45 protein-coding genes and 1 pseudogene are annotated in these 50,314 nt (G+C 69.2%); 32 read left to right on the forward strand and 14 right to left on the reverse strand.

Features of this window, described 5'->3' with window-relative positions; translation table 11 throughout:
• Window positions 1-210, forward strand: a pseudogene (locus BO221_RS51330) (IS66 family transposase); the annotation flags it as partial.
• Here the strand turns inward: BO221_RS51330 and BO221_RS54645 are convergent.
• Entirely contained in the window at window positions 189-428 is a 240-nt protein-coding gene (locus tag BO221_RS54645) for a hypothetical protein (protein ID WP_143196180.1), read from the reverse strand. The pseudogene BO221_RS51330 and the gene BO221_RS54645 overlap by 22 nt on opposite strands.
• A gap of 352 nt (window positions 429-780) precedes the next feature.
• Window positions 781-1,584: a hypothetical protein gene (locus BO221_RS51335; RefSeq protein WP_073568273.1), complete on the reverse strand. Its 804-nt coding sequence runs from the start codon at window positions 1,582-1,584 to the stop codon at window positions 781-783.
• Between the two features lie 72 nt (window positions 1,585-1,656).
• On the opposite strand from BO221_RS51335, the gene BO221_RS51340 reads away from it, so the two are divergent.
• From BO221_RS51340 to BO221_RS51360, 5 genes are all read left to right on the forward strand, one after another.
• Window positions 1,657-3,129, forward strand: coding sequence for an ATP-binding protein (locus tag BO221_RS51340; RefSeq protein WP_073568274.1), 1,473 nt, complete (start codon window positions 1,657-1,659; stop codon window positions 3,127-3,129).
• Window positions 3,130-3,313: 184 nt separating this feature from the next.
• Entirely contained in the window at window positions 3,314-5,437 is a 2,124-nt protein-coding gene (locus BO221_RS51345; protein ID WP_073568275.1) for a PAS domain-containing protein, read from the forward strand.
• Between the two features lie 9 nt (window positions 5,438-5,446).
• Entirely contained in the window at window positions 5,447-5,857 is a 411-nt protein-coding gene (locus BO221_RS51350) for a response regulator (RefSeq protein ID WP_073568276.1), read from the forward strand.
• Window positions 5,854-8,289, forward strand: a complete 2,436-nt coding sequence (locus tag BO221_RS51355; protein ID WP_073568277.1) for a PAS domain-containing protein — start codon at window positions 5,854-5,856, stop codon at window positions 8,287-8,289. Before BO221_RS51350 ends, BO221_RS51355 begins: the two co-directional genes overlap by 4 nt.
• A gap of 52 nt (window positions 8,290-8,341) precedes the next feature.
• Entirely contained in the window at window positions 8,342-8,728 is a 387-nt protein-coding gene (locus tag BO221_RS51360) for a VOC family protein (RefSeq protein WP_073568278.1), read from the forward strand.
• Between the two features lie 8 nt (window positions 8,729-8,736).
• Here the strand turns inward: BO221_RS51360 and BO221_RS51365 are convergent, their stop codons facing one another.
• Window positions 8,737-9,723 (reverse strand): aldo/keto reductase, encoded by a 987-nt coding sequence (locus tag BO221_RS51365; protein ID WP_073568279.1) that lies wholly within the window; start codon window positions 9,721-9,723, stop codon window positions 8,737-8,739.
• Between the two features lie 86 nt (window positions 9,724-9,809).
• Between BO221_RS51365 and BO221_RS51370 the strand changes: the two genes are divergently transcribed.
• Entirely contained in the window at window positions 9,810-11,729 is a 1,920-nt protein-coding gene (locus BO221_RS51370; RefSeq protein ID WP_143196181.1) for a serine hydrolase, read from the forward strand.
• A gap of 222 nt (window positions 11,730-11,951) precedes the next feature.
• Window positions 11,952-12,608, forward strand: coding sequence for a hypothetical protein (locus BO221_RS51375; protein ID WP_143196182.1), 657 nt, complete (start codon window positions 11,952-11,954; stop codon window positions 12,606-12,608).
• 20 nt (window positions 12,609-12,628) lie between these two features.
• Here BO221_RS51375 and BO221_RS51380 read toward each other — a convergent pair whose 3' ends face one another.
• On the reverse strand, window positions 12,629-13,216 hold the full coding sequence (locus BO221_RS51380; RefSeq protein ID WP_073568282.1) for an NUDIX hydrolase: 588 nt from the start codon (window positions 13,214-13,216) through the stop codon (window positions 12,629-12,631).
• 61 nt (window positions 13,217-13,277) lie between these two features.
• Here BO221_RS51380 and BO221_RS51385 point away from each other — a divergent pair, with 61 nt between their 5' ends.
• Window positions 13,278-14,687, forward strand: a complete 1,410-nt coding sequence (locus BO221_RS51385) for a sigma-54 dependent transcriptional regulator (RefSeq protein ID WP_073568283.1) — start codon at window positions 13,278-13,280, stop codon at window positions 14,685-14,687.
• 241 nt (window positions 14,688-14,928) lie between these two features.
• Window positions 14,929-16,029 (forward strand): TetR family transcriptional regulator, encoded by a 1,101-nt coding sequence (locus tag BO221_RS51390; protein WP_073568284.1) that lies wholly within the window; start codon window positions 14,929-14,931, stop codon window positions 16,027-16,029.
• On the opposite strand, the gene BO221_RS51395 is transcribed toward BO221_RS51390, so the two are convergent.
• Entirely contained in the window at window positions 16,026-16,568 is a 543-nt protein-coding gene (locus BO221_RS51395) for a hypothetical protein (protein WP_073568285.1), read from the reverse strand. The two genes, BO221_RS51390 and BO221_RS51395, sit on opposite strands and share 4 nt — an antisense overlap.
• 97 nt (window positions 16,569-16,665) lie before the next feature.
• Between BO221_RS51395 and BO221_RS51400 the strand changes: the two genes are divergently transcribed.
• Window positions 16,666-17,724 carry a hypothetical protein gene (locus BO221_RS51400; RefSeq protein ID WP_369866336.1) on the forward strand — a complete coding sequence of 353 codons (1,059 nt, stop codon included), beginning with the start codon at window positions 16,666-16,668 and terminating at the stop codon, window positions 17,722-17,724.
• A gap of 6 nt (window positions 17,725-17,730) precedes the next feature.
• On the opposite strand, the gene BO221_RS51405 is transcribed toward BO221_RS51400, so the two are convergent.
• Entirely contained in the window at window positions 17,731-18,069 is a 339-nt protein-coding gene (locus tag BO221_RS51405) for a tetratricopeptide repeat protein (protein WP_043402547.1), read from the reverse strand.
• Here BO221_RS51405 and BO221_RS51410 point away from each other — a divergent pair.
• The 8 genes from BO221_RS51410 to BO221_RS51445 all read left to right on the forward strand — a co-directional run bounded on the left by BO221_RS51410 (window position 18,068) and on the right by BO221_RS51445 (window position 26,007).
• The gene (locus tag BO221_RS51410; RefSeq protein WP_073568287.1) at window positions 18,068-19,336 is read left to right on the forward strand and encodes a glutamate-5-semialdehyde dehydrogenase; all 1,269 of its coding nucleotides are present in this window, start codon (window positions 18,068-18,070) and stop codon (window positions 19,334-19,336) included. The two genes, BO221_RS51405 and BO221_RS51410, sit on opposite strands and share 2 nt — an antisense overlap.
• Window positions 19,337-19,352: 16 nt before the next feature.
• Complete coding sequence (gene rsfS / locus BO221_RS51415) at window positions 19,353-19,886, forward strand: ribosome silencing factor (RefSeq protein ID WP_083682784.1); 534 nt, start codon at window positions 19,353-19,355, stop codon at window positions 19,884-19,886.
• Window positions 19,883-20,347 (forward strand): 23S rRNA (pseudouridine(1915)-N(3))-methyltransferase RlmH, encoded by a 465-nt coding sequence (locus BO221_RS51420; RefSeq protein ID WP_073568288.1) that lies wholly within the window; start codon window positions 19,883-19,885, stop codon window positions 20,345-20,347. Before rsfS ends, BO221_RS51420 begins: the two co-directional genes overlap by 4 nt.
• Window positions 20,348-20,410: 63 nt before the next feature.
• Window positions 20,411-21,535 (forward strand): RNA ligase RtcB family protein, encoded by a 1,125-nt coding sequence (locus BO221_RS51425; protein ID WP_073568289.1) that lies wholly within the window; start codon window positions 20,411-20,413, stop codon window positions 21,533-21,535.
• A gap of 19 nt (window positions 21,536-21,554) precedes the next feature.
• Window positions 21,555-22,607 carry an MXAN_6577-like cysteine-rich protein gene (locus BO221_RS51430; RefSeq protein WP_073568290.1) on the forward strand — a complete coding sequence of 351 codons (1,053 nt, stop codon included), beginning with the start codon at window positions 21,555-21,557 and terminating at the stop codon, window positions 22,605-22,607.
• Between the two features lie 84 nt (window positions 22,608-22,691).
• Complete coding sequence (gene gpmI, locus BO221_RS51435; RefSeq protein WP_073568291.1) at window positions 22,692-24,233, forward strand: 2,3-bisphosphoglycerate-independent phosphoglycerate mutase; 1,542 nt, start codon at window positions 22,692-22,694, stop codon at window positions 24,231-24,233.
• A complete protein-coding gene (locus tag BO221_RS51440; RefSeq protein ID WP_073568292.1) occupies window positions 24,230-24,853 on the forward strand; it encodes a glutathione S-transferase family protein in 624 nt (207 codons plus the stop codon). The genes gpmI and BO221_RS51440 overlap by 4 nt, the downstream gene beginning before the upstream one ends.
• 179 nt (window positions 24,854-25,032) lie before the next feature.
• Window positions 25,033-26,007 (forward strand): sensor histidine kinase, encoded by a 975-nt coding sequence (locus tag BO221_RS51445; RefSeq protein WP_083682785.1) that lies wholly within the window; start codon window positions 25,033-25,035, stop codon window positions 26,005-26,007.
• Window positions 26,008-26,052: 45 nt separating this feature from the next.
• Here the strand turns inward: BO221_RS51445 and pfp are convergent, their stop codons facing one another.
• A complete protein-coding gene (pfp, locus tag BO221_RS51450; RefSeq protein ID WP_073568294.1) occupies window positions 26,053-27,408 on the reverse strand; it encodes a diphosphate--fructose-6-phosphate 1-phosphotransferase in 1,356 nt (451 codons plus the stop codon).
• Window positions 27,409-27,486: 78 nt separating this feature from the next.
• On the opposite strand from pfp, the gene BO221_RS55760 reads away from it, so the two are divergent.
• Window positions 27,487-28,182 (forward strand): ComF family protein, encoded by a 696-nt coding sequence (locus BO221_RS55760; RefSeq protein WP_073568295.1) that lies wholly within the window; start codon window positions 27,487-27,489, stop codon window positions 28,180-28,182.
• 46 nt (window positions 28,183-28,228) lie between these two features.
• Here BO221_RS55760 and BO221_RS51460 read toward each other — a convergent pair whose 3' ends face one another.
• Together BO221_RS51460 and BO221_RS54650 are read right to left on the reverse strand one after the other, a co-directional pair.
• The gene (locus tag BO221_RS51460; RefSeq protein WP_073568296.1) at window positions 28,229-28,690 is read right to left on the reverse strand and encodes an immunity 26/phosphotriesterase HocA family protein; all 462 of its coding nucleotides are present in this window, start codon (window positions 28,688-28,690) and stop codon (window positions 28,229-28,231) included.
• Window positions 28,691-28,693: 3 nt separating this feature from the next.
• Window positions 28,694-29,497 carry a hypothetical protein gene (locus BO221_RS54650; RefSeq protein WP_143196184.1) on the reverse strand — a complete coding sequence of 268 codons (804 nt, stop codon included), beginning with the start codon at window positions 29,495-29,497 and terminating at the stop codon, window positions 28,694-28,696.
• 600 nt (window positions 29,498-30,097) lie between these two features.
• Between BO221_RS54650 and BO221_RS51470 the strand changes: the two genes are divergently transcribed.
• The 5 genes from BO221_RS51470 to BO221_RS51495 all read left to right on the forward strand — a co-directional run bounded on the left by BO221_RS51470 (window position 30,098) and on the right by BO221_RS51495 (window position 34,192).
• Window positions 30,098-30,865, forward strand: coding sequence for a hypothetical protein (locus tag BO221_RS51470; protein WP_073568298.1), 768 nt, complete (start codon window positions 30,098-30,100; stop codon window positions 30,863-30,865).
• Window positions 30,866-30,913: 48 nt separating this feature from the next.
• Complete coding sequence (locus BO221_RS51475) at window positions 30,914-31,219, forward strand: hypothetical protein (RefSeq protein ID WP_073568299.1); 306 nt, start codon at window positions 30,914-30,916, stop codon at window positions 31,217-31,219.
• Between the two features lie 9 nt (window positions 31,220-31,228).
• Window positions 31,229-32,071, forward strand: a complete 843-nt coding sequence (locus BO221_RS51480; protein WP_073568300.1) for an alpha/beta hydrolase — start codon at window positions 31,229-31,231, stop codon at window positions 32,069-32,071.
• Window positions 32,072-32,480: 409 nt separating this feature from the next.
• Entirely contained in the window at window positions 32,481-33,446 is a 966-nt protein-coding gene (locus BO221_RS54655; RefSeq protein ID WP_143196185.1) for a hypothetical protein, read from the forward strand.
• 170 nt (window positions 33,447-33,616) lie between these two features.
• Window positions 33,617-34,192 carry a hypothetical protein gene (locus BO221_RS51495; RefSeq protein WP_073568303.1) on the forward strand — a complete coding sequence of 192 codons (576 nt, stop codon included), beginning with the start codon at window positions 33,617-33,619 and terminating at the stop codon, window positions 34,190-34,192.
• A 37-nt stretch (window positions 34,193-34,229) separates the two neighbouring features.
• Here the strand turns inward: BO221_RS51495 and BO221_RS51500 are convergent, their stop codons facing one another.
• Window positions 34,230-34,517, reverse strand: a complete 288-nt coding sequence (locus tag BO221_RS51500) for a DUF2087 domain-containing protein (protein WP_073568304.1) — start codon at window positions 34,515-34,517, stop codon at window positions 34,230-34,232.
• A 225-nt stretch (window positions 34,518-34,742) separates the two neighbouring features.
• Here BO221_RS51500 and BO221_RS51505 point away from each other — a divergent pair, with 225 nt between their 5' ends.
• The 3 genes from BO221_RS51505 to BO221_RS51515 all read left to right on the forward strand — a co-directional run bounded on the left by BO221_RS51505 (window position 34,743) and on the right by BO221_RS51515 (window position 40,919).
• Window positions 34,743-38,432: a DUF3857 domain-containing protein gene (locus tag BO221_RS51505; protein WP_073568305.1), complete on the forward strand. Its 3,690-nt coding sequence runs from the start codon at window positions 34,743-34,745 to the stop codon at window positions 38,430-38,432.
• Between the two features lie 91 nt (window positions 38,433-38,523).
• Window positions 38,524-40,182, forward strand: a complete 1,659-nt coding sequence (locus tag BO221_RS51510; protein WP_073568306.1) for a sensor histidine kinase — start codon at window positions 38,524-38,526, stop codon at window positions 40,180-40,182.
• Between the two features lie 74 nt (window positions 40,183-40,256).
• Window positions 40,257-40,919, forward strand: coding sequence for a hypothetical protein (locus tag BO221_RS51515; protein ID WP_073568307.1), 663 nt, complete (start codon window positions 40,257-40,259; stop codon window positions 40,917-40,919).
• Window positions 40,920-40,925: 6 nt separating this feature from the next.
• Here BO221_RS51515 and BO221_RS51520 read toward each other — a convergent pair whose 3' ends face one another.
• Window positions 40,926-43,097, reverse strand: a complete 2,172-nt coding sequence (locus BO221_RS51520; RefSeq protein WP_073568308.1) for a bifunctional alpha,alpha-trehalose-phosphate synthase (UDP-forming)/trehalose-phosphatase — start codon at window positions 43,095-43,097, stop codon at window positions 40,926-40,928.
• A gap of 13 nt (window positions 43,098-43,110) precedes the next feature.
• On the reverse strand, window positions 43,111-44,256 hold the full coding sequence (locus BO221_RS51525) for a hypothetical protein (protein WP_073568309.1): 1,146 nt from the start codon (window positions 44,254-44,256) through the stop codon (window positions 43,111-43,113).
• A 158-nt stretch (window positions 44,257-44,414) separates the two neighbouring features.
• Here BO221_RS51525 and BO221_RS51530 point away from each other — a divergent pair, with 158 nt between their 5' ends.
• The 4 genes from BO221_RS51530 (at window position 44,415) to BO221_RS51545 (ending at window position 47,717) form a co-directional block, all read left to right on the forward strand.
• On the forward strand, window positions 44,415-44,879 hold the full coding sequence (locus tag BO221_RS51530; protein ID WP_073568310.1) for an STAS/SEC14 domain-containing protein: 465 nt from the start codon (window positions 44,415-44,417) through the stop codon (window positions 44,877-44,879).
• Window positions 44,879-46,081: an ATP-binding protein gene (locus BO221_RS51535; protein ID WP_073568311.1), complete on the forward strand. Its 1,203-nt coding sequence runs from the start codon at window positions 44,879-44,881 to the stop codon at window positions 46,079-46,081. The genes BO221_RS51530 and BO221_RS51535 overlap by 1 nt, the downstream gene beginning before the upstream one ends.
• Window positions 46,078-46,827, forward strand: coding sequence for a hypothetical protein (locus BO221_RS51540; protein WP_143196186.1), 750 nt, complete (start codon window positions 46,078-46,080; stop codon window positions 46,825-46,827). The genes BO221_RS51535 and BO221_RS51540 overlap by 4 nt, the downstream gene beginning before the upstream one ends.
• 86 nt (window positions 46,828-46,913) lie before the next feature.
• Entirely contained in the window at window positions 46,914-47,717 is an 804-nt protein-coding gene (locus BO221_RS51545) for a hypothetical protein (protein ID WP_073568312.1), read from the forward strand.
• 14 nt (window positions 47,718-47,731) lie between these two features.
• Here the strand turns inward: BO221_RS51545 and BO221_RS51550 are convergent, their stop codons facing one another.
• Window positions 47,732-49,888, reverse strand: a complete 2,157-nt coding sequence (locus BO221_RS51550) for an ATP-binding protein (protein ID WP_158080064.1) — start codon at window positions 49,886-49,888, stop codon at window positions 47,732-47,734.
• Window positions 49,889-50,181: 293 nt separating this feature from the next.
• A complete protein-coding gene (locus tag BO221_RS57785) occupies window positions 50,182-50,313 on the reverse strand; it encodes a transposase (protein ID WP_143196187.1) in 132 nt (43 codons plus the stop codon).
• Between the last annotated feature and the right edge of the window lies 1 nt (window position 50,314).

The raw sequence follows: 50,314 nt of genomic DNA on the forward strand, positions 1-50,314 counted from the left end.
GTCATGTACAGGAAGACGTCCTTCGGCACGCAGAGCGAGGAGGGCAGCCGCTTCGTGGAGCGCCTCTTCACCACCACTACCACCCTCAAGCTGCAGGGCCGTGACGTGCTCGCCTTCCTGACCGACACCCTCGCCGCCCACCGCCGCGGCCTGCGCGGGCCTTCGCTCCTCCCCACCGCGCCCGTACCTCAGCTCGCTCTCACCGCCTGAGCTGGTGAACGGTTACTGATTTTCTTGATCGACTTGTTATTATAATAGACTCGACTCCTCGGATGACTGACCCCATACTTGAAAGCAATCAGCCGGTGTGAAGCATTGCCCATGAAGAACTCCCAGGGCATCTGCGAATCCGGCTTCCGGCCGGGTACATTGTAGCCCTGCGGCGCAGGGTTGGCCGGAACTCCACCCGCCGTCGGCACGTCGCTCATGGCCAACAGGATTTCCTGCCTTGGAGCGCCAACTCGCGGCGACTCGAACCGTGGCGTCTCCGAGCTCCAAGCGGGGGAGTTCCGCCCTCCGGAAGCTGTCGCACAGCCGGCGAGCACCGAGACGAGAACCACAGAAATGCACCACGCGAACTGAGACCTGGGTGGACAGCCAATGGTGGCACTCACGTGCAACTCCCGGTCCGCTCGTTCAAGAAGTCGCGGAGCCAGGATGAAGTAGAAACGGGGAGCACGGGCAACTCCAGGCCCTCGGCCGTCCGGTCACCCTACGAACCCCACCTACCAGCGCACCTGCGGGGAACCATCCCCAGGGACAATTCAAACGGAGCGATTCCTAATGCTTCTCGAGTTCGCGCTCCCAGATAGTCAGCAACCAGATCAAGTCCGCCGTACACGCAGCAGACACCCGGTCGAAGGACCATGAGTCGAGCGTGGCGAGGCGCTCACGCTGGAAGCCAGGGTCGGCCACCACGCCGCCGTGCTTCAACTTCCCGGCATGCGCCAAGGCTCGCGGCATCTCCCGGAGGATGGCCTCGATACAATCCTCCCGCGTCGCCCGCGCCATACGCTCCGCCGCTATCTCCAGCCGTTGGCGCACGGAGTCGTCTCCCACCGGGCACCATGCATCCATGGCCCAGTCGCAAGCGGCCACCATCACATCCTCCAGCGTTTGCGCCGTCCCCAGTTTCTTGAAGAGGTAGCGCGCGGACTGGAGCGGCTCCCAGAAGCGCAGCACCGCCTGCAGGCGCTTCGCCGTGCGCTGCGCACTCACCGGGCCCATCTGCACGAGGGCGAAGTGGAGCGCTCCCCAGGCCGTCTCCAGGCAGAAGTCCTCGTACGCATCTCTCGTGGGGAACGTGTTCTTCGGGTCCACGGCATCGAGCAGTCCGCTCATGACATCCGACACCAGGTACAGCCGCCAGGCCGGGCGCTCGTGCTGGAAGTCCACCAGATCGTGCGCCATCACCACCTCACCCGGGGGCACGTCCACCAGCTGCCGGGGAAGCAGGAAAGTGCCGTCCTTCTGGTACTGCTCGCCACACCTCAGGCCCTCCCGCTTCGCCTTCTGCCGCGCCGAGCGGAAGGTGCCATGCAGGAACGACGGCAGCTGCAGCGAAGAACTCTGTCCGGACGTCATGGAGCGCCTCCTATCAAACCGGCTCCAGCCCGCAACCTGGTGCCGGTGTAGAGTGCGAAACCGCCTCTCCCCATGTCCACCCCGCCTCCCCTCACCTCCCGCCTGAAGGACGCGCTGGGCTCGCTCTCGGCGCGCCTGCTCGTGGCATTCCTGCTGCCCACGCTGCTCTTCCTCGCGCTCACGGGAACAGCCGTCTACGCGCTGGCCCGCTCCATCCTCGAGGAAGAGCTGGGCACGAGCCTCTCCGCCATCGCCGCCGCCACGGCGAGCCAGGTGAGCGGCGAGCGCATGCTCACCATCGAGCCTGGTGACGACACCTCGGGCACGCGCACGTGGCGCAACCTCGTGCGCCTGCTCACCGAGGTCCGCGACTCGAGCGGCGTGCGGCGCCTGTACGTGGTGGACACGCAGGGCCGCGTCCGCGCGGACGTGGGCGGCAACCTCCCGGTAGGCACCGAGGTCCCCGAGCTCGCGCGGGACAGGCTCGAGCTGTCCCGGGTCTTCTCCGGCGAGCGCGCGGCCAGCCAGGTGCTCTTCCTCGGCTCGGATGGACGCTTCTACAAGACCGGCTACGCCCCGGTGCGCCGCGAGGGCCAGGTGGTGGGCGCGGTGGCCGTGGAGGGCAGCGCCGCCTTCTTCGGTCCCCTCGCCCGCCTGTCCCGGAGCTTCGCGGCGGCCAGTGGCGTGGCCCTCGGGGTGCTCGGCCTCGTCGCCATCCTCACCGCGCGCGGACTGGCGCGGCCCCTGCGCCGGCTCATGGCCTCAGCGCTGCGCATCGGCCGGGGTGACCTGACAACGCCCGTGCCTCCCGAGCCCACGCAGGAAATCGGCGTGCTGGCGCGCGAGCTCGAGGTCATGCGCGGCGCCCTGGAGAGCCGCGACCGGCAGCTCAAGTTGATGCTGGCGGGCGTGGCGCACGAGGTGCGCAATCCCCTCGGTGGCATCTCCCTCTTCTCGGGAATCCTCGCCGAGGACTTGAAGGCCGGCGCCCACGCGGAGGCCACCGGGCACGTGGTGCGCATCCAGCACGAGGTGGAGTACCTCCAGCGCATCGTCGAGGACTTCCTCGCCTTCGCCCGGGAGCAGCCGCTGTCGCGCTCGCCCGTGGCCGCGCCGGATCTGCTCACGGAGGCCAGCGTCCTGCTCGCGGCGGACGCGGCGGCCCGCGAGGTGACGGTGGAGGTGGTGGCCGAGCCCGCGGTGCTCGAGGCGGATGGCAGCCTGCTGACGGCCGCGCTGGTGAACATGGTGAAGAACGCGGTGCAGGCCTCGCCCCCCGGCGGCAAGGTGCGCGTGACGGGCCGCGGAGAGGGCCTCGGCTACACCATCCGCGTCGAGGACTCCGGACCCGGTGTGCCCGAAACCGAACGCGAGCGCATCTTCGAGCCCTTCTTCACTACCCGGGAAAAGGGCACCGGCCTGGGCCTGCCCCTGTCCCGCAAGATTGCCCGGGCCCATGGGGGAGACCTGCGGCTCGTTCCCCACCCGGGCACCACCACCTTCGAGCTCACCCTCCCCCTCGTCCCGGTCCCGGAACGCCCGTGAACCAGGCAGCCCGGCGAGCCCCCGCACGCTGAGTGTGCTTCGCGGAAATGTGAGGGCCTGGCAGACCTGTTGCGCGGACGACAACCGGTCCGTCGTGCCGGACATGAGGTCGCCGGGACGCAGTAAGAGAAGGGGTGCTCGGCAGGTTCCATCTCCATTCTTGCCCCGCGGAGGGCCGCTCGACGTGTCCCGCCAATCCGACGGAGATCTCACCGCCTACGACGCCCTGCACTCCGTCTTCGGGGTCGCGGGAGCGGAGCAGCGGCTCGACACCGAGCGCGAGCAATTCCGCCTGCTGGCCGAGGCCCTGCCGCAGATCGTCTGGACGTCCCGGCCCGACGGCGTCCAGGACTACCTCAACCGCCGCTGGTACGAGTACACCGGCATGGACCTTGAGGAGTCCCGGGGCAATGGCTGGAAGCAGGCCTTCCACTCCGAGGACATGGCCGAGGCCGAGAAGCGCTGGCGCCACAGCCTGATCACCGGAGAGCCCTTCGAAATCGAGTACCGCTGCCGCCGGCTGGACGGCGTCTGGCGCTGGTTCCTCGGCCGCGCCATCCCGATGCATGACGCCCAGGGCCGCATCGTCCGCTGGTTCGGCACCTGCACGGACATCGACGACCAGAAGCGCACCGCCGACGTGCACGGCTTCCTCGCCGAGGCCAGCGCCCTGCTCGCCCTCACGCTGGACCCCGAGGAGACGCTGCGCAACCTCACGCGGATGATCGTCCCGCGGCTGGCGGACTGGTGCACGGTGGACCTGGTGCGGCCGGACGAGACCGTGGAGCGCGTCGCGGTGACCCACTCCGACGGCAACAAGGAGCCGCTCATCTGGGAGCTGGCGCGCCGCGAGCCCGCGGATCTCCACCATGCCAGCCAGGGGCTCGGCTACGTGCTGCGCACCGGGGAGCCGGAGCTGCTGGAGGTCATCCCGGACGCGATGCACACCCAGCTCGTGCGCGACGTGAACAACCTGCGGCTGCTGCGGGAGCTGGGGATGCACTCCTCCATCATCGTGCCGCTGGTGGTGCATGGGCGGACGCTGGGCGGCATCACGCTGGTGCAGGCCAGGAGCAACCGGAGCTTCTCCGCCGCGGACCTGTCGCTGGCCGAGGAGTTCGCGCGCCGCGCCGCGCTCGCGCTGGACAACGCGCGCCTGTACCGCGAGAGCCAGGACGCCATGCGCCGGGCCCAGCACGAGCAGTACCTCGCCGAGCAGGCCCGCGCCATGCTGGACACGCTGCTCGACGCGGCCCCCGCCGGCATCGCCCTCTTCGACCGGACGCTGTGTTTCGTGCGCGTCAACCGCACCCTGCAGGACATCAACCGCAAGCCCGCGGAGGATCACCTGGGACACACCATGCCCGAGGTGCTCTCCATGCAGGGCCCCGGTGTGGAAATCGTCGTGAAGTCGCTGCGGCGGGCGCTGGAGACGGGCGAGACGCAGACGGTGGAGTCCTCCACCCGGCTGCCCTCGGGCGAGGAGCGGGCGTGGCTGGCGCGCTATGCGCCCGTGCGCTCGGCCGAGGGAACCACGCTGGGCGTGGCCACCGTGGTGCTGGACATCACCGAGCGCAAGCGCGCCGAGGCCGAGCGTGAGCGCCTCATCGCCGCGCTGGAGCGCAGCAACAAGGAGCTGGACCAGTTCGCCTACGTGGCCAGCCATGACCTGAAGGCCCCGCTGCGCGGAATCGCCAACCTGTCGCAGTGGATAGAGGACGACCTGCAGCCCGTGATGACGGACGAGACGCGCGAGCAGATGCGGCTGCTGCGCGGGCGCGTGGAGCGCATGGAGGCGCTCATCAACGGCATCCTCGACTACAGCCGCGCGGGCCGGGTGCGGGGCCGGCCGGAGCCGGTGGACGTGGGCAAGCTGCTCACCGAATGCGTGGAGCTGCTCGCCCCCCCCGACGGCACGCAGGTGGAGCTGGCACCCGGCATGCCCACCCTGCGCACCGAGCGGGTGCCCCTGCAACAGGTGTTCCTCAATCTGCTGGGCAACGCCTTCAAGCACGCCCAGTCGCCCGGAACACGGGTACGGGTGGACGCGCGTCAACTGGACGCCTTCTGGGAATTCTCCGTGGCCGACAATGGCCCCGGCATCGCGCCCGAGTACCATGAACGCATCTGGGGCATCTTCCAGACACTGCGGGCCCGTGATGAAGTGGAGAGCACCGGCATCGGTCTGTCGGTGGTGAAGAAGAGCGTGGAGGCACGCGGGGGGCGTGCCTGGCTGGAGTCCGCCCCTGGCCAGGGGGCTACCTTCCGTTTCACCTGGCCCAAGCACACCCCTGACGAGGGGCGCTGAGAGCGTACCGTGAAGACGCTGAACATCCTGCTGGTGGATGACGACGCGGTGGACGTCATGAACGTCCAGCGCGCCTTCAAGAAGAGCAACATCCACAACACCCTCTACGTCGCTGGCGACGGGCGTCAGGCGCTGGAGCTGTTGCGCAACGGCACCGTGCCGTCCAGCAACCGCATCATCCTGCTGGACCTCAACATGCCGCGGATGAATGGCCTCGAGTTCCTGCGCGCCCTGCGCGCCGACCCCGAGCTGAGCTCCACCCCCGTGGTGGTGCTCACCACCTCCAACGATGAGAGAGACCGGCTGCAAAGCTACGCGCACAACGTAGCCGGCTACCTCGTCAAGCCCGTGGCCTCGCCCGCCTTCGTGGAGTTGATGACCGCACTCAACGCATACTGGTCCCGGGTGGAGCTGCCGTGAGGGCCGAGGAGCGCATGGAGGAGCAACCGCTGCGTCTGCTGGTGGCGGACGACGACGAGGTGGACCGGCTCGCGGTGCGGCGCGCCCTGCTCAAGGCGGGGCTGAATGCCCAGCTCGTCGAGGTGGGGGATGGCACGGCCGCGCTCGCCGCCCTGATGGAGCAGACCTTCGACTGCGCGCTGATGGACTTCCAGATGCCGGGCCATGACGGGCTGGAGGTGCTGCGCAAGGCCCGCTCCGCGCTGGTGGAGACGCCCATCATCATGCTCACCGGGCAGGGGGACGAGCACATCGCCGTGGAGCTGATGAAGGCCGGTGCCACCGACTACCTGGCCAAGTCGGCGCTCACCCCGGAGCGCCTCGCGCACCTGCTGCGCCAGACGTTGCGCCTGCACGAGGTGCAGCAGCAGTACCGCACGCTCGCCGAGGTGCTGCCGCACACCATCTGGACGAGCCGGCCGGATGGGGTGCTGGACTACATCAGCCGCCGCGGCTACGAGAACAACGGCCTTCCCATGGGCGAGCCCTCGCAGTGGCCCAAGGCCGTGCACAGGGAGGATCTCCCCCGGGTGATGGAGCGCTGGCAGTCCAGCCTGCGCACGGGTGAGCCCTACGAGGTGGAGGCCCGCATCTGGCGGACCGGTGGCACGTGGCGCTGGCATCTCATCCGGGCCCTGCCCATGAGGGACGCGCGCGGCCGCGTCATCCGCTGGTTCGGCACCAACGCCGACATCGACGACCAGCGCAGGGCCCAGGAGCGCATCTCCCGCATCCAGGCCGTCACCGCCGCGCTCTCCGAGGCCCTCACGCCCCGGCAGGTGGTGGACATCCTCCTCACCCAGGGTGTGGCGGCGCTGGAGGCCCACTCGGGGGCGGTGTGCCTGCTGACCGAGGATGGCCAGATGCTCGAGCTGGTGAGCGCCACCGAGAACGTCCGGCACCTGACGCGCAACATGGAGCGCATCCCGCTCGACGCGCCGCTGGCGGTGACGGAGGCGGTGCGCACCGACAAGCTCGTCACCTTCGCCAACCGCGAGGAGCGGGACCGGCGCTTCCCCACGGTGGCGCGGTTGGACCTGCCCTACGAGGCCGCGGCGGTGATGCCCCTGCGCGGCAGCCGCGGGGTGATGGGAGCCCTGGTGGTGAACTACGCGGGGCCGCGTACCCTGACCTCGGACGAGCAGGAGTTCCTCCTCGCGCTGGCGCGGCAGGGGTCACAGGCGCTGGAGCGGGCCCGCCTCTATGAAGCCGCGCAGCAGGCGCGCGCCCAGGCCGAGGCGAGCGAGGCCCAGCTGAGAGAGCTGCTGGCGGATCGCGAGCGGATGGAGGCCACGCTGCAGGAGCGTGACGAGCGGCTGCGCGCGGCGCTGTGGGCGGGCGGCACGGGCACCTTCCGCTGGGACATCCGCACCAACGCGCTGGAGTGGGACGAGAACCTGGACCAGCTCTTCGGCCTGCCGCTGGGGCGCACGGTGCAGACGATGGAGGACTGCCTGGCGCTGGTGCACCCGGAGGACCGGTCCGAGGCGGCACGGCGCAACGAGGCCTGCGCGCGCGAGGGCGCGGACTTCGAGATGGACTTCCGCGTGGTGTGGCCGGATGGGCGCGTGCACTGGCTGAGCGGCAAGGGGAAGACCTTCGTGGACGCGAACGGGCGCCCCCTCTACATGACGGGCGCCTACGTGGACATCACCGTGCAGAAGCAGCAGGAGGCCGAGGCGCGCCAGCTCGCCGAGTTCGAGCGGCAGATCCTCGGCATCGTCAGCCATGATCTGCGCAACCCGCTGAGCGTCATCCGCATCTCCGCCTCGGTGCTGCTGGCGCGAGAGGGGCTGGACGAGCGGCAGATCAAGAGCCTCACCCGCATCATCTCCGCGTCGGACCGCTCCACGCGCCTCATCCGCGACCTGTTGGACTTCAGCCAGGCGCGGCTGGGCGGCGGCATTCGCGTGGAGCGCAAGAAGATGGACCTCTTCGAGCTGGCGCGCGGCGTGGTGGAGGAGCTGGCCGCCAGCCATCCGGAGCGGCAGCTGGAGCTGAAGCTGGAGGGGGATGGCATGGGCGAGTGGGACGGAGACCGGCTCGCGCAGGTGCTCGGCAATCTGGTGGGCAATGCGCTCCAGCACAGCCCGCAGGACACGGCGGTCTGGGTGCGCTGCCGGGGCGAGGCCGGCGAGGTATTCCTCGAGGTGCACAACGAGGGAGCGGCCATCGAGGGGGCGATCCTGCCGGATCTCTTCGAGCCGTTCCGCCGGGGCCGCCATGCGGGCAGTGGAGCGGGCAGTGTGGGGCTGGGGCTCTACATCACCCGGCAGCTGGTGCTGGCGCACGGCGGAGGCATCACGGTGAGCTCGCGGGAGGGCGAGGGCACGCGCTTCACGGTGCGTCTGCCGAGAAGAGCCACGACGCCCCCACCGATCCCGAAGAGCTGACCTGGCCCACGAGGCGTCCCCTCTCCCTCTGGGAGAGGGTTAGGGTGAGGGAATGACGAACACCGCCCCCATCCTCGGACTGCGCACCACCATCTACCACGTGACGGACCTGGAGAAGGCGAAGGCCTGGTACAGCCAGGTGCTGGGTGTCTCGCCGTACTTCGACGAGCCCTTCTACGTGGGCTTCAACGTGGGCGGCTTCGAGCTGGGGCTGGACCCGAAGCCGTCCACGGGGAAGCCGGGCCCCGGAGGCTCGGTGACCTACTGGGGCGTGGAGAACGCGGACCAGGCGCTGGAGCGCCTGAAGAAGCTCGGCATCGAAGCCGCCAGCCCCGTGCGGGACGTGGGCGGCGGCATCCGAGTGACCACCGTGACGGATCCATTCGGCAACGTGTTCGGGCTCATCGAGAACCCGCACTTCCCCAACACGGAGGCCTGAGCCACGGCTCAGCGGTGGACCGACTTCATGCTGGCCTCGGGGTAGCGGGTGCCAGCCGCCACGCCCTTGGGGGCGATGGTGTCGAGCTCCCGCAGCTCCTCGGGGGAAAGCCGGATGTCCGCCGCGGCGACGTTCTCCTCGAGGTACTTCACCTGCTTGGTGCCGGGGATGGGGACGAGGTCCTTGCCCTGGGCCAGCACCCACGCGAGCGCGAGCTGTGAGGACTTCACCTTCTTGCGCGCGGCCAGCTCGTTGATCTTCTCCACGAGCTGGAGGTTCTTCGCGAAGTTCTCGCCCTGGAAGCGCGGGTTGTTGCGGCGCCAGTCGTTGGGCTCGAGGTCCTCGATGCGGCGGTAGCGGCCGGTGAGGAAGCCGCGGCCCAGCGGGCTGTAGGGGACGAAGCCGATGCCCAGCTCGCGCACGGTGGGGAGCACCTCGTCCTCGGGGTCCCTGCTCCAGAGCGAGTACTCGGTCTGGAGCGCGGAGATGGGGTGCACCTTGTGGGCGCGGCGGATGGTGTCGGGCGCGGCCTCGGACAGGCCGAGGTAACGGACCTTGCCCTGCTTCACCAGCTGGGCCATGGCGCCCACGGTGTCCTCGATGGGCACGGTGGTGTCCACGCGGTGCTGGTAGTAGAGGTCGATGTGGTCCACGCCCAGACGCCTCAGGGAGGCATCACAGGCCTTGAGCACGTAGTCGGGCTTGCCGCTGATGCCGAGGAAGGAGCCGTCCTCGGCGCGCACGTTGCCGAACTTGGTGGCGACGATGACCTTGTCTCGCTTGCCGGCGATGGCCTTGCCCAGCAGCTTCTCGTTGGTGAACGGACCGTACATGTCGGCCGTGTCGAAGAAGTCCACCCCGAGCTCCAGCGCCCGGTGGATGACGGCGATGGACTCCTTCTCGTCGCCCGAGCCATAGAAGTCGCTCATTCCCATGCAGCCCAGGCCCAGGGCGGAGACCTTCAGCCCCTGCTTTCCGAGTGCCCTCTGCTCCATGACATCCCTCCTTGTGGGTACGGCGGTCCTTGTTAGCGGCCTGGACCTTCCGGGGCCAGGAGAAGAACGGATGGACGGGTGCCCCTGTGTTCCCTTCGACAGGGGAAGTCCGCTACACCTGCGGCATGCCGTCCACGCCGCACAGAGCCGCCCCGGGTCTGTCCGCCCTGGTGCTGGTGCTCGCCCTGGCGGTGCCGGCACGGGCCGAGGTTCCCCAGCGGGCGGAGGCGGCGTCGCTGGAGCCGCTCGTGGAGCGCGTGGTCACCCGGCAGCTCGCGGCGTACCGGATTCCCGGAGCGGCGGTGGCGGTGGTGCGGGACGGCCAGGTGGTGCTGGCCCGGGGATACGGCGACGCGGACGCCGGGAGCCACACGCCGGTGGTGGCGGACACGACGCTCTTCCGCGTGGCTTCAATCGGCAAGCTGTTCGTCTGGACGGCGGTGATGCAACTCGCCGAGCGAGGCCGGCTCGACCTGGACGCGGACGTCCAGACGTATCTGGAAGACATACGGCTCCCCGCGACGTACGCCCGGCCCCTCACGCTCGCGCACCTGATGGCGCACACGGGAGGCTTCGAGGTGCACGGGCGCCTCTGGCCCGAAGCACCACCCGGCACGCTGGCGGAATACCTGCGGGAGCGCATGCCGGCCCGGGTGCGTCCTCCGGGAGAGCTCTCGGCGTACTCCGATTATGGGACGAGCCTCGCCGAGCACATCGTCGAGCGGGTGTCGGGCCAGTCCTTCGAGCAGTACCTCCGGGAGAACGTGCTGGAGCCGCTGGGCATGAGACGCACCTTCTTCCGCAGGACGGTGCCACCGGAGCTCGCCGCCGGCATGGCGCTGGGACACACCGTCGAGGACGGGAGCCCGCGGGCCCAGCCCCTGGAGCAGGTGGTGGTGGCCGCCAGCGGCTCGCTGCTCACGACGGCCACGGACCTGACGAGGTTCATGCTCGCGCACCTCCAGGGAGGACAACACGAGGGCCACCGCATCCTGAGCGAGGAAACGGTGCGGCGGATGCATCGCCAGCACTTCACGCATGATCCGAGGTTGAGCGGGTGGGCCCATGGCTTCATGGAGTTCCAGCTGAATGGCCAGCGGCTCATCGGACACCTGGGGGACGCGTACCTCTTCCACTCGCTGCTGGTGCTGATGCCGGAGCACGGGATGGGGCTGTTCGTCTCGTACAACGGCCCGGGAGAGAAGGACGCCGCGCGGCGGGCGCGGATCGAGCTGCTGCGCGCCGTACTCGAGCACGACTCCCCTGCCCCGCCCCCGGACATGCCCGTGCCCACGCGGGACTTCGCCGAGCGGGCGGCACGCTTCGCGGGGGGATATCAAACGACGTGGCGGGCCTACCGCACGGCGGAGGCGTCGCTGGGGTGGCGCCAGGAGATCCGCGTGCGAGATGGCGGAGATGGCACCCTCCACATCAAGGAGCCCGGGCACACGCCCAGGCGCTGGGTGGAGGTGGAGCCACGCCTGTTCCGTCCCGCCGAGGACCCGGCCTCACCGGAGCGCGTGGCCTTCCGCGAAGACGCAGCCGGCCACATCACGCACCTCTTCTTCGAGAACCAGCCCACGGCGGCATACGAGCGGGTGCCCTGGTACGAAACGTCCGCGTTCACCTATGGACTGCTGGCCGTGTGCGCCGCGCTCTTCGCGCTGGCCGTGATGGTGGGCGTCCTCCACCGGAGTCCGGCCACGGGCCTGCTGGCGGCCATGGGCCTGCTGCACCTGCTGTTCCTGACCGGCTTCACGCTCCTGGTGCGCCACCACGTCGAACTGGAGTACGGCACCACGCCCCGGTTACTGGGCGCTTCGATGGCCTGCGCGCTCGGAGCCGTGGTGCTCACCCCGGGAGCCCTCGCCTGGAGCGCGCGCGCGTGGTGGAAACGCTCCGGGAACCTGGCCCTCCGGCTGTCACTCTCCAGTGCCGCGCTGGCCGCGACGGCCTTCGCCGCATGGCTCCATCACTGGCACCTGCTGGGGCTCGCTCCGCTGTAGACATACATACGCGGAATCCGCGACGAGTGGGCCCCCCGCGGGCTGGCGTCAAGATGGAATCACTTGTCGGATATACACAAACCGAATCCCGCCAAACCAGGATAGAAGCAGCTCCGCCCTCAAGGCGGGAAACGCGATTTCCCCGTCACCCCCGGTGAAAAGCCTTTCACTGGAGATGGAGGGCATACACAACACGACTGAATTCTTCTTGAAAGGAAGAGAATGAACCGCTTTTCGTTGCCGGTGATGTTCGCTGTAGCCGCTTCGGCTCTGGGTGGGTGTGGTGGGGCGGAGGCGTTGCACGCCGCGGAGACGGGCGAGGCCATGGAGCTCTCGTCCACCGAGCAGGCTCTCGAGAGCGCTACGACCGTGTATGCCGTGAATGACGGCTGGGTCACCCACAACGCCACCAGCTCGACGGAAAACCACTACATGCTGGGCAAGGTCTGGTGGTTCATGTCCGGCGACAATTATTACGACGGATTCATGACCTTCAGCCTCGGGGGATTGCCGTCCAACGCGTACATCAAGTCGGCATCGCTGCAGTTCACCATCACCGAGGTCACCGGGAATCCATTCGACACGCTGGATGCCCTCTACGTTGCGCGCGTCAGTCCCTACACCACCCTCGGCACCAATCTCTCCACCGCCGTCCGGTACGACACCAAGTTGGTCCGGGCTACCAAGCCCACGCTGCCCGCTCCGATCTCGATCGACGTGACCGATATGGTCAGGAATGGCCTGGACTACAAGAGGCAGGTCTATCTGACCCTCTTCTTCCCCCATCACAGCATCTCGCAGTCGCATGAGACCGCGAAGGTGAGCTCCAGCCGGGCCTGGTCTGGCACGCCGAACCTGCGCGTCACCTACACGTACTGAGACAGCACCCGGGCACGGCCCTACCGCGCGCGCACCACCTCTCGAGCCTTCTCCATCATGCGCCGCAGTGGGGCCTCACCCGCCGTCCGCGCCAGCGCCTCGTCCCACGTCACCCACTGAGCCCCGAAGGACTCCGCCGGGTCATGCGCCAGTGACTCCGGATCCTCCGCCACCACCAGGAAGCGCACGTCCAGGTGCAGGTGCTCCGGCTCCCCCTTGCGTGCCGCGATGGGGTGGACATCCACGTCCAGCGGCCTCGGCGCCCGCTCGTGCAACCGCACCCGGCAGCCCGTCTCCTCACGCGCCTCGCGCAGCGCCGTGGCCTCCATGCTGCCCGCGTCCGCCTCCTCCGCGTGTCCTCCCGGCTGCAGCCACCGGTGAATCTTGCCGTGGTACACCAGTGCCACCCGCTCACCCGGCGGATCCACCACCACCGCACTGCCGGTGAAGTGCCCCCGCTCCTGCGCCCGGGAGAAGGGCTTCTCCAGCTCCGTGGCCAGGACGCGCATCTTCGCCAGGTCCTCCCGCTCCTTGCCGTCCGAGGGAACGTGGCGGGCCAGCAACTCGTGCAGGGAAGACAGGGAGGTGCTCGTCGGGGGAGTGCTCATGAGGGGGGCGGATTGTGCCCACTTCGACGCCGGGCGCCAGGACGATATAGGGTGCCCCCCCATGGCCCGTATCCTCGTCATCGACGACCACGACACCCTCCGCGAGGGAATGGCCGTCACCCTCACCCGCTCCGGCCACACCGTCACGGCCGCCCGCTCCGGCACCGACGGTGTCTCCGCCTACCGGAAGTCGCCCTTCGACCTCGTCGTCACCGACCTGAAGATGGACGGCATGGACGGCATCGAGGTCACCCGGACGCTCAAGGCGCATGACCCGGCCGCCGTCGTCATGGTCGTCACCGCCTTCGGCACCATCGAGACGGCCGTGCAGGCCATGCAGCAGGGCGCCTACGACTTCATCACCAAGCCCTTCACCCCGGACGTGCTGCGCGCCAAGGTGGAGAAGGGCCTGGAGCTCTCCTCCACCCGCCGCCAGGTGGAGCGCCTGTCCGCCCGCACCGAGGCATTCGAGGCCGACGCCGCCCTCGCCCACGGCAACCTCATGGTGGGTGACAGCGAGCCCATGCAGCGGCTCGTCGGCATGGTGCGCAAGGCCGCCGCCACCGACGCCACCGTCTTCGTGCGCGGCGAGTCCGGCACCGGCAAGGAGCTCGTGGCGCGCATGCTCCACCAGCTCTCCCCTCGCAAGGACGGCCCCTTCGTCGTCGTCCACTGCGCCGCCCTCGCCGAGACGCTCCTGGAGAGCGAGCTCTTCGGCCACGAGCGCGGGGCCTTCACCGGCGCCGTCAAGCGCAAGCTCGGCCGCTTCGAGCTCGCCGACGGCGGCACCCTCTTCCTCGACGAGATCGGCGAAATCCCCCACTCCGTCCAGACGAAGCTGCTGCGCGTGCTCCAGGAGAAGGAGATTCAGCGCGTGGGCGGAGAGGAGACGCTCAAGGTGGACGTGCGCGTGGTGAGCGCCACCCACCGCGACCTCCAGGCCGAGGTGAAGGCCGGCCGCTTCCGCGAGGACCTCTACTACCGGCTGCACATCGTCCCCCTCCAGATTCCGCCCCTGCGCGAGCGCCCCGAGGACATCACTTCGCTGGCGCGCCACTTCGTCATCAAGCACGCCCCGCGGGTGAACAAGCGGGTGAAGGGCCTGGATGACAGCGCCCTGCGCGCGCTGGCCCGCTACGCCTGGCCCGGCAACGTGCGCGAGCTGGAGAACGTCATCGAGCAGTCGCTCGTCTTCGCCGAGGGCGAAACACTCGCCGCCACGGACCTGCCCACGCACCTCACCGGCACCACGCCCCGGAGCGACTCGGGCCTGCCCGTGCCCATGGGGGACCGGCCCCTGCCCGACATCCTCGAGGACCTCGAGCGCCAGCTCATCGCCCGCGCCTACGAGAAGGCCGGCGGCGTGAAGACGGAGACGGCCCGGCTGCTCGGCATCAAGACGTCCGCGCTGTACTACAAGCTGGAGAAGTACGGCTTCATCGCCAAGAGCGAGCGCCCCGAGGAGAACTGAGCCAGTCCCCCACGGGCTGGCTCACGGCGGGTGGCGGACCGGCGCGTCTGGCTGTAAAAAAGAAACCGTCCCCTCGAAAATCTACCGTCCCCCCGCTCTCATCGTGGTTTTCCGTCAATCCTCCCCGCCAGCCCTGGCCCGCCCGTGTGCGAAGTCCCCGGAACTTCTCGGGTTTCGTGGACGGCGAATCGCCCTGTCGTGGCGGGGCCCTGGCATCCGGCTTGCTGTGAGGAGGGGGTTGATGAAGCGCGTCCTGCTCCCCCTGCTGCTGTGTCTCTCCCTGGGAACGCCCGTGTGGGCGGCCTCGGGTGTGGACGGGCTGCGGGCCGAGGCCCGGACGGCGCGGACCCAGGTGCGTGACCTGAGAGACCGGCAGCAGGTGCTGCGCGCGGAGCTCAACACCCTGGCCGGCCGCATCGAGCAGCTCAAGGCCGAGCAGAAGGGCCGGCTGGTGGCGGGCCCGGACCTGGAGACGGCGCTGCGGCAGTCCCAGGAGCTGTCCGGCCAGCTCACCGGGCTGGCCCAGTCGCTCGCCGGGGCCGAGACCGAGGCGGAGCGCCGCAACCTGGCGCTGCACTCGGCGCTCTCCGAGGAGCTGGCCCGGGTGCGTACCGCCTGGGACGCCACCCCTGACCGCGAGGCCCGCTCCAAGCTGATCTCCCGCATGCGCGACCTGCGCGCCGAGCGCGACGCGCTGCGCTCCGCCCTGCCCGCCTCCCAGGTGCCGGCGCTCGATCGCCGCGACTCCAGCGACGACCCCGAGGATCTCCTGGAGCAGGCGGACGTGCTGCGCGACTCCGAGGACAAGGTGCGCCAGCGCCTGCAGGCCCTGCGCGGCCGCATCACCGAGCTGCGCGAGGAGCGCGAGCTGGAGCGGCGCATGAGCGACTTCCTCGGCGAGGAGTCGATGTTCGACGAGCAGGACCGGCAGATGCGCCTGCGCTTCAACTCCTCCACGAAGTCCATCTCCGTGGAGGTCTCCCAGCGCAGCCGCGGCGGCCTCTTCAACGCACCGCGGGAGTACGCCTCGGGGGGCGGCCAGGGGGATGTGGCCACGCCCCCTCTGAACCCGACCCCGGGCTCGGGCGATCCGGTAACGGGGACGCCCTCACCTGGAGAAGGTGGCGGCGGAGTGGAGATGGGGGACCACTCCCAGTCACCCGTCTACCGCGCCGCGGACAACCGGCCCCAGGTGGGCACGGTGCGCGCCCAGGTGCTCGCCAGCGGCAACCCGGAGGATCTCCGCGGCCTGGAGGCGGAGGCGGCCCGGCTCGAGTCGCTCGCGCGAGAGCTGGACTCCCGCGCGGGCTCGCTGGAGCGCAGGGCCCGCGAGCTGCGCTAGTCCAGCAGCCGCGCCTGCACGAGCAGCTTCACGTTGGCCTCCAGGCGTACTTCCTTCGCGGGCTTGCGGCCCTTGCCCCGCACGCTGAGGCTCATGGAGGGCGCGGTGATGAAGGGTTGCAGCTCCGCGTCCGTCACCTCCAGCACCAGCACCGGGTTGGGCGCCTTGAGGCCCAGCGAGGAGATGTTCCGCCTGGAGGCCACCAGCACCTCCTGGTCCCCCGTCTTCGCGTAGAACTCCAGCGTGTCGAGGAAGGAGAAGTCCTGGTCCGAGGGGGAGAGCACCTTGAGCTCCAGGGACTGAAGCTTCACGGAGGACACCTGGTCCTTGGTGACGCCCTGGTTCTTGAAGTCCTGGTTCTGGTCGAAATCGAGGTTGGAGAAGCTGCCGATGGCCGGGAACGCGTCGAGGACGGTGGAGATACCCGTCGGATCTCCCGCCACGGTGGTCTCGCCCTTCACCTCCGCCAGGAAGCCGGGGGGGCCGCAGGCCACGAGCGCGAGCAGGGCATATACGGAGAGTACGGAAGTGAGTCGCATGACACCCACTCTACCGATCGTCCGGGCGCGCAGTCATCGCCCCGCCCGGCCGGCTGCCCTCTCGTGGACAGGGCATGCGGACAGTGTACGGAGTATGGTGCGCCCGTTGAAACGGCTCCTCTCCGCGCTCGTGGTGTCAACCCTGGCGCTCGCCGGTGGCGCTCAAGCCGCCGACGTGGAGGGACAGCTGCGCGTGTCGGGCAGGCTGATGCTGGACGGCAACGCGCCGCGCGACTTCTACCAGGGAGAGTCGCGCCCGGACACCACGGACGCGGTGCTCGGCCTGCTCGCCACGGCGGAGGGCCGCTACACCGCGGACCGCTGGCAACTGGTGGGCCGCTATGACGGTGGGGGCCGCAAGTACGTGGCCTTCCCCAACGAGGACGTGCTGGTGCAGGCCGCCGCGCTGGAGGGCTCGCTCGCCGTGGGCGAGACGCTGGGCGTGGGCGTGGAGGGGCGGGCCAAGGACCGGCGGGGCGGCAGCCGTGCGTACACGGACCTGGCGGCGTTCGCCTTCCTGGAGCACGCCCCGGATGCGCGGCTCTCCCTGCGCCTTCGCGCCGGAGCGCACCGCTTCCTCTACCGGCCGGACTTCTCCGCCAGCTTCGGCAGCCCCGAGGTGGGCTTCCTCGCGCGTTTCCGCCTGGACCGGCGCCACGCCTTCACCGTCATGGGTGAGTACGGCCAGCGCCGCTACAGCGCCTCCGTGAGGTACCCGCCGGGCACCACGCCCGCGTGGACGGGACGGCGCCAGGACGGGGCACTGATGGCGAGCGCCAGCTACAGCTACAAGGGCCCGGTGGCGCTGGGGCTGTCCTATTCGTACCTGGAGACCAGCTCCAACAGCTTTGGCGAGTCCCTGCAGCGCCACCGGCTGAGCGGCACCGCGGGGGTGCGGCTGCCCTGGAAGCTGACGCTCATGGCCCAGGGCGCGCTGGGCATCAACGCCTATCCGGACGGCGTCTTCCTCTCGCCGGAGATCACCCTGGTCGACGACGAGGAGGCGCAGCACATGCTGTCGCTGAAGCTGGCCCGGCCCCTGAGCGAGCGGGTGGACGTGGAGTTCTCCTTCGCGATGTACGGCACCGAACTGTCGCGCAACGGCCTCTTCTACTTCCGCCAGGTGGGCGGCGTGGGCCTCACCTGGCGGCCGTAGCGGGGTTCAGTCCAGGCCGGACAGCCGCTCGTCGATCTCCTCGGCGAGGCTGGCGTGGCTCTGGGCGAGCGCCGTGTCGCGGGCGCGGGTGAGCACCTCGCGGGCCTTCTGCGTCTGCCCCGCGCCGGTGTAGGCATCCCCCAGGGACACCATGGCCGCGGCGTATTGGGGATCCAACCGCACCGCCGTCTCCAGGGCCTGGGCCGCCTCGGCGTACTGCCTCAGCTCCAAATAGGCCTTTCCCAGGGAGAAGTGCGCCATGGGCGCGTCGGGGAACTCGGCCGCCATCTGCTTGAACTGCTCCAACCGGGCGTTGCTCATGGGGCGGTGATAGAGGAGAGGCATGTCCGTTGCCAAGGAAGACGTGCGCTCCCTCGCCGAAGCCTCCCGGGCGGCCTCCCGCGTGCTCGCCACCGCCCCCACCGGCCAGAAGGATGAGGCCCTGCGGGCCATGGCGCGCCACCTGCGCGGGGCCCTCCCCACCCTGCTCGCCGCCAACGAAGCGGACATGGCCGCCGCGCGGGCCTCCGGCAAAGGAGGGGCCTTCCTGGACCGGTTGCTGCTGGACGCCTCGCGGGTGGAGGGCATGGCCCGGGCGGTGGAGTCGGTGGCCGGCCTGAAGGACCCGGTGGGCGAGGTGACGGAGGAGTGGGACCGGCCCAACGGCCTGCACGTGCGCAAGGTACGGCTGCCGCTGGGGGTGGTGCTGATGATCTACGAGGCCCGTCCCAACGTGACGAGCGACGCGGCGGCGCTGTGCCTCAAGAGCGGCAACGCGGCGCTGCTGCGCGGCGGGAGCGAGGCGGCGCGCTCGAACGCGGCCATCGCCTCGGCGCTGGCGGCGGGCCTCACCGAGGCGGGACTGCCAGCCGCGTGCATCCAGCCAGTGCCCCCGGGCGAGCGCGAGACACTGCTGGAGCTGCTGAAGCTGGAGGGGCTGATTGATTTGTGCATTCCGCGCGGCGGCGAGGGCCTCATCCGCTTCGTGGCGGAGAACGCGCGGATTCCGGTGGTGAAGCACTACAAGGGCGTCTGCCACGTGTACGTGCACGAGGCGGCGGACCTGGACATGGCCACGCGGATCGCCGTCAACGCGAAGACGAGCCGCCCGGGGGTGTGCAACGCCGCGGAGTGCCTGCTGGTGGACCGCGCGGTGGCGGAGCGCTTCCTGCCCCAGGTGGGCCGGGAGCTGGTGGCCAAGGGGGTGGAGCTGCGCGGGGACGCGGCCACGGTGCAGGTGCTGTCACGCGCCGGGGTGCCGGTAAACCCGGCCTCGCAGGACGACTGGGGGCGGGAGTTCCTGGACCTCATCCTGGCGGTGCGGGTGGTGGACGGGCTGGACGACGCGCTGGGTCACATCGCCCGGTACGGAAGCGAACACACGGAAGCCATCGTCACCGCGGACGAGGCGGTGGCGGGACGCTTCACCCGGGAGGCCCAGGCGAGCGCGGTGGCGTGGAACGCCTCCACCCGCTTCAACGACGGGGGCGAGCTGGGCCTGGGGGCGGAGATCGGGATTTCCACCAGCCGACTGCACGCTTTTGGGCCCATGGGGTTGCGAGAATTGACCAGCCAGAAGTACGTCATTCTGGGACAGGGGCAGGTGCGCTAGGGTGCCCCGGACACGTATGGCAACCAAGAAGAAGACGACCACGAAGAAGCCCGCGGCGAAGAAGAAGAGCGCGCCGTCGCTGGCCACACGCACCAAGACCGCGGCGAAGAAGGGAGCGGCCAAGAAGCTGCCCGCGCGGAAGAAGACGACCAAGAAGAAGGCGTTGACCCCGGGAGCAGCGGCCCCGGGGGCTCCCGCGGAGAACCCGCACGCCCATGCCCTGGCGCGCAAGATTGGCACCCTGCTCTCGGACAAGAAGGCGTTGGACATCGTCATCCTCGACGTGCGCGGGATGACGTCCTACGCGGACTACTTCGTGGTGGCCTCGGGTGAGAGCGACCGGCAGGTATCGGCCATGGCCGAGCACGTGCTGAAGAACCTGAAGGAGACGGAGGACCTGCGCCCCATCGGCCACGAGGGCATGGACACGGGCCAGTGGGTGCTCCTGGACTTCGGCGAGGTGGTGTCGCACCTCTTCTTCTCCGAGGCGCGCTCGCACTATGACCTCGAGGGCCTCTGGGCCGACGCCGCGCGGGAGAAGGTGGCCTGAAGGTCCGGCTCCTCTCCATCGGCAAGGACCGCTCGGGCCTCTATGAGCCCGCGGTCCAGGAGTACGCCTCGCGCCTGGCCCACTACACCCGCTTCGAGCTGCTGGAGCTCCCCGAGGCGGGTGGGAAGAAGGGCAAGGCGCCGGACGCCAAGGCCGCCGAGGCCGAGGCCATCCTCTCGCGCCGCAAGCCGCAGGACCTGATCGTCGCGCTCGACGAGCGGGGCAAGCTGCTGGATTCGGTGGAGTTCAGCCGGTACGTGGGCCGGGCCCAGGATGGTGCGAAGGACCTGCTGCTCGTCATCGGCGGGGACGAGGGCCTGGACGAGCGGGTGAGACAATCCGCGGACCTGGTGCTCTCGCTGTCGAAGATGACGCTGCCGCACCGGCTGGCGCGGGTGGTGCTGGTGGAGCAGCTCTACCGCGCCTTCACCATCCTCAAGGGCGAGCCCTACCACAAGTAGGCGGGCAAGGAGGCTCCGGGGAGGCGCCGTCAGGCACCGGACGCCACACGCGTCCGAGGGCACATGAACTCGCCCACCCCTCACATCCGCGTCATCGCCTCACCCCAGTCGTGGGTGGAGGGTGAAGCCATCCGTCAACTCGAGGCCGCCTCGCGGCTTCCCGGCATGCGCTCCGCGGTGGGCCTGCCGGACCTGCACCCGGGCAAGGGTGCACCGGTGGGCGCCGCCTTCGCCTCCGAGGGACTTTTCTATCCCTTCCTCGTGGGCAACGACATCGGCTGTGGGATGGGCCTCTGGGAGTTGGATCTGCCCGCGCGCAAGGCGAAGCCGGAGCGCTGGGCGGCGCGCCTGGACCTGGATGGACCCTGGGAGGGCAACACGGACGCGGTGCTCGCCAGCATGGGCGTGAAGCCGTGCGGCTTCGAGGCGGCGCTCGGCACGGTGGGCGGCGGCAACCACTTCGCCGAGGTGCAACGGGTGGACGCGGTGCACGACGCGGAGACCTTCACCGCGCTGGGGCTGGGAACGGATCGGCTCCTGCTGCTCGTGCACTCCGGCTCCCGCGGACTGGGCGAGGCCATCCTCCGGGCCCACGTGGATCGACATGGAACCGGGAGCCTCGTGGAAGACTCGGACGAGGCGCGGCGATACCTCGCGCGGCATGACCACGCCGTGGAGTGGGCGCGGGCCAATCGCGCCACCATCGCCGGAAGGATGATGCAGGGCATCGCGGCGTCGGGGCGGCGGGTGCTCGATGTCTGCCACAACAGCGTCACCCCGAAGCAGTACGACGGCCACACCTGCTGGTTGCATCGCAAGGGCGCGGCGCCCTCGGATCAGGGGCCGGTGGTGATTCCCGGCAGCCGGGGCTCGCTGAGCTACCTGGTGCTGCCCCTGGGCGACGGCACGAACCACGCCCACAGCCTGGCGCACGGGGCCGGCCGCAAGTGGACGCGCACCAGTGCCCGTGAGCGGATGCGCGAGCGCTTCACCCCCGAGGCCCTCACCCGCACCTCCTTCAAGAGCCACGTCATCTGCGAGGACCGAGACCTGCTCTTCGAGGAGGCACCTCCCGCGTACAAGGCCATCGACCGTGTAGTGCAGGACCTGGTGGACGCCGGACTCGTCCGGGTGGTGGCGACACTGGCGCCCGTGCTCACCTACAAGACGCGCACCCGGCGCGAGTAGGGTAGAGTCACCGGCCCGAATGCCCTCGCTCTCGCGCCTGCTCCTGCTCGTGGTGATGACGTGTGTCACTGGCCTCGGGTGCACGCGCACCACGCCCTCCTTCTGCGGCCAGCCCGACGACCCCCCGTGTCCCGAGGACTCGGTCTGCGTGGAGGCTCGCTGTGTCGCCCGAGAGCTGCTCCCGGCCTGTGCCCTCGGCCAGACGCGCTGTGAGGCGGCGTGCGTGGACACGCGCAGCGACGCCTTCCACTGTGGCGCCTGCGGCACGGCCTGCGCTGAAGGACAGGTGTGCAGCCAGGGCCGGTGCACGGAGTCCTGCGCCGCCGGGCTGACGCAGTGCGAGCGCGCCTGCGTGGCGCTCGAGTCGAGCACGGCCAGCTGCGGTACCTGCGGCACCGCCTGTGGCTCCCGCGAATCGTGCGATGCGGGCACCTGTGCCTGCGAGCCTCCGCTGACCGCCTGCGACGGCGCGTGCACGGACCTCGGCTCGGACGGGAACAACTGTGGCGCCTGCGGCAACGGGTGCGGCTCGCGCCTGTGTCAGGACGGCGAGTGCGTGGATGACTGCGCCACGGGACTCCGCCGCTGCGGCCAGGGCTGCGTGGACGTGCAGTCCGACCCCTTCCATTGCGGCACCTGCGGCACGGGCTGCGGCTCCGGCGAGGTGTGCGTGGGAGGCCATTGCCGCCTCGACTGTCCCGTGGGCAGCGTCGAATGTGACGGAACCTGCGCCAACCTCACGAGCGACGCACGCCACTGTGGAGCCTGCGGCAGGGCATGTGGCCCGGGCCAGGTGTGCACGCGAGGCGCATGTGCCTGTCCTTCCGGCCAGGCCGAGTGCGATGGCCAGTGCGTGGACCTGCGCACGAGCACGCAGCACTGCGGTGCCTGCGGCCGCGCCTGCACCCCGGACGAGACATGCACCAACAGCCGCTGCCAGTGCGCGGAGCCCCTCGTCCTCTGCGCAATCGGCTGCGTGGACCTGAGCTCGGACCCACGCAACTGCGGCGCCTGCGAGCGGGTGTGCGCCACCGGGCTGGTGTGCTCGACCGGGCTCTGCGCCCTCCCGTGAGTCCCGGGGCCCGCCAGCCGAGCGCCCGCGCCCCCCTCGCCTCCCCCCACTCCACCTCCGGAAACCCACCCTTAGGTTTCCGGCATGAAGCCCAAGCACAAAGTCCTGCTCTGCATCCTCGATGGCTGGGGCGTCCGCCAGGAACGCGACGACAACGCCATCGCCCTCGCCGGCACCCCGCGCCTCGACGCGCTCACGAACGGCACTCCCTACACGGAGCTGCAGACGTCCGGGCTGGCCGTCGGTCTCCCCGAGGGGCAGATGGGCAACTCCGAGGTGGGCCACACCAACATCGGCGCCGGCCGCATCGTCTACCAGGACCTGGTGCGCATCAACCGCGCCTCCGAGTCCGGGGAGCTCGCCGCCAACCCCGTCATCCGCGCCGCGCTCGACAAGGCCAAGGCGGATGGCAAGGCCTTCCACCTGCTCGGACTCGTTTCCCCTGGCGGCGTGCACTCGTCCATGGAGCACCTCTACAGCCTCCTCAAGGCGGCGCACGAGCGGGGCGTCCCCCACGTCTACGTCCACGCCTTCACCGATGGACGCGACACCCCGCCCCAGAGCGGGCTCGGCTACGTGGAGGAGTTGGAGAAGTTCCTGCGCGAGACGCACACCGGCCACATCGCCACCGTGGGCGGGCGCTACTACGGCATGGACCGCGACAAGCGGTGGGACCGGGTGCAGCTCGCCTACGAGGCCATCGTCCACGGCAAGGGCCCCAAGGCCCCCGATGCGCTCTCCGCCATCCGTGCCTCCTACGCGGAGAAGGTGACGGATGAGTTCATCAAGCCCACCGTCATCGCCCACGGCGACGGCACCCCGGTGGGCCGCATCCGCGATGGCGACGTGGTGATGTTCTTCAACTTCCGCGCGGACCGCGCCCGGGAGATGACGCGAGCCATTGCCTTCGACGACTTCAAGGAGTTCGACCGGGGCGGCCTGCACGTAGGCATGTACCTGTGCCTGACCCAGTACGACGAGACCTTCGGACTGCCGGTGGCCTTCGCGCCCGACCAGCCGAGTGAGATCTTCCCCGAGTCCCTCTCGCACGCCGGCTGGCGCCAGTTCCGCACCGCGGAGACGGAGAAGTACGCGCACGTCACCTTCTTCTTCAACGGCGGCCGCGAGGTGGTGTACCCGGGTGAGGATCGGCACCTGGTGCCCTCGCCACGAGACGTGAAGACGTACGACCTCAAGCCGGAGATGAGCGCGCGCGAGGTGACCCTGGAGCTGGTGAAGCGCATCGAGTCGGGGGCCTACGACTTCGCGCTGGTGAACTTCGCCAACCCGGACATGGTCGGCCACACGGGCCTGCTGGAGCCGGCCATGAAGGCGGTCACCACGGTGGACGAGTGCCTCGGGCTGCTGGGGCAGGCGTGTGCCCGGCACGGCTGGGTGATGGCCATCTCCGCGGACCACGGCAATTGCGAGCAGATGCGCGACCCGGCCACCGGCGAGCCCCACACGGCCCACACGCTCAACCCGGTGCCCTTCCACCTCATCCACCCGGACTTCCGGGGGCAGAAGCTGCGCCCGGGCATCCTCGCGGACATCGCCCCCACCCTGCTCCAGGTCATGGGTCTGCCCAAGCCTTCCGAGATGAATCGGCTAGGCTTGATTCCATGATCAATCTCTACCAGTTCCACCCCTCCGGCAACTGCTACAAGGTCCGTCTCCTGCTGCACCAGCTCGGGATTCCCTTCGAGACGGTGGAGACGGAAATGGGCCCCAATGGGACCCGTTCCCTGGAGTTCAAGGCGAAGAATCCCATCGCCAAGCTGCCCACCGTGGAGCTTGAGCCGGGCGTGTTCCTCGCCGAGTCCAACGCCATCCTCTGGTACTTCGCGGAGGGCACGCCGTTCATCCCCACGGACAAGCTGGAGCGGGCGCGGATGCTCCAGTGGATGTTCTTCGAGCAGTACAGCCACGAGCCGTACGTCGCGGTGGCCCGCGCGTGGATCGCCTTCTTCGGCATCCCGCCCGGCAAGGAGCGCGAACTCGAGGAGCGCATCCAGAAGGGCTACGCCGCCCTGGACGTCATGGAAGGCGAGCTGGCGAAGCGCCCCTTCTTCGCGGGCGAGCGCTACAGCCTCGCGGACATCACGCTCTACGCGTACACGCACGTGGCGGAAGAAGGACGCTTCGACCTGACCCGCTACCCGGCCATCCGCGCCTGGTTCGAGCGGGTCCAGTCCCAGCCGGGACACCTCCGCATCACTGACGCCGTGCCAGCCGCTGCCCGCTGATCGGTCCTCAAACAAGGTGTGGCGAATCGCCGCACCCACCCAGAATGCCGCACCTCCCCGGGCCCGCCCCTGGGGCGAAACGCCACATCCCCGCCCCCGCCCTCCGCTTCCCTCGCCGGGAGGCAGGGTGGCATGCCTCTCGCACCAGACCTGACTGTCCCGTACGCGAGGTCAGCACGATGAAGGCACGAAGCATGGGCGGGCAGTTCACGGTCATCGAGGGCCGCGCCGAGCGCGCGGAAGCCATCCGCACCCGGCTGCTGAAGGCCGAGGCCGAGATCTCCGAGCGCGAGATGCGCCACTACAACGCCCTGCTGGAAGAGACCGTGCGGCAGCGCACCTGCGAGCTGGAGCAGGCCAATGCCCGGCTCCAGGAGAGCCTGAAACAGCTCCAGGCCGCGCAGGCGCAGCTGCTCTTCGCGGACCGGCTGGCCACCATCGGCCAGCTCGCGGCGGGCCTGGGGCATGAAATCAACAACCCGCTCGCGTTCATCATCGGCAACCTCGACTACGTGCAGCAGCAACTGGTCCGTACGGCGGGCGCCGCCACGCCGGAGGAGCAGCAGGAGATGATCGAGGCCATCGCCGACGCCCGCGACGGCGCCGAGCGCGTCAGCCTCATCGTGCGAGACCTCAAGGTCCTCTCCCACCCCAACGACCTGGAGAACGGCCCGGTGGATGTCGTGACCAGCCTCCGGAGCGCGGTGAAGGTGGCGGCGTACGAGCTGAGGGATCGGGCGACCCTGGTGGAGGAGCTGGTGGCGGTACCGCCCGTCAACGGACACAAGGTGCGCCTGTGCCAGGTGTTCCTCAACCTGCTCGTCAACGCGGCCCATGCCATCTCGCCGGGACAGGCGGCTCGGAATGAGATTCGCATCTCCACCCGCATGAGCAGCTCCCGCAGTGTCGTCGTCGAGGTGAGCGACACGGGCTGCGGCATCCCGCAGGAGAACCTGGAGCGCATCTTCAACCCGTTCTTCACCACCAAACCGGTCGGCGTGGGCACGGGTCTGGGGCTCTCGGTGTGCCACGGCATCATCACCGCGCTGGGCGGGGAAATCTCCGCGCGGAGCGAGGTGGGCCGGGGCACGACCTTCACCGTGACCCTCCCCGTGTACGAGGCCCAGGAGGAGCTCATCTCCCGCGCCGCCTGACCCCCACGCCCGAGCGTGCACGGGGGCCAGGCCAATCCCCCTGCCCTACTGCGCCTCGCCGCCCGTCGGCTCTCCCGCCTTGGCGGCGTCCACCGCCTTGGCGGCATCCATCACCTTGGTGGAGAGACCCATCTCCACGTCGATCGCCACCTGGGGCTCGTCCTTCACCAGATGGTAGAACTGCTCGCGGAAGGCCTCCGGCGTGAGCTTCGCCGCCGCGGCGAACCGGGCCAACTCCTCCGGCTTGTCGAAGTCCTGCCGCTTGAGCCGCAGCATGAAGCTCCGGGCGATCTTGTAGCGGTCCGAGTCCACGTCCACCAGCCGCACCCGGGGCCGCCCCGTGGACGGGTCCTTCATCTGCTGGAAGGAGATGGGCTGGAAGCGCCCGTTGACAATGGACACCACCGCCTCGGTGCCACCCTCGATGATGTAGCGGGCCGCGCAGTAGCCGAGGTCTCGCGTGTACTCCATGTCGAAGGGGATGGGGTCCGCGCAGCGCACCTCGTAGCCGATGTACTTGGTGATGAGCGTGGCCTTGATGCCCAGGCCCGCGAGCCGCTCCTTCACCGCCTTCTCGAGCACCTCGCCCAGGTTGATCTCCGCCACGTGGATGTTGCCCATGTGGTCCCGGGGGATGTCCGTGTGTTTGGCCAGATCCACGGGATCGATGCAGTCCGCGAGGCCCTCGGCCAGGAGGACGATGCCGTCCTGGCGTCCGTAGCCCAGCCGCTTGATGACCGAGCCCGCGAGGATGTCCACCACATGGTTGAACGAGACGGGGCACCCCTTCTGGAACTCCTCGGGGATGACGGTGTTGGTCGCGCCCACGGCCTTGCCGATGGACAGGGCGAGGTGCCCCGCCTTGCGGCCCTGGGCCACGACGAAGTACCAGCGGTGGGTCGTCTTCGCGTCCACCATCAGGTTCTTGACGATCTCCACGCCGACGTGGCGCGCCGTCTGGAACCCGAAGGTGCTCGTGTCATCGGGCAGGTCGATGTCGTTGTCGATCGTCTTGGGGACGTGGACCACGCGGATGCTCCCCCGGGTCTTCTCCGAGATGATCTGCGCGAGCGTCGCGGTGCCATCCCCTCCGATGGTGATGAGCATGCCCACGCCGAGCTTCTCGAGTCCCTCGAGCGTGCGCTGGAAGTGCTCGGGGGAGCGGGTGGGGTTGGCGCGGGAGATGCCGATGTACGAGCCGCCGCGGAAGTGGATGCGGCTGGTGTCCTCGATGGTGAGGGGAACGACGTGGGAGAGGTCTCCCTCGGAGATCCACTTGAAACCATCCTGGAGGCCGATGACCTCCACACCCGAGAGCCGGGCGCGGATGGTGGCCGCTCCAATCACGCTGTTGATGCCCGGAGCAGGTCCTCCGGCGACGACGATGGCGAGCTTCTTCATGGGTCCATCCAAACCGAAGACCCGTCTCAGGTCCAGACACCTTCCCCGTCCCCGTGCATCCGTATTAACTCCCGCCCCGTGCTCTCCTCGCTCCTCGAGCTGCTCTACCCGCCCGCGTGCATCGCCTGTGCGAAGGTGATGCCCGTGCGCGCGGCCTTCTGCGAGACGTGTGATCTCGCCGTGGAGCGGCTCCCGCCCTCGCGCTGCCGCACCTGCGCCGAGCCCGGACAGTTCCCCCGCGACATGTGCCCGCGCTGCCACCTGTCGCCGCCGCCCTTCACCCGCGCCGGGGCACCCTTCGCCCACGAGGGCCCCGTCGCTCGCGCCATCCACCGCTTCAAGTACGAGGACCACCCGGAGCTCGCCCCCGCCCTCGCGGAGCTGCTCGCCACCGAGTGCCGCCAGTTCCTCGAGCAGGCGCCCGCAGTGCTCATCGCGTTGCCCCTGCACGACCAGCGCTTCCGCGAGCGCAAGTACGACCAGACGCAACTGGTCGCGGGGGAGCTGGCGCGAATCACGGGCCGCGAGGCGCCCGTGGGACTGCTCAGCCGTGCCCGGGAGACGCGGCGTCAGGTGGGGCTCTCCGAAGCCGAGCGCGCCCAGAACGTGGCCGGGGCCTTCACCGCGTCACCCTCGGTGGCGGGCCGGGAGTTCCTCCTCGTGGACGACGTGCTCACCACGGGGGCCACCGTCCGCGCCGCCGCCAGCGCGCTCCGCGAGGCCGGGGCCACTCGCGTCGAGATCATCACCCTGGCGAGGGCCTTTTCTCTATAGGACCTCATCCCTCATCTTCCCAAGACCGGGCAGCAGCCTCGACTTCCTATTGCAGGCGTACCTTCAGGTGCTCCACTGAGGCATTGGGCCGCCCCATGAAGGTATCGAGCAGGCGTTTCTCGACACCGTGCTGTTCCCAAACAGCCATCGCCTCGAGCCCGACACACTCCTGGGGCTCGGCACTTCTCGAATTGCCGACGGTGTCGAAGATCGTGCAGCTACGGAAGTTCCCCACGTCCTGCCTGAATTGAACAATGGGTTGAGTCAGGGGCTCCTCGAGCTTTCTGCGTCCAATGACTTCCCACGAGCCCGGCTCCAAATGACGGACAGCAATCTTGAAAAGGATTGGCTTGGAGGCGATCCGGTCGAGGTCCGAGTCAGGGCTTTCAGTCCTGTATGCGTAGAAAGCGTCAAACACTCGTGAAAGCGCCCTTCCATAACCGAAAGTCCCGTCGGCAAGGGGAATTCTCAGAAAGGTCCCCGGTCTATGTATGCGCACCTTCTTCATGCCTTAATACCCCGTATAAGAATGAAGTTGACCCCAGCGCTCCGTGGCCGCGTCATGAAACCGCCTGCCCCACGGATTGTCTTTCGCCACACCGCGTACGATGTTCTCGGTACGATAGGGCATTCCCGTGTCGGATTGGGCGCCCCCATGGGAATCAATCAACTGCTGCTCCCTTCCGCGAATCCGCCAGTATGCGGCGTCGTCATATCTTCGACCGTAATCAATGGCCGTCCCTATATCGAATTGATCAACCCTCGCGAGATCGAACACAGCCCCATTGGGTTCATCGGTCTCGTCGATGTGATGGCGCATGTCTCGAAAAATAACGGCCAGAGCCGCCTGTTCTTCGAGGGGCCTGGAGAGATCGACAACCATGCTGGTTCGCCCCAGGTAGTAGCGGTGGGTGTTCATGTTGAGCTTCCTGTAGGTCACATAGATGCGCCCCCGCCTTTTCCTGGTGTCCTTTCCGGGTTCTGATTCTGGCGACGCGCCGGGAGGAGCGAGCGGGGCGAACAGCGGTCCCGTTTGGACCTGGGAAGCCCCTGTTACCGCACCGTTGGGTTCATTGGATGGATATTGGCCTTGGACCCACCCAGACACATCGCCGAAGTGCGTTCCGTAAAACTCGTCCGCGATGTCGATCGGGGTCTCCGATCCATCCACGGCCGCCTCGACGGTAACGCAGAGCAAGAGCACACTACCGGCTGCCGCGACAATCGCGCCTCCAGTGACGACGAGCTCTCCCGCCGCACCACCGGCCCCGACTTCTCCAGCAGCAGTGCCGCCTTCTGGCACGAGCCGGAGCACGCCGCGTGGTATGCCATTACCCAAACCCTCGCCAGAGAACACCTCCAACGGAGATGACGAGGGTGAGGTCAACGGCGCCGCTGGCGAAGCCGCCCCCAGCATTGCCGATACAGGCACCACTTCCACGCCAGCGCGAGCTGGATGAGACGCTTCAGTCAGTGTCCCCGGCGCGAGGTAACGGCGCGGGACATGAACGCAGCGCACTTGCGGACCCGTGGCGTGACGGACGCCTTGGGCAGCGCCGCTACACCCCACGAGAAACATGCAGAGCAGCACAGCCCACCCGCGTGACACGCAGCGCCTCCTGGCATTGACTCCATCCGCAAAGAGTTCGATTCGAGAATACAATACGGTCCGCGTGTAGACGTCCGAATAGATGGCACCCTCAAGCAGGGGCGAAGCCGGAGCCGACAGAGGCGAGCCCACCTCCCTTGGCAGCGACAATTGCTCCCGAGTCCCATCAAACGGATGGGCCGGGGCGAGCCCATGACCTCGTGAGTTCTCCCCTCGGACGAGACTTCCGCCGTGGTATGAATCCGGACGCACTGGGCTTCCGCTGACGCCACTGAGGCGTGGTACGGAAGAGCAGGAGGACAGCACATGGCAGCCACGAAGAAGGGCGAGAGGTTGGGCCCGTTCCAACTCGGCAAACGGTACAAGCACGCCTCGGCGGAACTGGGCCACATCCACGAGGCGCGCAACGTCCAGACGGGCGCCCCCGCCCTGGTGATGATGCCCGGGCCTCGTCCTTCCTGGGGACCCAAGAAGAACTGGCGGGTGCGCGCCTCCTTCCAGAGCACGCCGCCCTTCATGTCCCTGGAAGTGGAGCAGGCGCCAGCCTCGGGCCGGTTGGCCGACCTGGCCGACCTGTTCACCCTGCTGCTCGCGGCGCTCGAGGCCGTGGGGAGCAACGCCAGGATGCGCGCCCACCTGACCGGCTCGCCGATGGGCCAATGGGAGAAGCGTCCCTGGCTCAGGGGACTGGTGGCCGCGGGACTCGCCGTGCTCGTGCTGGCTGGCGGCTTCTTGTGGTGGGGCATGGGAACCCGTCCCGTGGGTCCTCCCTCACCGCCGCCTTCTTCCGGTCTCGCGGAGTTGGCGGATGCGGGAGTCACTTCCTCATTCCTTATCGACGGTGAAGCACAGCGCCCGGCAGCGGGTATCGCATACCCACTTCCCGACAAGCCCTTCTCGAACCAGGTCAGGCCGCCCTGCCGCACCAAAGCGGACCATGTCGCGATCAATGGCGGCTGCTGGATAGAGATCGCACGACGTCCGCCATGCGATGAGGATCACGCCGAGTACCAGGGCAAGTGCTACATCCCGATCATGAAGGCTCCACGACCGCCTCAATCCCTCTCCCCGTGAGCCACCTCCCGCTGAAGATCCGAAACAGTGACCCACACGGAGAGCCGTATGCATGCGCGAGGAGCACCCTACCTCCGACTCTTGCACGGGCTGTTGCCGGGCGCGGTGTGTGGGTTCGTGGCCGGGATCGGCTGGTACCAGGGACAAGTGAAGTACGACCGGGCCCGATACCCGCACGTCGTCACCGACCCCTGGGAGCCCTGGCAATGGGCCCTGTTCGGGGGAATCGTGGGGCTCGGCGTGGCTTATGGCTTGATGGTGCGACGGAGATGGCCGGCCTTCGGCGTCTGGGTGGTGGCCGTCTCCGCGACGTTCACCCTTGGGTCGCTGCTCTACTTGCTGAACACGGATTGAGGAGATGTGATGCGACAGTCGATGAAGTGGGCCGGTCTGTTTCTGTTCGTCGTGATCGCCGTTGGCTCGACGGCCCGCGCGGAGGCCACCGAGCCCGTGCCGCCGCACCAGTCGTTCACCCTCGAGTCCAAGGCGCTCAAGGAAACCCGGCGCATCAACGTCTACATGCCGCCGGGCTACGACGCGGAGAAGTCCACGCGCTACCCGGTGCTGTACATGCCCGATGGCGGCCTCCAGGAGGACTTCCCGCACGTCGCCACCACCGTCGACACCGCCATCCGCGCTGGTGAGATGCGGCCACTCATCGTGGTTGGCATCGAGAACACCGAGCGGCGCCGTGACATGACCGGTCCGACCCAGGTCGAAGAGGACCGGAAGATCGCCCCGCGCGTTGGCGGCTCGGCCGCTTTCCGCAACTTCATCCGCGATGAATTGATGCCCCAGGTGCGCCGCCGGTATCGCGTGACGAACGAGACCGCCATCATCGGCGAGTCCCTCGCGGGTCTCTTCATCGTCGAGACCTTCTTCCTCCAGCCGAAGCTGTTCGACACCTATATCGCCTTGAGCCCGAGCCTGTGGTGGAACGGCGAGGAACTGGTGCGCAAGGCCGCCGAGCGCATCAAGGCCCAACCTGACCTGCGCAACACCCTGTACCTGTCTTCGGCCGACGAGGAGAGCATCGTCCCCGCCGTCACGCGCATGGCGGACACGCTCCGCACGAGCTCACCGGCCGGGCTGAAGTGGCAGTACGAGCCCAGACCGGACCTGCGCCACGACAACATCTACCGCTCGGCCTCGCCACAGGTGTTGCGCAAGTGGTTCGCACCCGAGGCCACTAACCGCACGCCGTAGACCCACCCGGACACGCCCTCAGGCCCGCGACACCTTCCAGTACCGCCGGCCATCTACTCCTCACGTCCTTCAGAGGCCCACGCGCATCCGGCATCGTGGCCTCGTGCGACTCGCCGTCATTCGGACTCATGGGTTGAGCAGGCTTGCGCTCCTGCTGTTTCTCTCGGGATGTGCCGCGCAGCCCCTCTCGAGAGTCCCTCGGTGGTACGGGCAACACAGTCCTGTCTCAGCCCAGAGCCGCCCAGAACCGGCGAGTTCCGGGACGCAGCTCGTCGACGTCGACTTCGAAGCTCCCGCGCCTCAGCGGCAAGAGGAACTGCGACGCAGCGGCGTCCAGTTGCCCCGGGTCTCTCAACGGACTGCCGACCCACGCTCGCATCGAGACTTCGTTGAACGACGTGTCACAGCCGTGGGCCTTGGTATCACCGCAGGCGGCTATCTCCTCTACTGCGAGGGGCTGCCACTGCCCGTCCTCGTGCCGGAGTCCCATGTAGATTTGGGACTGACGAGCGCCGAGCCACTCCAGGCCTCCATCTACCCGGACCGGGCCGCCGCCCTGGCGGACCTGTCGGCCAGTGCCCACGAAGCCGAACGCTCGAGGTATGCCTATTACCGCGGAGCAGGGGGCGCACTCATCGTGCCTACCCTCTTCTCTCCGGCCACCACACCTCGCATTGCGCGAACGATGCTCGAGGTGCGCACGCTCCTGGCGCAAGCACGTCAGGACGAATTGAAGGTCCTGTTGTTGACCCTGACGGGTACCAAGGTTCTGCAGGGCGTCTTCTCGCGCGTGCTGAGGGTGGGCTCGGAACCGGAACTCCATCCACTTCCCCAGCGAGGAGAAGGCGGGTTTAAAGCTCCAGCATCGCGGCCACCAGCACCGGGCCCCGCTAAACCCCCTTCGGCCCCTGCGCCCACGCCTACGGCATCCGCGCCCGTGGCACTCGCTCCAACGCCAGGCATCCCCGAGCCATCGCCGAGTCTGGTGCAGGCGCTCTCAGGCAGCCCTCCGGCACCGAAGGTGGTGCCTGGCCCACGCCTGCCTCAGGATGTAGCGGTCAAACCGACAGTACCTCGGGAGTTGCCGCCGAACCGGCCTATCGGCTCCAGCCCCACCCAGAACTCACAGCTCCAAACGGACATCGAATACCTGCAGAAACTGGGCGCGAAAAACATCCGGGTGAACCAGCAGCAGGTCACGATGGAAAATGTCCAGCGCGTGGGCACCAATCGACCGGACCTGCAGTTCGACTATAACGGCCGCCGCTACCATGTGGAGTACGACACACCTACGTCGGGCCGTGGTGTCGGCCATCAAGTGCGCATCAGTTCCAACGACCCGGACGCGGAGATCATCCTCCTGATCGTCCCCTGAAGAACGAGCCTCACCTAATGACCGAGAACGTGAAGGGACTACTCTTGGAGGACCGCTGGGCACCGACTACTTCAGAAATGGGATTTCTGGAGACAGATGCGGAGCACGCGGCCCGCGCTTTCGCGGCGTGGCAGGGAGGGCTGCTTGCATCCCGTGGCATCTCTGTAGCGGTGCACCCGGTTTCGGCGCCCCTGGAGCAGGCCTTCTCCACCCTGTTGCCCCTCACCAGTCCGGAGACACGGCGTCACCTCTTCATGCCAACGCGCAGCCCCTGGACGGCGTACGTCGAGAACACGCGAGGCGGCACAGATGCCGCGAGCGCCATGTCCTATATGGCCCGGACACTGGGCTGCCGGGGCATGCGAGTGGTCGCGGTGCCCCATACCCTCCGCAAAGACAAAGGCCGCTATGGTGCTGTGATGTGGGAGGTGTACGGCCCACAGCGCACGGACTGGCTCAACTACCTGCGTACCCTCTATGCCTCCAATGACGGCGGCCGCTGGGTCTTCGGTCAGTCCGGTGAGCCGTTTCCCTTCGAAAAGCTGGAGCAGTACCAGGCTCGCAAAGTGAGGGACCGCTTCACCTTCGAGCTGCTCGCGGACTACCTGCAGCACCTGGGACTGTCTCCCTTCCAGGAGGACTTCTACCTGCCGCAAGGGGCTCCCGCCTGGCTCGTCGAGAAGACAGGTCCTGTCGTTCCCACTCACAAGGAGTACACGCTCGCTCAGGTCCGCGAGAACTTCTGACGCTCCAGCGTGGACGTGACGTCCAGCACCTCGGGAATCAGGCCCGCGGCACCTTCCAGTACCGTCGGCCATCCAGCGAGCGATCGAGCAGCCGCGCGTCGTAGAGGTCCCGGCGCAGCAGGGCCCAGTCCCCGAAGGTGTGCAGGGACTTCAGCAGCTCGTTGAGCTCCCGCTCGCTCCACTCCACGCCCGCCGGCAGACGGGCCGCCAGGTAGTCCAGCGCCTGGAGCTGGTCCGAGCGCTTGGAGGGCCAGCCCTTCAGCCGCCCCTCGGCATCCAGGTAGCGGGAGAGCTTCTCAGAGACGGTGGGGACGGTCGGCTCCATGTAGACCCTCCTAGAACCTCGTAGACCCCCACCCTACCCCTCTCCCAGAGGGAGAGGGAATCCGTCTCCCGCCAACGGATGGGGCGACTCCCTCGCCCGGCGGCCGACATTTCAGTTGCTTGTCCGCCCATGACGTCGCATGCAGGGGAAGGCTCTCCGATGCCCGGCTGTTCACCCGCGCCGACTCTCACCCCCGGCACCCTTTTCGACGGACGAGGAACACGGATGTCCCGTACCCCACCGCTCGCCGTGCTCTCGCGCACCACCTGGCTCGTTGCACTGCTCACGTTCGCCTGCCCGCTCCTCACCCGGGCCGCCACCGAGAACAGTGTCACCGCCGCCCGCGAGCAGGCCGAGGAAGCTCTCAAGCTCGCCTCCTCCCCCCGTGGCGCCGCCCATCTCATCCGGCTGCATACCCTCCGCGAGGACCTCGAGGACCTCACCCCCCTCGTGAAGACCTATGCCGAGGTGGCCACCCGCCGCGACACCGACCCCGGTACCCGCGCCACCGCCTGGTTCCTCTTCATGGACCTGGAGCGCTCGCGCGGCCGGCTCAACAAGTCCTCCGAAATCCACGACTCCTCCCTCGGCTTCATCGGCGACTACTACGTCGTCGGCGGCTTCGACAACGAGGGCAAGGCCGGCTGCGACACCGACTTCGGCCCCGAGGCCCCCAACCTGGACCTCTCCGCCACCTACCCCGGTGCCAAGGGCCGTCAGGTCTCCTGGCGCCGGCTCGCCGCCGGCCCCACCGAGGGCTATGTCGACCTGGCCTCCGCCGTGCGCCCCAACCGCGAGGCCGTGGCCTACGCCCTCACCTGGCTGGAAGCCCCGGCCGAGACGCGCGTGGCGCTCGGCGTGGGTACCTCCGGCGCCTTCCGCCTCTGGGTGAATGGCGAGAAGGTCTCCAGCAGCGACCACTACAACGCGCCCCGGCCCGACCAGTCGCGCGTCTCCGTGCGCCTGCGCAAGGGCCTCAACCGCGTCCTCCTCAAGGTGTGCCAGGAGTCCGGCCCGCTCGGGTTCTACCTGCGCCGCGACCCGGTGGCCCGCATGCGCGTCACGCTCCCCACCACCCTCCCCGCCCTCACCAAGGGCCCCTCCGCCGCGCCCCAGCCGCTGCCCACCGTCACCTCCGCCCTCAAGGAGCTGGTGGCCAAGGCCCCCGCGGACGCCCAGCTGCGCGGTGAGTACGCCACGGTGCTCGACTTCTTCCGCGCCTTCGACGAGCGCGAGCACACCGCCACCGTCGAGGCCGACCGCGCCGCCCGCGAGGCCCCCCAGGACGTGCGCCTGCAGTTGCTGGCCGCCAGCACCCACCGCGATGACCTCAACCTGCGCCGCGGCTTCCTCGAGGCCGCCCTGCGCGCCGACCCCACCTCCACCCAGGCCCGCGTGGCGCTCGCCGAGTTCGAGCTGGAGCGCGGCCACCCCGAGCGCGTCCTCGAGCTGCTCAAGCCCGTGGTGGAGCTCTCCCCGGACTCGGCCCCTGCCCGCCTCACGCTCGCCCGCGCCTACGAAATGCTCGGCGAGTCCGCTCGCGCGCAGGTGATGGTGGAGGAGACGCTCCAGCGCCTGCCCCGCATCCCCCGCGTGGTGCGCAACGCCGCCGCCGCCGCCCGCATGGTGGACCGGCCCCAGGAATCCATCGCCCGGCTGCGCGTGGCCCTCGCACTGCGCCATGACGACCGCTACAGCCGCGTCCAGCTCGCCTCGCAGCTGGCGAACCTGGGCCAGGTGGAGGCCGCCGCGCGGGAGTTCGCGCAGATGCTCTCCCTGGACCCCTTCGACAACGCCACCCGCCTGAAGCTGGCGGAGCTGCGCGCCGCCAACGGCCAGCTCGACGCGGCCACCGCCCACTTCGCCGAGGCCCGCGCCCTCTCCCCGGACGAGCCCGAGGTGTACGAGCGCGAGGGCCGCGCCCTGCTGTCCGCCGGCCGCCGTGAGGAGGCCCTCTCCTCCTTCGAGCGCTCGCTGGCGCTGCGCCCGCAGAACCCCGCCCTCAAGGAGGCCGTGCGCACCCTCAAGGGCGAGTCCGCCAGCACCGGCGCCCGCTACCTCACCGACACCAAACCCCTCATGAAGGAGGCCGACAGCTACGCCCTCGAGGACGCCGTGTACCTGGTGGACACCAGCTACGTGCGCGTGCAGAAGAGCGGCCTGTCCGGCCGGCTCCACCAGTTCGCCGTGAAGGTGCTCAACACCCGCGGCGTGGACGCCTTCCGCACCTACCCCGTCACCTACTCGCCGGACCGCCAGGAGGTGCGCGTCCTCCGCGCCCGCATCACCAAGCCGGACGGCTCCGTGGTGGACAGCTATGGCGAGAGCGATCGCAACATCAACGAGCCCTGGACGGGCATGTACTACGACGCCCGCGCCAAGGTGCTCTCCTTCCCCGCGCTCGCCGTGGGCGACGTGCTGGAGCTGCAGTACCGCGTGGACGACACCGCCCAGGACAACCTCCTGTCCGACTACTGGGGCGACGTGGAGAGCGTGCAGGGCGTCTACCCCAAGGTGCAGTACCAGTTCCTCGTGGAGATGCCCAAGGAGCGGCCCCTCTACTGGAACGAGAAGAAGCTGCCCGGCGTGACGCACACGCGCGAGGACGTGGAGGGCGGCAGCGTCCTCTACCGCTGGAGCGCCAAGCACGTCTCCAAGGTGGTGCCGGAGCCCGGCATGCCCGGCTGGGCCGAGGTGGCCGCCAACCTCCACGTGTCCACCTACCGCACCTGGGACGAGGTGGGCCGCTACTGGTGGGGCCTCGTCCGCGACCAGCTCACCCCCAACCAGGAGCTGCGCAGCACGGTGGACACCGTGCTGCAGGGCGTGGACCGCAAGGACCAGAAGGCCGTGGTGCGCGCCATCTACAACTTCGTGGTGACGAACACGCGCTACGTGGCGCTCGAGTTCGGCATCCACGGCTTCAAGCCCTACCGGGTGGACCGCGTGCTGGCGCGCCGCTTCGGTGACTGCAAGGACAAGGCGAGCCTCATCCACGCCATGCTGAAGGTGGCCGGCGTGGACAGCCGCCTGGTGCTGCTGCGCATGCGCAACCTGGGCGCCATTGGCGAGGAGCCGGCGAGCCTGGCCGCCTTCAACCACGCCATCGTCTACGTGCCGGGCTTCGACCTGTACCTGGACGGCACCGCCGAGTTCCACGGCGCGCGCGAGCTGCCCAGCGCGGACCGCGTGGCCAACGTGCTGGTGGTGGATCCGGACGGCAAGGCCACCTTCTCCACCACGCCCGAGGCGCGTCCCGAGGACAACGCCACCCGCCTCACCATGAACCTGACGCTGCGCCCGGACGGCACCACCGAGGCCGCCGGCGCCACCAGCGTGGGCGGGCAGATGGCGCCCGAGTACCGCCGCGCCTACCGCGCCGTGGCCTCGCGCAAGTCCACCTTCGAGCGCTCCTGGGCCCAGAGCTTCCCCGGCCTCACCGTGCACGACGTGAAGCTCAACGACACCACCCGCCTGGATGACGACGTGCAGGTGGACTTCAAGATGACCATCCCCCGCTTCGCCGAGGCCCTCCCCGGCCAGCTGCGCTTCCTGCCCTTCGGCACCGGCCGCTCCTATACCCAGTCCTACGCCTCGCTCGCCGAGCGCCGCTTCGACCTGGTGATGAGTGGCCCCTGGGTCAATAGCTTCTCCTTCCGCTACACCCTGCCCCCGGGCTACAGCGTGGCCGAGCTCCCCTCCCCGTACCAGGAGCAGACGCCCTTCGGCCGCGTGCGCGTCTCCTACCGCCAGGAGGGCAATCAGCTGCTCTGCGAGGGCGAGGTGGCCCTCACCTCCGCCCGGGTGAACGCGGATGACTACCCGGCCTTCCGCGCCTTCCTCGGCCGGGTGGATCAGTCCTTCGCGCACAAGGTGACCCTGCGCGGGCCCGCCTCCCCCACCGCGGAACGGTAGTACCGGGGGGGGTTTCCGCGCTTTCGGGTGATTGTCGGGGTATCCTCGTTGCCGGGGTGGTGAGGCCCTGGCAGCCACGGGGAGACGCCGTATGACGATGCGCGCGAAGGTCTGGCTGTTCGTGGTGGTGGCCATCGGCTTCGTCTTCGCGATGGGCGTGGAGCTCTTCAACGGCACCCGGCGGGGTTTGAGCACCCGCCGGCACCTGAGCCTCATCCAGGATCAAATCGACCTCTACGGCCAGATGCACAACAGCTCCTGGCCCTTCGTGGACGCGCTGCGGCACGCGCAGCGGGACGAGGCGGACCTCTCGCCCCTGGTGCGCGAGCAGGACCTGCGCATGGACCAGGCCTTCACGCGGCTCGAGGCCCTCGTGCTGCAGGAGGCCGGGCTCCCGACGGCCCGGGACGGGCAGGCGTGGCTGGAGCAGACCCGCGAGCGCATCGCCCTGCTGCACGAGGCCCAGCACCGCTGGACGCTGCGCGCCCAGGACCTCGCCCGCCGGGTGGAGGAGGGAGGACAGCTGTCTCCCGACGCCTGGTGGGACCTGTTCCTGGACTTCGAGAAGTCGGTGGGCGACCCCATCGAGGAGGCCATCCGGGCGGAGCGTGCCAGGATGGCGGAGTACCGGCAGCGCTGGGACGAGCGCACGCGGCTGGGCAACCAGCTGGCGAAGATCATCCCCTCCCTGGCGCTGATGCTCGTGGTGGGCATCGCCCTGGCCATCCTCGAGCCCATGCAGCGCGCCCTGAGCGAGCTGCGCTCGGGCGCGGAGCGCATCGGCCACGGGGACTTCGAGCACGAGCTGCCCGTGAAGGGGCGCGATGAGCTGGCCATGCTGGCGCGCGTCTTCAACCGGATGGCCACCGAGCTGCGCGAGCTGATGCGCGAGAAGCAGCGCTACAACACCCTGCTGGAGGAGACGGTGCACGCGCGCACGGCCGAGCTGGCCTCGGCCAATACCCGGCTGGAGCAGAGCCTCCAACAGCTCCAGGAGGCCCAGGGCCAGCTGCTGCTGGCGGACCGGCTCGCCACCATGGGCCGGCTGGCGGCGGGCGTGGGCCATGAGATCAACAACCCCCTGGCCTACCTCCTCGGCAACCTGCGCTACCTCCAGGAGGAGCTGGGCCGGGCCCAGGGCACCGCCACGGAGGAGGAGTGGCGGGAGATGCTCGCGGCCGTCACCGAGGCGTGCGAGGGCGCCGAGCGGCTCCAGTTCATCCTGCAGGATCTCCGGCAGTTCATCCGGCCGGACGACACCGCGGTGGGCCCGGTGGAGCTGGGCCCGGTGGTGCGGGGCGCCGCCAAGATGGCCGCGCATGAGATCCGCTCCCGCGCCCGCCTCGTCGAGGACTGCGCGGACGCGCCGCCGGTGCGCGGCAATGGGGCGCGGCTGAGCCAGGTGCTGCTCAACCTGCTCATCAACGCGGCGCACGCCATCGAGCCGGGCCGGGTGGAGCAGAATGAAATCCGCGTGGTGGCGAGACGGAGCGGGCCCGGCCACGTCACGCTGGCGGTGAGCGACACCGGGTGCGGTATCCCCCCGGAGAACCTCCCGCGCATCTTCGAGCCCTTCTTCACCACCAAGCCGGTGGGCGTGGGCACGGGGCTGGGCCTGCCGGTGTGTCAGGGCATCATCAACTCGCTCGGGGGAGAGCTCACCGTGGAGAGCCAGCCGGGCCGGGGCACCACCTTCCGCATCATCCTGCCCATCGCCAGTGAGGCCGGGGCTCCGGGCAAGGCCGCCTGAGCACCCTCGGAGAAACGCACTCTTCCCTCGCGCATCCATGCGCCGGCCCGCTCCGGGACAAGGGGGCAACACACATGGTGACGTTGGCGCTGTTGGGAGACACCTACCCCAGCCAGCTCCAGGCGAACCCGCAGGCCATGCGGGACCTGGAAGTGCTGTGGGCGGGAACCTCGCTGGAGACATTCCGTGCCGAGGTGCCGTCGCTCCGGCCCCAGGTGCTCGCGCTGGACTTCGTGGACCTGGGCAAGGTGCCCGAGCGGCTCGTGCCCGAGCTGCTCTCCCTCACCGGCGCCGCGCACGCCGTCGTCAGCTACCGCCTGACGCACCACGGCATGCTCCAGGCGCTCACTTCTCAACGGATCCGCTTCGTCCAGGGCCCGCTGCCGCTCAGCCTGCTGCGCACCCACGTCCACCGGGCGATGGACGAGGCGCGTCAGGCCCGGAGCCGGGAGGTGCCCCAGGCCCCGTCCCGCGAGCCGAAGCCCCCGCGCTTCACCCACGAGCAGCTCGGCCGGCTGTTGGAGGTGGTGGCCACGGTGAAGTGCGAGTGCCCCAACCACCTCGCCCAGCTCATCAGCGGTCTGCTCGCCTTCGAGGAGTACTCGAAGGGCTGTGAGAGCCGCGACGAGAAGGACCAGCGGATGCACGCGCTGCTCCACCGGCAGACGGCCGTGGCCCGCGAGGCCATGGAGGACGGGCTCGCGGCGCTGCTCGAGTACGAGAACATCCGGCTGTGAGCCGGCTCAGCCCGGCAGCAGCGCGGCGAGCAACTGGCGCACCTCGGTGGGGCCATCCACCCGGTAGCGGGCGCGCGTCTTCTTGCCGCCCGCGTGGATGGCGAGGCTCCCCTCGGGCAGCGCGGCGAAGAGGTCCTCGTCCGTGCGGTCATCGCCGAGAGCCACCACCAACGTGCCGGGAGCCATGCCCTCGGTGATGGTGCCCACCACGCGGCCCTTGTTCACCCCGCGCGCGCGCACCTCCACCACCTTGTCGCCGGGCAGCACCTCCAGCGGGCCGTGGGCGAACACCTCGCCGAGGTGCAACCGCAGCTCCATCGCCTGCCTCGCGCCGAACACCCGGTCCACCTGCCGGTAGTGCCACGCGAGCGACGCTGACTTCTCCTCCACGAGGGCTCCGGGCACACGCGCGGCGAAGGCCTCGAGCACCGGCCGCACCAGGGCCTTCCAATCCGTGGGCACCCCATCCAGGGCCTTCCACTCCTGGCCCGGCGCGGAACGAGACCAGAGCCCGTGCTCGGCGTGCAGGCCCACGGGGAGCGCGCCGAGCCACGCCTCCAGCGTCTCCTTGGTCCGCCCGCTGACGATGTGCACCTGGGTATCGGGCCGGGTGGCGAGCCGCTGCAACAGGTCCAACAGCGCCACGTCCGGCGCGGCCAGCTCCGGCCTCGGCGCGAAGGGGACGAGCGTGCCGTCGTAGTCGATGAGGAGCAGCAGGCGCTCGGCCTGGCGCATGCGCTCGAGCGCCACCTCCGCGCCCGCGGGCTCCACGCGCGGAGGGGCCACGGGTGTGGACTCGAGCGTTTCCAGAAAGGAGCGCACCCACCAGTGCACGTCGTACTCCTTCACCCGGGCGCGCAGGGTGCGCATGCGCGTGCGCCGCTCCTCCTGCGGCATCTCCAGCGCCATCTCCAGCGCATCCACCATGCTCTCCACGTCGTAGGGGTTGACGATCATCGCGTCCCCCAGCTCGTCCGCCGCGCCGGCGAACTCGCTGAGCACCAGCACGCCGTCCTCGTCCGGGCGCGCGGCGCAGAACTCCTTGGCCACCAGGTTCATGCCGTCGCGGATGGGGGTGACGAGCATCACGTCCGCGGCGCGGTAGAGCGCGGCGAGCTGCTTCTCGTTGAAGGAGCGGTAGAGGTAGTGCACGGGGACGTTGTGGACGCCGCCGTAGAGGCCGTTGATGCGTCCCACCAGCTCGTCCACCTTCTCGCGGTAGGCGGCATAGTCCGCCACGCCGGTGCGGCTGGGCACGGCCACCTGGATGAAGCGCAGCCGGCCACGCCACGCGGGCTCGCGCTCCAGCAGCCGCTGCACCGCCAGGAGCCGGCGGGGAATCCCCTTGGTGTAGTCCAGCCGGTCCACGCCCAGCACCAGCCGCTGCCCCGGGCTCTTCTCCCGGTGTACGCGCACCTCGTCGAGCACCCCGGGGTCGTTGGCCAGGTTCTCGAAGGCCTGCGCGTCGATGCCCATGGGGAAGGCCCCCAGCCGCACCTCGCGCCCCTCGTGCTCGACACGGTCCACCACCGTCTCCAGCCCCAGCAGCCGCATGAGGGTGCTGGCGAAGTGACGCACGTACGTGTGCGTGTGGAAGCCGATGAGGTCCGCGCCCAGCAGGCCGCGCACCAGCTCCACGCGGTGCGGCAGGCTGCGGAAGATCTCACTCGAGGGAAAGGGAATGTGGTGGAAGTAGCCGATGCGCGCCTGGGGCAGCCGCGCCCGCAGGAGGGCCGGCACCAGCATGAGCTGGTAGTCGTGCACCCAGATGGTGTCCCCGGGCTGGTACTGCCGCGCCACCAGGTCGGCGAAGCGCTCGTTCACCTTGCGGTAGACGTCCCAGTCCCGGTCCTGCCGGGGGATGCGGTCGAGGAAGTAGTGGCACAGCGGCCAGAGGACCTGGTTGGAGTAGCCTTCGTAGAAGCGGCCGACCTCGCTGGCGCTCAGGTGGATGGGCACGCAGCGCAGCTCGGTGAGCTGGGCCTCCACGGAAGCGCGTTGCGGCGGCGTGAGGCGCGACACATCCCCGGGCCAGCCAATCCACACGCCCCCCGAGCGTTCATGCGGGCCGCGCAGGCCCGTGGCGAGCCCTCCGGCGCTGCGGACCACGGAGACCCCATCCTTGTCCGACTTCACAGTGACGGGGAGGCGATTGGAAACGAGCAGGAGTCGGGACATACGTCCCCGACCCTTACTCAGCCGCGCCGGGGATGGCCACTGCGGAAGTGGGGGCCGTGACACCTTTAGAACCTTGGCCGCCACGGAGTGTCCACCCGAGCCGCACGAGCAACCGGGGCTCCCGGCTCGTCTTCCAGATGAAGGCGTCCAGCACGTAGTGCGTGGCCTGCGGCAGCGCGAGCAGCGGCACCACGAGCGCCAGCACGTCCGGGGGCAGCACCAGACCGGCCTCGCCGAAGAGCAGGGGCCGCTCGTGCCACACCAGCTTGTCCCAGAGCAGCTCCTCCCCGAAGGCGAGCACGCACAACACCCCCAGGAAGCCGGGCAGGCCCGCGCGCACCACGGGCCCCAGCCAGCCATAACCGCCCTCGGCGAGCCGTCCACGCGTGTAGCGGAAGAGCAATGCGAAGTAGGGCACGCCATGCAGGACGACGTTCATCACCGTGAAGGCGAAGTCGTCCCGGGCCACCACGATACCACCGAACCACGTCACCCCCGTGGCGAGCACCAGCAGCACCTTGCCCACCTGGAGGCCCTCGCCGCGCAGGACGCGCGCCCCCTGGAAGCCCACCCACGCGGCCAGCACCAGCCCCTGGAGGGCGAGTGCCCCGGTGCCCACCCACGCGGGCAGGCCGGAGACGAAGTCGTTCTCCACGAACCACCAGAAGGCCCGGGGCAGGTTCGCGTGCCACCAGAGCACGGGGCCGAGGGTGGCGGCGTAGATGGCGGCGGCGTCGAGGACGCGCTCGGTATCCGAGACGCGGGCCTTGCGGCCATAGAGGGCCACCCAGCCGTACTGCTGGCGGATGAAGTGGAAGAGCGCGGTGTACGCGAAGAGCCGCCAGAAGGTGCCCGGGGAGAGCAGGTATGCGAGCACCCCCAGCAGGTACGCGGCGAGCGGGGCGGTGATGTAGAGCCCGGGCCGGGTCCGCAGCTCGTCCCCGTCGAAGTAGGTGCGGAAGAGGGTGGACCAGACGTGGGCCACGTCGACACAGACGACGAACAGCGCCCACGCCCACAATGGTGTATCCCCCACGGCACCCAGCGCGGGCGCGGCGAGCACCAACACCACCGACACGAGCGCGCTGCCCGCGAAGACGGCGAGGTCCACGCCTCGCCCGAAGAGCCAGGCCTGGGAAGGAGCGAGAAAACGAGACATCACCCCGGAGGGTACCAGCACCGAACGTCGAATGGAGGGCCGGCGAATGGACCGCTGCTGAACATGGACGCGGCCAGCTTCTTTTTTTTCGCCCCCGCCCGCCTGCCGGACAGGGAAGCTCCCGGCGCGCCCTGAATCCCCGATCCTCGTGGAGTGCCATGCTTCCCGACTCCTCCATCACCTTCGATGACTCGCACTGGCCACTCCGGATCGTTCGGTTCGTGGGAACGCCTTCGTCCCGGCAGCACGAGCACTACCTGGAGACGATCACCACGAGCCTGCGGCGGCGGGAGCGCTACGTCAGCGTCACCGACCTGACCCGGGTAGGCCTGCCCACGCCCGAGCAGCGGCAGCGGCAGGTCCTCTGGCTGCAGGAGCACGAGGGCCTCATCCGCGAGGTGGTGCTCGGGATGGCGCTCGTCATCACGTCCCCCGACATGCGGCTGTCGGTGAGCACCGTCATGCACTTCAAACCGCTGCCCGTGCCCTACTTCGTCACCGCCCAGGAGCGGGAGGCGATGGGCTGGGCGGGCGCGCGCCTCGAGGAGCAGGGACTGGGCCTCTGTCCGCATGAGCCCAAAGCTGGAAGCGGGCCCCGCGTGGCGTCAACATCGCCCCGCTGATGCCTTCCGACCCGACGCTTCCTCCCGCGAACTTCCGCCGCCGGCTCCTCGCCGTGATGCTCGTCACGGGACTGGTGCCCCTCGTGCTGCTCGGCTTCATCGCCCGGCAGGCCCTGGAGGATCTGCTCTCCGTCTCGCTGACGCCCGTGGAGCAGGTGCTCGAGGACGTGTCCGCGGGGCTCGCCCGAGAGGGCCGCTCCCAGGCCACGCTGGATGAAGCGCGCCTCAACCTCGCCCAGGCGGAGCTTGCCCGCCGTGCGCTCGCGCGCCGCACCCCCTGGCTCATCGCCGTCCTGCTGCTCGTCTCGGCCGCCGTGCTCACCGCCGCCGCCGTGCTGCTCGGCCGCGCCCTCACGCGCCCCGTCTCCACCCTCACCCGCGGCATGTGGGCCTACGCGCGCGGCGATCTCTCCGTCCAGCTCCCCGCCCCCGACTCGCCCCGCGACGAGCTGCAATTCCTCCTCGTCCAGTTCAACCGCATGGGCCGCGAGCTCGCCGCCCAGCGCGAGCGGCTCAAGGCCGCCGAGCAGATAGCGGCGTGGCAGGACGTGGCCCGCGCACTCGCCCACGAGCTGCGCAACCCCCTCACCGGCATGAAGCTCGCGCTGGCGCGGCTGTCGCGCGGGGACGCGCCACCGGATGCCACCCGCCTCACCGAGTCCGTGGCCCTGCTGCAGGAGGAGGTGGAGCGGCTCATGCGGATGACGCGGAGCTTCTCCGACTTCGCCCGCCTGCCCGCGCCGCGCTTCCAGCCCGTGGCCCTGCGCCCCCTGCTGGCCGACGTGTGCGCCCTCTATCAGGACACCTCGCCCGTGCCGGTGGAGCTGCAACCCGGCCCCGAGCCCTCGCTTTCCGCGGACCCGGACGGCCTGCGCCGCCTCTTCGGCAACCTCGTCAAGAACGCCACCGAGGCCTCCACGGCCGGCGCCGCGTCCGTGCGCCTGTCCATCGAGGCCCTCCCCTCCTCGCTGCGCGTCTCCATCCGCGATGGCGGCAGTGGGATTTCCGGCGTGCTCGAGGGCCCCGCGCTCACCCGAGGCCTCTTCAGCACCAAGCCCGAGGGCAGCGGCCTGGGACTGCCCATCGCCCAGAAGATCGCCCACGAGCACGGCGGAACCCTGCGCCTGGAGCCCGCGCCCGGAGGCGGCACACTCGCGCTCGTGGAGCTGCCCCAAGCCCACATCGCACCGGAAGGAGCATGATCGACATGAGGAGCAGTGGAAGCAGGACGGCGCGCACCTGGAGGCTGGCGGGTTTTCTCCTGGTGTTCCTGGCGGCCCTCGGCGCCCGAGCGGAGCCACCTGCCTCCAAGCTCCCTGGCCGTCAGCCTGACTCAAAGGAGCCGTGGGGTGCTTTCCTTGGCAAGGCCGCACATTATGCCATTGGCAGAGAGTACCAGAGGCAGCACCCCCGCAGCGCCGTCTTCCTCGATGCAGACCTCTCCACCATTGTGGGGGATGGGAAGTTGGGGAATCCCAAGAGTCTTTCGAAGTTCGTAAGGCTCTTGCGCCCGGACATCACGGATACCCGCGCCCTCGTGCTGTTCGAGATCAAACCAGACGATGAGGCGTCACGCAGTGAAGGAAAAGCACAGGCGGGGCACTATCTGGCGGCGCTCAATGAAGTCGTTGAGCCTGACAAGAAGCTCGCGGGAGGCACCGGCTTCGAAGGGTCGCTCTTCCTCGAATTCGAGAACGGGGGCGCACTCTGGAGGTTGTCCTGGCGCACGCCTGAGCCCGGAGTAACGCTGTACCGCTGGAGCTACCGGCGCAAGAAGCCCGGTGCTTCCTGGAAGGAGCGGGCCGCTCAAAAGGAAGAGGAGGTGCCCAAAGAAGAGGCAGAGCAGCGCGGCGAATTGGCCGAGCAGGCGATCCGGGCTGCCTATGAAGGAGGCGAACGCCCCAAGGGATTCCAGGGCCAGGTCTATTTGCCCGCGGACTGCCACTGAGCGGGCGGGAGACGTCTGCGCGCCTGGCGCGCGCGAAGTGCCTGGCGCTTGAGACGCATCTGACCGCTGTGGTAGGGCGCAAGGCCATGAACACGGAACACTCCCAGGTGCTCGAGTTCCCAGCGTGGCTCTACGGCACCAAAGCCGCCATCCGCCGCAAGGTGGGTGCCGAGGGCCGCTGGTGGGCCCGGGAGTACCTCAAGACCGGTGCCTTTCCCCTGCCCCGGGAGATGCGTCAGGTGCCGCCTGGCGAAGTGCTGGCAATGCACTCAGGGGCCGACTTCGACACGGGTGACCCCCTCTGGCGGATGCACATGTTCGGCGGCGTCTTCATGTACTTGGATGAGGGAGTCCCGGACGAGGAGCACCAGCGCATGAGGGACGACTTCGAGTCCTTCTGCCTCAGCACCCCTTGGGGGGCCCTCGACCATGTCGTGTCTCCGCATCCCTTGCGGAGCGCTGAGCGCATGGCGAAACGGTTCGCCGCCGTGCTCCGCTTCTGGGAGGTGCTCCAAGGCCTTCGCTATGCGTTCTGGTCATTCGATCAGAAGTACACGCTGGAAGAGCTCATGGATGACATCTACCGCAGGACCCTGGAGGCATGGTGCCCCGGAGGCCCTGCCTCGGTCCGCGAGCACATGGTCCTGACAGTGGAGCGCATGTCTCGAGCTACCCGGGAGGATTGCATCGAGGCCCTGCTGCGAATGATTCCCTCCCTGGTTGCGACGGACGCCGAATTCAAACACCGCGAGGTGCTCAGCGACCCAGGCTTCCTGCGCGAGCGTCTCTCCACGCTTCCATCGAAGGACTTCGATGATTTCTCCAGTGCCTACAAATACACGGTGGCCGTGCAGTTGGCGGCCTGGGACAGGGCGCTGGGGCGGCATTAGCATCATCCAGCCCCTCACTCCTCCACCCACCGCGGAAGCTCGACCGTGAAGCTCGAGCCCTGGCCCTGCGTGCTCTCCACGCGGATGTGGCCACCGAGCTGGGTGACGATCTGCCGAGAAATCCACAGCCCCAATCCCAGCCCACCGTAGTGCCGCTCGGACACGGCCCGCTCGAAGCGCCCGAAGATGCGGGCCTGGTCCTCCGGGGAGATGCCGATGCCCTCGTCCCGGACGCGCACGCACACCCCCTCGGGCGTGGCCATGGCGGAGACCTCGATGGACCGGCCCTGCCCGTACTTCATCGCGTTGCCGAGCAGGTTCGTCAGCACCTGATCCAGCCGCGAGCGGTCCCACCGTCCGGGGAGCGGTGACTGCAGCTTCAGCACGAGCGGACAGCGCACCTTCTCCAGCTCCGGCCCCATCCGCGCCGCCACCTCCTCCACGAGCGCGGACAGGTCCATCTCCTCGAGCACCATGGGCAGGCGGCCCGAGGTGATGCGGCTCACGTCCAGCAGATCTCCCACCAGCCGGCCCAGGCGCTCGCCCTGGCGCTGGCACGTGACCACCCACTTGGACAACCGCGTGGGGTCTCCCGAAGTGGCGCTCTCGCGGACGAGCCGCTGGAGACCGAGCTGCAGGGCCGTGAGGGGCGTGCGCAGCTCGTGGCCGGCGATGCCGAGGAACTCGTCACGCAGGGCGATGGCCTCCCGGGCCTCGCGGTAGAGCCGCGCGTTGTCGATGGCGTAGGTGGCGTGGGCGGCGTACTCCTTGGCGAAGGTGAAGTCGTCCTCGGTGCAGGCCCGCTCCGGCGAGCCCAGCAAGAGCACTCCGGCCACGCCCTGCGGGGTGGTGAGCGGAATGAGCATCACCGAGTGGACGCCGAGTAGATGGCACGGGCCCAACCGCTGCGCCTCCCCTCCCGCGTACCAGCTATCCACCTCCTGGAGCACCGGGATGAGGCGGGGCCGTCCCGACATCATGACCTCGTGGATGGGATGGCCCTCGGGGATGGCGAAGGTGCGGGCCACCTCGTCGGCGATGTGCTGGAGCGAGGAGTCCGCGTGCGTCACCGTCAGCATCCCGAGCGTCCCATCCCGCCGCCAGCCACAGAACGCCGCCACGTTGGCGAGCGCGGGGACGCACAGGCGCACCAACGTGCGCGCGGTCTGCTCCTGGTCCAACGACGAGGAGAGCGCCGCGCTGGACTCGGCCAGGAAGCGCTGCGCCTCCATGGCCCGCTTGCGCGCGGTGACGTCCTGGATGGTGCCGATGGCGCCACGGGAGCGGTGCGCCTCGTCGAAGAGCGGCACCGCGGAGATGACGAGCGTGCCCCGCCGCTGTCCGTTGACCTCGAGCTCCAGCTCCACGTCGAGCACCTCCCGGCCCGTCGCCGCCGCCCGCTGCATGGGCAGCTGCTCGGGAGCGAGCGCATGGCCCTTCTCGTCGAGGTAGCGGATGGGCTGGCGCTCTCCGTCCGGGGCGCCGAGCGAGATGTTGCTCTCGAGCGGCAGGCCGTGCATCCGCGCGAACCAGGCGTTCTGCAGGATGTGCCGGCACTCCCGGTCGTAGGCGATGCCGATGCCCACGGGGATGACGTCCAGCAGCGTCTGGAAATCCGCGGCCTGACGCCAGGCCTGGTGGCGGGTCCGCTCCAACTCCTGGCGCAACCGGTCCGTCTCGAGCGCGAGCGCCACACACCCGGCCAGGTCCTCGGCGAGCGCCAGCGCGTCCTCGTCCAGGTGCAGCCGCGGCTCACGCGAGGCGAAGGAGAGCACCCCGACGAGCTCTCCACCGGACCGAAGGGGTACCGCCATGCAGTCCAGCGGCCCCGCGGCCTGGATGCGAGGGAGCTCCTCCTCGCTCGAGGACAGGAAGACAGCCACCTGCTCATCGGGCCCCTGGAGGAACTCGGGACGGCCCGAACGCGCCACCCGCCGGGCCAGCAACGAGGGAGCACTTCCCCGAGGGCCATGGAGCTCGCCATGGGGAGCCCGGAAGGCCGCGGCCCGCTGGAGCACGCCGTCCTGGAGCACATCCAGGTCACACCAGTCGCCCAGTTCCGGCATCACCCCCCGGCCGAGGCAGCGGAACACCTCCTCCTGAGAGGTGCACGAGGCCAGCTCGCGGCTCATCCGCCCGAGGAACTGGCTGCGCGAGCGCAGAAGCGACAAGAGGAGGCCCGGTCCCTCCAGACCGGCTCCAGGCACGGATGGCAACTCGAGCTCCAGCATCTGTCCCACCTCCCAGGGGAAGGTCCGGTGGGAGCGCAAGCAGGCAGGAGAGCGCCATGCACGCCTGCCCGAGCTGAAAAGCCCGTCATGCCCCCATGTCGTACCTTATCCACCCACTCCTAGGAGCGTGTCGGCGAATCGGCCAGAGGTACGGTAGCGCGTAGCGGGAGCCATATGGGCGCCCCAGGTGCAGAGGCCGTGGAGCCGCGACCGCCGTGCAGCGACCTGCTCGGCTACGCCGCCTGCGCGGCCAGGCTGGGCAGTTCCCACCCCAGCTTCCACAACTTCTTCAGGTTGTGGACGGCGCACGCCAGCGAGAATTCCCCTTGCACCTTGGTGAGGCCCCTCAGCGAGAAGCGTGGCAGG

The sequence above is a fragment of the Archangium sp. Cb G35 genome, assembly GCF_001896145.1.
Classification (GTDB): Bacteria; Myxococcota; Myxococcia; order Myxococcales; family Myxococcaceae; genus Archangium; species Archangium violaceum.

Bases quoted from the DNA above. Each gene is read 5' to 3' on its own strand.
- BO221_RS54645 (WP_143196180.1), bottom strand. From the start codon at position 428: ATGAGCGACGTGCCGACGGCGGGTGGAGTTCCGGCCAACCCTGCGCCG.
- BO221_RS51335 (WP_073568273.1), bottom strand. From the start codon at position 1,584: ATGACGTCCGGACAGAGTTCTTCGCTGCAGCTGCCGTCGTTCCTGCAT.
- BO221_RS51340 (WP_073568274.1), top strand. From the start codon at position 1,657: ATGTCCACCCCGCCTCCCCTCACCTCCCGCCTGAAGGACGCGCTGGGC.
- BO221_RS51360 (WP_073568278.1), top strand. From the start codon at position 8,342: ATGACGAACACCGCCCCCATCCTCGGACTGCGCACCACCATCTACCAC.
- BO221_RS51365 (WP_073568279.1), bottom strand. From the start codon at position 9,723: ATGGAGCAGAGGGCACTCGGAAAGCAGGGGCTGAAGGTCTCCGCCCTG.
- BO221_RS51375 (WP_143196182.1), top strand. From the start codon at position 11,952: ATGAACCGCTTTTCGTTGCCGGTGATGTTCGCTGTAGCCGCTTCGGCT.
- BO221_RS51380 (WP_073568282.1), bottom strand. From the start codon at position 13,216: ATGAGCACTCCCCCGACGAGCACCTCCCTGTCTTCCCTGCACGAGTTG.
- BO221_RS51385 (WP_073568283.1), top strand. From the start codon at position 13,278: ATGGCCCGTATCCTCGTCATCGACGACCACGACACCCTCCGCGAGGGA.
- BO221_RS51390 (WP_073568284.1), top strand. From the start codon at position 14,929: ATGAAGCGCGTCCTGCTCCCCCTGCTGCTGTGTCTCTCCCTGGGAACG.
- BO221_RS51395 (WP_073568285.1), bottom strand. From the start codon at position 16,568: ATGCGACTCACTTCCGTACTCTCCGTATATGCCCTGCTCGCGCTCGTG.
- BO221_RS51410 (WP_073568287.1), top strand. From the start codon at position 18,068: ATGTCCGTTGCCAAGGAAGACGTGCGCTCCCTCGCCGAAGCCTCCCGG.
- BO221_RS51405 (WP_043402547.1), bottom strand. From the start codon at position 18,069: ATGCCTCTCCTCTATCACCGCCCCATGAGCAACGCCCGGTTGGAGCAG.
- rsfS (WP_083682784.1), top strand. From the start codon at position 19,353: ATGGCAACCAAGAAGAAGACGACCACGAAGAAGCCCGCGGCGAAGAAG.
- BO221_RS51425 (WP_073568289.1), top strand. From the start codon at position 20,411: ATGAACTCGCCCACCCCTCACATCCGCGTCATCGCCTCACCCCAGTCG.
- BO221_RS51430 (WP_073568290.1), top strand. From the start codon at position 21,555: ATGCCCTCGCTCTCGCGCCTGCTCCTGCTCGTGGTGATGACGTGTGTC.
- gpmI (WP_073568291.1), top strand. From the start codon at position 22,692: ATGAAGCCCAAGCACAAAGTCCTGCTCTGCATCCTCGATGGCTGGGGC.
- BO221_RS51440 (WP_073568292.1), top strand. From the start codon at position 24,230: ATGATCAATCTCTACCAGTTCCACCCCTCCGGCAACTGCTACAAGGTC.
- BO221_RS51445 (WP_083682785.1), top strand. From the start codon at position 25,033: ATGAAGGCACGAAGCATGGGCGGGCAGTTCACGGTCATCGAGGGCCGC.
- pfp (WP_073568294.1), bottom strand. From the start codon at position 27,408: ATGAAGAAGCTCGCCATCGTCGTCGCCGGAGGACCTGCTCCGGGCATC.
- BO221_RS51460 (WP_073568296.1), bottom strand. From the start codon at position 28,690: ATGAAGAAGGTGCGCATACATAGACCGGGGACCTTTCTGAGAATTCCC.
- BO221_RS51470 (WP_073568298.1), top strand. From the start codon at position 30,098: ATGGCAGCCACGAAGAAGGGCGAGAGGTTGGGCCCGTTCCAACTCGGC.
- BO221_RS51475 (WP_073568299.1), top strand. From the start codon at position 30,914: ATGCATGCGCGAGGAGCACCCTACCTCCGACTCTTGCACGGGCTGTTG.
- BO221_RS51480 (WP_073568300.1), top strand. From the start codon at position 31,229: ATGCGACAGTCGATGAAGTGGGCCGGTCTGTTTCTGTTCGTCGTGATC.
- BO221_RS51500 (WP_073568304.1), bottom strand. From the start codon at position 34,517: ATGGAGCCGACCGTCCCCACCGTCTCTGAGAAGCTCTCCCGCTACCTG.
- BO221_RS51505 (WP_073568305.1), top strand. From the start codon at position 34,743: ATGTCCCGTACCCCACCGCTCGCCGTGCTCTCGCGCACCACCTGGCTC.
- BO221_RS51510 (WP_073568306.1), top strand. From the start codon at position 38,524: ATGACGATGCGCGCGAAGGTCTGGCTGTTCGTGGTGGTGGCCATCGGC.
- BO221_RS51515 (WP_073568307.1), top strand. From the start codon at position 40,257: ATGGTGACGTTGGCGCTGTTGGGAGACACCTACCCCAGCCAGCTCCAG.
- BO221_RS51520 (WP_073568308.1), bottom strand. From the start codon at position 43,097: ATGTCCCGACTCCTGCTCGTTTCCAATCGCCTCCCCGTCACTGTGAAG.
- BO221_RS51525 (WP_073568309.1), bottom strand. From the start codon at position 44,256: ATGTCTCGTTTTCTCGCTCCTTCCCAGGCCTGGCTCTTCGGGCGAGGC.
- BO221_RS51530 (WP_073568310.1), top strand. From the start codon at position 44,415: ATGCTTCCCGACTCCTCCATCACCTTCGATGACTCGCACTGGCCACTC.
- BO221_RS51535 (WP_073568311.1), top strand. From the start codon at position 44,879: ATGCCTTCCGACCCGACGCTTCCTCCCGCGAACTTCCGCCGCCGGCTC.
- BO221_RS51540 (WP_143196186.1), top strand. From the start codon at position 46,078: ATGATCGACATGAGGAGCAGTGGAAGCAGGACGGCGCGCACCTGGAGG.
- BO221_RS51545 (WP_073568312.1), top strand. From the start codon at position 46,914: ATGAACACGGAACACTCCCAGGTGCTCGAGTTCCCAGCGTGGCTCTAC.